The 57,410-nt window shown below is 42.5% G+C and carries 55 protein-coding genes and 2 pseudogenes (2 of these 57 running past the window's edge); 25 read left to right on the forward strand and 32 right to left on the reverse strand.

Annotated features, from left to right (window positions below):
* Positions 1–147, reverse strand: the start of a protein-coding gene (locus ACXZ1K_RS03165) for an RNA polymerase sigma factor (protein WP_458971933.1). The gene continues 420 nt to the left of window position 1, outside the view; the window shows 147 of its 567 coding nt (coding positions 1–147); its start codon is at positions 145–147; the stop codon falls past the left edge of the window.
* Between the two features lie 21 nt (positions 148–168).
* Complete coding sequence (locus ACXZ1K_RS03170) at positions 169–852, reverse strand: DUF4397 domain-containing protein (protein WP_458971934.1); 684 nt, start codon at positions 850–852, stop codon at positions 169–171.
* Positions 853–1,021: 169 nt separating this feature from the next.
* On the opposite strand from ACXZ1K_RS03170, the gene ACXZ1K_RS03175 reads away from it, so the two are divergent.
* Together ACXZ1K_RS03175 and ACXZ1K_RS03180 are read left to right on the forward strand one after the other, a co-directional pair.
* Complete coding sequence (locus tag ACXZ1K_RS03175; RefSeq protein ID WP_458971935.1) at positions 1,022–3,253, forward strand: heavy metal translocating P-type ATPase; 2,232 nt, start codon at positions 1,022–1,024, stop codon at positions 3,251–3,253.
* Between the two features lie 541 nt (positions 3,254–3,794).
* Positions 3,795–4,655, forward strand: a complete 861-nt coding sequence (locus ACXZ1K_RS03180) for a sigma-70 family RNA polymerase sigma factor (protein WP_458971936.1) — start codon at positions 3,795–3,797, stop codon at positions 4,653–4,655.
* 98 nt (positions 4,656–4,753) lie between these two features.
* On the opposite strand, the gene ACXZ1K_RS03185 is transcribed toward ACXZ1K_RS03180, so the two are convergent.
* Both ACXZ1K_RS03185 and ACXZ1K_RS03190 read right to left on the reverse strand, forming a co-directional pair.
* Positions 4,754–6,106, reverse strand: a complete 1,353-nt coding sequence (locus tag ACXZ1K_RS03185; protein ID WP_458971937.1) for a S8 family peptidase — start codon at positions 6,104–6,106, stop codon at positions 4,754–4,756.
* Between the two features lie 91 nt (positions 6,107–6,197).
* Positions 6,198–6,836 carry a 3-keto-disaccharide hydrolase gene (locus tag ACXZ1K_RS03190; RefSeq protein ID WP_458971938.1) on the reverse strand — a complete coding sequence of 213 codons (639 nt, stop codon included), beginning with the start codon at positions 6,834–6,836 and terminating at the stop codon, positions 6,198–6,200.
* Positions 6,837–6,987: 151 nt separating this feature from the next.
* Between ACXZ1K_RS03190 and htpG the strand changes: the two genes are divergently transcribed.
* The 3 genes from htpG to def all read left to right on the forward strand — a co-directional run bounded on the left by htpG (position 6,988) and on the right by def (position 10,959).
* Positions 6,988–8,877: a molecular chaperone HtpG gene (gene htpG, locus ACXZ1K_RS03195; RefSeq protein ID WP_458971939.1), complete on the forward strand. Its 1,890-nt coding sequence runs from the start codon at positions 6,988–6,990 to the stop codon at positions 8,875–8,877.
* 279 nt (positions 8,878–9,156) lie between these two features.
* Complete coding sequence (locus ACXZ1K_RS03200) at positions 9,157–10,386, forward strand: M16 family metallopeptidase (RefSeq protein ID WP_458973227.1); 1,230 nt, start codon at positions 9,157–9,159, stop codon at positions 10,384–10,386.
* Positions 10,387–10,404: 18 nt separating this feature from the next.
* Positions 10,405–10,959, forward strand: coding sequence for a peptide deformylase (gene def, locus ACXZ1K_RS03205; protein ID WP_458971940.1), 555 nt, complete (start codon positions 10,405–10,407; stop codon positions 10,957–10,959).
* Here def and ACXZ1K_RS03210 read toward each other — a convergent pair.
* Genes ACXZ1K_RS03210 through ACXZ1K_RS03220 form a run of 3 tightly spaced genes read right to left on the reverse strand, consistent with a single transcriptional unit; the run spans position 10,956 to position 13,003 of the window.
* Complete coding sequence (locus ACXZ1K_RS03210; RefSeq protein ID WP_458971941.1) at positions 10,956–11,597, reverse strand: hypothetical protein; 642 nt, start codon at positions 11,595–11,597, stop codon at positions 10,956–10,958. The genes def and ACXZ1K_RS03210 overlap by 4 nt on opposite strands.
* Positions 11,598–11,651: 54 nt before the next feature.
* Positions 11,652–11,897, reverse strand: coding sequence for a NifU family protein (locus ACXZ1K_RS03215; RefSeq protein WP_458971942.1), 246 nt, complete (start codon positions 11,895–11,897; stop codon positions 11,652–11,654).
* Positions 11,898–11,938: 41 nt separating this feature from the next.
* Entirely contained in the window at positions 11,939–13,003 is a 1,065-nt protein-coding gene (locus ACXZ1K_RS03220; protein WP_458973228.1) for an Mrp/NBP35 family ATP-binding protein, read from the reverse strand.
* Between the two features lie 117 nt (positions 13,004–13,120).
* Here ACXZ1K_RS03220 and ACXZ1K_RS03225 point away from each other — a divergent pair, with 117 nt between their 5' ends.
* The 3 genes from ACXZ1K_RS03225 to ACXZ1K_RS03235 are packed head-to-tail and all read left to right on the forward strand — an operon-like array spanning position 13,121 to position 16,543.
* The gene (locus ACXZ1K_RS03225) at positions 13,121–15,277 is read left to right on the forward strand and encodes a transglycosylase domain-containing protein (RefSeq protein WP_458971943.1); all 2,157 of its coding nucleotides are present in this window, start codon (positions 13,121–13,123) and stop codon (positions 15,275–15,277) included.
* Position 15,278: 1 nt separating this feature from the next.
* Complete coding sequence (gene hpt, locus ACXZ1K_RS03230; protein ID WP_458971944.1) at positions 15,279–15,824, forward strand: hypoxanthine phosphoribosyltransferase; 546 nt, start codon at positions 15,279–15,281, stop codon at positions 15,822–15,824.
* Positions 15,825–15,883: 59 nt separating this feature from the next.
* Positions 15,884–16,543 (forward strand): phosphatidylserine decarboxylase family protein, encoded by a 660-nt coding sequence (locus tag ACXZ1K_RS03235; RefSeq protein ID WP_458971945.1) that lies wholly within the window; start codon positions 15,884–15,886, stop codon positions 16,541–16,543.
* Here the strand turns inward: ACXZ1K_RS03235 and ACXZ1K_RS03240 are convergent.
* The 5 genes from ACXZ1K_RS03240 to ACXZ1K_RS03260 all read right to left on the reverse strand — a co-directional run bounded on the left by ACXZ1K_RS03240 (position 16,518) and on the right by ACXZ1K_RS03260 (position 20,100).
* Positions 16,518–17,633, reverse strand: coding sequence for a mechanosensitive ion channel family protein (locus ACXZ1K_RS03240; protein ID WP_458971946.1), 1,116 nt, complete (start codon positions 17,631–17,633; stop codon positions 16,518–16,520). The two genes, ACXZ1K_RS03235 and ACXZ1K_RS03240, sit on opposite strands and share 26 nt — an antisense overlap.
* An 83-nt stretch (positions 17,634–17,716) precedes the next feature.
* The gene (gene rplS / locus ACXZ1K_RS03245) at positions 17,717–18,064 is read right to left on the reverse strand and encodes a 50S ribosomal protein L19 (RefSeq protein ID WP_458971947.1); all 348 of its coding nucleotides are present in this window, start codon (positions 18,062–18,064) and stop codon (positions 17,717–17,719) included.
* Positions 18,065–18,228: 164 nt separating this feature from the next.
* Positions 18,229–18,906, reverse strand: a complete 678-nt coding sequence (gene trmD, locus ACXZ1K_RS03250; RefSeq protein ID WP_458971948.1) for a tRNA (guanosine(37)-N1)-methyltransferase TrmD — start codon at positions 18,904–18,906, stop codon at positions 18,229–18,231.
* A gap of 11 nt (positions 18,907–18,917) precedes the next feature.
* Complete coding sequence (gene rimM / locus ACXZ1K_RS03255; protein ID WP_458971949.1) at positions 18,918–19,445, reverse strand: ribosome maturation factor RimM; 528 nt, start codon at positions 19,443–19,445, stop codon at positions 18,918–18,920.
* 88 nt (positions 19,446–19,533) lie between these two features.
* On the reverse strand, positions 19,534–20,100 hold the full coding sequence (locus ACXZ1K_RS03260) for a 30S ribosomal protein S16 (RefSeq protein WP_458971950.1): 567 nt from the start codon (positions 20,098–20,100) through the stop codon (positions 19,534–19,536).
* Between the two features lie 193 nt (positions 20,101–20,293).
* On the opposite strand from ACXZ1K_RS03260, the gene ACXZ1K_RS03265 reads away from it, so the two are divergent.
* The gene (locus tag ACXZ1K_RS03265; protein ID WP_458971951.1) at positions 20,294–20,812 is read left to right on the forward strand and encodes a 5' nucleotidase, NT5C type; all 519 of its coding nucleotides are present in this window, start codon (positions 20,294–20,296) and stop codon (positions 20,810–20,812) included.
* Here ACXZ1K_RS03265 and pfkA read toward each other — a convergent pair.
* Both pfkA and ACXZ1K_RS03275 read right to left on the reverse strand, forming a co-directional pair.
* A complete protein-coding gene (gene pfkA / locus ACXZ1K_RS03270) occupies positions 20,807–21,790 on the reverse strand; it encodes a 6-phosphofructokinase (RefSeq protein WP_458971952.1) in 984 nt (327 codons plus the stop codon). The genes ACXZ1K_RS03265 and pfkA overlap by 6 nt on opposite strands.
* 78 nt (positions 21,791–21,868) lie before the next feature.
* The gene (locus ACXZ1K_RS03275) at positions 21,869–22,645 is read right to left on the reverse strand and encodes a biotin--[acetyl-CoA-carboxylase] ligase (protein WP_458971953.1); all 777 of its coding nucleotides are present in this window, start codon (positions 22,643–22,645) and stop codon (positions 21,869–21,871) included.
* Positions 22,646–22,686: 41 nt separating this feature from the next.
* Here ACXZ1K_RS03275 and rsfS point away from each other — a divergent pair, with 41 nt between their 5' ends.
* The 4 genes from rsfS (at position 22,687) to ACXZ1K_RS03295 (ending at position 26,957) form a co-directional block, all read left to right on the forward strand.
* Positions 22,687–23,061, forward strand: coding sequence for a ribosome silencing factor (gene rsfS, locus ACXZ1K_RS03280; RefSeq protein WP_458971954.1), 375 nt, complete (start codon positions 22,687–22,689; stop codon positions 23,059–23,061).
* A 23-nt stretch (positions 23,062–23,084) separates the two neighbouring features.
* A complete protein-coding gene (ftsH, locus tag ACXZ1K_RS03285; RefSeq protein ID WP_458971955.1) occupies positions 23,085–25,109 on the forward strand; it encodes an ATP-dependent zinc metalloprotease FtsH in 2,025 nt (674 codons plus the stop codon).
* Positions 25,110–25,165: 56 nt separating this feature from the next.
* Positions 25,166–25,810 carry a LutC/YkgG family protein gene (locus ACXZ1K_RS03290; protein ID WP_458971956.1) on the forward strand — a complete coding sequence of 215 codons (645 nt, stop codon included), beginning with the start codon at positions 25,166–25,168 and terminating at the stop codon, positions 25,808–25,810.
* Positions 25,811–25,874: 64 nt separating this feature from the next.
* Entirely contained in the window at positions 25,875–26,957 is a 1,083-nt protein-coding gene (locus tag ACXZ1K_RS03295) for a 3-oxoacyl-ACP synthase III family protein (RefSeq protein WP_458971957.1), read from the forward strand.
* Here the strand turns inward: ACXZ1K_RS03295 and ACXZ1K_RS03300 are convergent.
* The 5 genes from ACXZ1K_RS03300 to ACXZ1K_RS03320 form a co-directional block, all read right to left on the reverse strand.
* Positions 26,954–28,453 (reverse strand): tetratricopeptide repeat protein, encoded by a 1,500-nt coding sequence (locus ACXZ1K_RS03300; protein ID WP_458971958.1) that lies wholly within the window; start codon positions 28,451–28,453, stop codon positions 26,954–26,956. The genes ACXZ1K_RS03295 and ACXZ1K_RS03300 overlap by 4 nt on opposite strands.
* A gap of 86 nt (positions 28,454–28,539) precedes the next feature.
* Positions 28,540–29,283, reverse strand: a complete 744-nt coding sequence (locus tag ACXZ1K_RS03305; protein ID WP_458971959.1) for a zinc ribbon domain-containing protein — start codon at positions 29,281–29,283, stop codon at positions 28,540–28,542.
* Positions 29,283–30,380 carry a Nif3-like dinuclear metal center hexameric protein gene (locus tag ACXZ1K_RS03310; RefSeq protein ID WP_458971960.1) on the reverse strand — a complete coding sequence of 366 codons (1,098 nt, stop codon included), beginning with the start codon at positions 30,378–30,380 and terminating at the stop codon, positions 29,283–29,285. The genes ACXZ1K_RS03305 and ACXZ1K_RS03310 overlap by 1 nt, the downstream gene beginning before the upstream one ends.
* A gap of 3 nt (positions 30,381–30,383) precedes the next feature.
* Entirely contained in the window at positions 30,384–30,743 is a 360-nt protein-coding gene (locus ACXZ1K_RS03315; RefSeq protein WP_458971961.1) for a TM2 domain-containing protein, read from the reverse strand.
* Positions 30,744–30,754: 11 nt separating this feature from the next.
* Positions 30,755–31,060 carry a DUF2752 domain-containing protein gene (locus ACXZ1K_RS03320; RefSeq protein WP_458971962.1) on the reverse strand — a complete coding sequence of 102 codons (306 nt, stop codon included), beginning with the start codon at positions 31,058–31,060 and terminating at the stop codon, positions 30,755–30,757.
* 83 nt (positions 31,061–31,143) lie between these two features.
* Between ACXZ1K_RS03320 and mfd the strand changes: the two genes are divergently transcribed.
* The 8 genes and pseudogenes from mfd to ACXZ1K_RS03360 all read left to right on the forward strand — a co-directional run bounded on the left by mfd (position 31,144) and on the right by ACXZ1K_RS03360 (position 38,611).
* Positions 31,144–34,485, forward strand: coding sequence for a transcription-repair coupling factor (gene mfd, locus ACXZ1K_RS03325; protein WP_458971963.1), 3,342 nt, complete (start codon positions 31,144–31,146; stop codon positions 34,483–34,485).
* Positions 34,486–34,529: 44 nt separating this feature from the next.
* Positions 34,530–34,696 (forward strand): annotated as a pseudogene (locus ACXZ1K_RS03330) (DUF3820 family protein).
* Between the two features lie 71 nt (positions 34,697–34,767).
* Complete coding sequence (locus ACXZ1K_RS03335) at positions 34,768–35,004, forward strand: RNA recognition motif domain-containing protein (protein ID WP_458971964.1); 237 nt, start codon at positions 34,768–34,770, stop codon at positions 35,002–35,004.
* A gap of 212 nt (positions 35,005–35,216) precedes the next feature.
* Positions 35,217–36,479, forward strand: coding sequence for a phosphoenolpyruvate carboxykinase (ATP) (locus ACXZ1K_RS03340; protein WP_458971965.1), 1,263 nt, complete (start codon positions 35,217–35,219; stop codon positions 36,477–36,479).
* Between the two features lie 56 nt (positions 36,480–36,535).
* A pseudogene (locus tag ACXZ1K_RS03345) lies at positions 36,536–36,604 on the forward strand (hypothetical protein); the annotation flags it as partial.
* Positions 36,605–36,631: 27 nt separating this feature from the next.
* Positions 36,632–36,841 (forward strand): hypothetical protein, encoded by a 210-nt coding sequence (locus ACXZ1K_RS03350; RefSeq protein ID WP_458971966.1) that lies wholly within the window; start codon positions 36,632–36,634, stop codon positions 36,839–36,841.
* Positions 36,828–37,820: a class 1 fructose-bisphosphatase gene (fbp, locus tag ACXZ1K_RS03355; protein ID WP_458971967.1), complete on the forward strand. Its 993-nt coding sequence runs from the start codon at positions 36,828–36,830 to the stop codon at positions 37,818–37,820. The genes ACXZ1K_RS03350 and fbp overlap by 14 nt, the downstream gene beginning before the upstream one ends.
* Before the next feature lie 542 nt (positions 37,821–38,362).
* The gene (locus ACXZ1K_RS03360; RefSeq protein WP_458971968.1) at positions 38,363–38,611 is read left to right on the forward strand and encodes a DUF3253 domain-containing protein; all 249 of its coding nucleotides are present in this window, start codon (positions 38,363–38,365) and stop codon (positions 38,609–38,611) included.
* A gap of 45 nt (positions 38,612–38,656) precedes the next feature.
* Here the strand turns inward: ACXZ1K_RS03360 and ACXZ1K_RS03365 are convergent, their stop codons facing one another.
* Positions 38,657–38,887 carry a hypothetical protein gene (locus tag ACXZ1K_RS03365; protein ID WP_458971969.1) on the reverse strand — a complete coding sequence of 77 codons (231 nt, stop codon included), beginning with the start codon at positions 38,885–38,887 and terminating at the stop codon, positions 38,657–38,659.
* Positions 38,887–39,096 carry a hypothetical protein gene (locus ACXZ1K_RS03370; protein ID WP_458971970.1) on the reverse strand — a complete coding sequence of 70 codons (210 nt, stop codon included), beginning with the start codon at positions 39,094–39,096 and terminating at the stop codon, positions 38,887–38,889. The genes ACXZ1K_RS03365 and ACXZ1K_RS03370 overlap by 1 nt, the downstream gene beginning before the upstream one ends.
* Positions 39,097–39,246: 150 nt before the next feature.
* Between ACXZ1K_RS03370 and ACXZ1K_RS03375 the strand changes: the two genes are divergently transcribed.
* Positions 39,247–39,711, forward strand: coding sequence for a lipocalin family protein (locus ACXZ1K_RS03375; RefSeq protein WP_458971971.1), 465 nt, complete (start codon positions 39,247–39,249; stop codon positions 39,709–39,711).
* 23 nt (positions 39,712–39,734) lie between these two features.
* Here ACXZ1K_RS03375 and ACXZ1K_RS03380 read toward each other — a convergent pair whose 3' ends face one another.
* Positions 39,735–41,444 carry an FAD/NAD(P)-binding protein gene (locus ACXZ1K_RS03380; RefSeq protein WP_458971972.1) on the reverse strand — a complete coding sequence of 570 codons (1,710 nt, stop codon included), beginning with the start codon at positions 41,442–41,444 and terminating at the stop codon, positions 39,735–39,737.
* Positions 41,445–41,862: 418 nt separating this feature from the next.
* The gene (locus ACXZ1K_RS03385) at positions 41,863–42,240 is read right to left on the reverse strand and encodes a DUF1801 domain-containing protein (protein WP_458971973.1); all 378 of its coding nucleotides are present in this window, start codon (positions 42,238–42,240) and stop codon (positions 41,863–41,865) included.
* 84 nt (positions 42,241–42,324) lie between these two features.
* Between ACXZ1K_RS03385 and ACXZ1K_RS03390 the strand changes: the two genes are divergently transcribed.
* Positions 42,325–42,501: a hypothetical protein gene (locus tag ACXZ1K_RS03390; RefSeq protein ID WP_458971974.1), complete on the forward strand. Its 177-nt coding sequence runs from the start codon at positions 42,325–42,327 to the stop codon at positions 42,499–42,501.
* 74 nt (positions 42,502–42,575) lie between these two features.
* Here ACXZ1K_RS03390 and ACXZ1K_RS03395 read toward each other — a convergent pair whose 3' ends face one another.
* Positions 42,576–43,682 (reverse strand): NADH:flavin oxidoreductase, encoded by a 1,107-nt coding sequence (locus tag ACXZ1K_RS03395; protein WP_458971975.1) that lies wholly within the window; start codon positions 43,680–43,682, stop codon positions 42,576–42,578.
* 217 nt (positions 43,683–43,899) lie between these two features.
* Between ACXZ1K_RS03395 and ACXZ1K_RS03400 the strand changes: the two genes are divergently transcribed.
* On the forward strand, positions 43,900–44,193 hold the full coding sequence (locus ACXZ1K_RS03400) for a hypothetical protein (RefSeq protein ID WP_458971976.1): 294 nt from the start codon (positions 43,900–43,902) through the stop codon (positions 44,191–44,193).
* A 15-nt stretch (positions 44,194–44,208) separates the two neighbouring features.
* Here the strand turns inward: ACXZ1K_RS03400 and ACXZ1K_RS03405 are convergent, their stop codons facing one another.
* The 3 genes from ACXZ1K_RS03405 to uvrA all read right to left on the reverse strand — a co-directional run bounded on the left by ACXZ1K_RS03405 (position 44,209) and on the right by uvrA (position 47,787).
* Entirely contained in the window at positions 44,209–44,670 is a 462-nt protein-coding gene (locus ACXZ1K_RS03405; protein WP_458971977.1) for a helix-turn-helix domain-containing protein, read from the reverse strand.
* A gap of 91 nt (positions 44,671–44,761) precedes the next feature.
* A complete protein-coding gene (locus ACXZ1K_RS03410) occupies positions 44,762–45,196 on the reverse strand; it encodes a GNAT family N-acetyltransferase (RefSeq protein WP_458971978.1) in 435 nt (144 codons plus the stop codon).
* 71 nt (positions 45,197–45,267) lie between these two features.
* Positions 45,268–47,787 (reverse strand): excinuclease ABC subunit UvrA, encoded by a 2,520-nt coding sequence (gene uvrA, locus ACXZ1K_RS03415; RefSeq protein ID WP_458971979.1) that lies wholly within the window; start codon positions 47,785–47,787, stop codon positions 45,268–45,270.
* A gap of 154 nt (positions 47,788–47,941) precedes the next feature.
* Between uvrA and ACXZ1K_RS03420 the strand changes: the two genes are divergently transcribed.
* The gene (locus ACXZ1K_RS03420; RefSeq protein WP_458971980.1) at positions 47,942–49,498 is read left to right on the forward strand and encodes a sensor histidine kinase; all 1,557 of its coding nucleotides are present in this window, start codon (positions 47,942–47,944) and stop codon (positions 49,496–49,498) included.
* On the opposite strand, the gene ACXZ1K_RS03425 is transcribed toward ACXZ1K_RS03420, so the two are convergent.
* From ACXZ1K_RS03425 to ACXZ1K_RS03445, 5 genes are all read right to left on the reverse strand, one after another.
* Positions 49,495–50,883, reverse strand: a complete 1,389-nt coding sequence (locus tag ACXZ1K_RS03425) for a PAS domain S-box protein (protein ID WP_458971981.1) — start codon at positions 50,881–50,883, stop codon at positions 49,495–49,497. The two genes, ACXZ1K_RS03420 and ACXZ1K_RS03425, sit on opposite strands and share 4 nt — an antisense overlap.
* Before the next feature lie 255 nt (positions 50,884–51,138).
* The gene (locus ACXZ1K_RS03430) at positions 51,139–52,800 is read right to left on the reverse strand and encodes a DUF4932 domain-containing protein (RefSeq protein ID WP_458971982.1); all 1,662 of its coding nucleotides are present in this window, start codon (positions 52,798–52,800) and stop codon (positions 51,139–51,141) included.
* Between the two features lie 167 nt (positions 52,801–52,967).
* Positions 52,968–55,709, reverse strand: a complete 2,742-nt coding sequence (locus ACXZ1K_RS03435; RefSeq protein ID WP_458971983.1) for a M14 family metallopeptidase — start codon at positions 55,707–55,709, stop codon at positions 52,968–52,970.
* A gap of 1 nt (position 55,710) precedes the next feature.
* Complete coding sequence (locus ACXZ1K_RS03440; protein ID WP_458971984.1) at positions 55,711–56,517, reverse strand: phosphatidate cytidylyltransferase; 807 nt, start codon at positions 56,515–56,517, stop codon at positions 55,711–55,713.
* Positions 56,518–56,526: 9 nt separating this feature from the next.
* Positions 56,527–57,410 carry the 3' portion of a CPBP family intramembrane glutamic endopeptidase gene (locus ACXZ1K_RS03445; protein WP_458971985.1) on the reverse strand. Its footprint extends 70 nt past the window's final position, so the window shows 884 of its 954 coding nt (coding positions 71–954); the start codon falls outside the window, past its right edge — the gene reads right to left on this strand; the stop codon is at positions 56,527–56,529.

Genomic DNA, 57,410 nt, shown 5'->3' on the forward strand with positions numbered 1-57,410 from the left:
GTTTACCACCTCCTCTGCATCATTCCTGTCATTAACATACCGCAAAACTACTCCCATAAGATAGCCGTAAAACGATTTGTATATCGTTTCTTTAGCCTTGTTCTTATTTTGTACACAACCTTTTAACAGGTCTTCAAGTTGGAGCATCCGCGTTTTTTAGAATTTCAGTTATTTGTGCTGAAAAACAGCTAAACCTATCTTATTGTCATCGGTAGCAGCTTTTAGTCCCTTCACCCAAATGGTATAGATTCTTCCACTTTCAATCTTAACGTCGGCAAGCGTTGCCTCAACAGCGCCTGTTTCTTTGTTTTTCAAATTGAATGTTACTTTTTCTGCCGCATCAATAGACTCAAAGGTACTATACTCTTTAAATAATTTATTAGTAAACAAGTCCGTATCTTTACCTGAAATAGCCAGACTAAGCGCTGGAGCATCCGGACTTAGGTTTACAAACCTAATCCGGGCCTTCCCTGCAACAGGTAAATTCAAGTCATCTTTTAGCAAAAGTAAACTCACATTTTCCAGTTGGCCTGCAACAAATAACGAATAGCCAACTGATGCATCTAATGTAAAGTTTTCCGATTTGAGAATGGTTTGAACTCCTTTTTTGGTGATGCTCAGCTTTCTTTGTCCTGGAAAAAGGTTCAGGTAGTCAACCTTAGTTCCGTAGGCGAAATCTACACCAAGGTTAGCTTTAGAATTGTCTACATAGAAGTCTAATTTCTCTGTAGTTGGCGAAGCATGTATAATGCTTAACCCTGCAACAGGCTGTGGGGTAAACTCTTCATCTTTCATACAAGACGAAAGTGTAGCGGTAAGCGCAAGCGCAGTAAATAGTGTTTTAATCTTCATCTGATAAATAGTGTTAATATAACAATAGGGTAATGGCCATTAACTCCTTTTTCTTAAGAAACGACGATAGTTCCATAAACGCTACATTCAAATCCTATAAATTTTTCTCAGAATCTTATAACAGCGCTAACCAGGCTCTGGGCTATCTTTGTAATACTTATTAGAAAAAATGGATTCCTCATTATACAGCAAAACACTTTCCCTTCCTGTTCTAGGTTTAAGTTGTGCCTCATGTGCCATCAGCGTAGAAAGTATGCTCAATGCACAGCCGGGTGTAGGTCTTGCAGAAGTCAATTATGCCACACAAACCGCGAAAGTGAAACTTAAATCTAATGATGTGGACCTCGAAGGGCTGCAAAAGGCAGTTCAATCAATTGGTTACGATCTCATCATAACTTCGCAAAACGCAGAAAAAGAACAAGAGGAGGTACAGCAAAACAATTACATCCGATTAAAAAGAAATACCACAGCTGCTGCTATATTAACCATCCCGGTTGTGTTGATGGGCATGTTTTTTATGGATCTTAATCATGCTAATTACTTCATGCTGATCTTTACAACCCCAGTCCTGTTTATATTTGGTAGGCAGTTTTTTATCAATGCATTTAAACAAGCTAAACATGGACACGCTAATATGGATACCCTGGTGGCCCTGAGCACTGGCGTGGCCTACCTATTTAGCATTTTCAATACCATCAATCCGCAGTTTTGGCACCAGAGAGGCCTGCATGCACACGTTTATTTTGAAGCCGCAGCTGTTGTTATCGTTTTCATTATGCTGGGTAAGCTACTGGAGGAACGCGCAAAATCCAACACTTCAGATGCGATTAAAAAACTAGTCGGATTGCAGCCGAAAACGGTGCTCGTGATCCACCAATCTAAAGAAGAAGAAATCCCCTTGGCTGAAGTGATGCCAGGAGATCAAATTTTGTTGCGCCCGGGAGATAAAATCCCCGTAGACGGTGAAGTTTATGAAGGCAGCTCTTATGTTGATGAAAGCATGATCTCAGGTGAACCGGTGGCAGTGGCTAAAAATGCGGGCGACAAGTTATTCGCCGGTACCATAAACCAGAAAGGCAGCTTACGATTTAAGGCAGAAAAAGTAGGCGACAAGACCATGCTTGCCCAGATCATTAGGCTGGTTCAGGATGCCCAAGGCTCTAAACCACCAGTGCAAAAACTGGTAGATAAGATTGCAGGAGTTTTTGTTCCAGTAGTTTTGTTTATTGCCATTCTTACCTTGTTCCTATGGATTTTGCTAGGTGGAGAAAATGGATTCACACAAGGCCTAATGGCAATGGTAACCGTACTGGTTATTGCCTGTCCTTGCGCCCTGGGCCTGGCCACACCAACGGCGATCATGGTGGGTATTGGAAAAGGAGCTGAAAATGGCATTCTAATTAAAGATGCAGAAGCATTGGAGCTCGGCCATCAGGTCAACGCCATCGTGCTGGATAAAACCGGCACCCTAACCAAAGGCGCTCCAGAAGTTACGGAGATACTTTGGTTAAGCGGTATAGAGGCAAACCGCCATGTATTGGAACAGCTCTTGTATTCCATAGAAATACAGTCAGAGCATCCGCTAGCTGAATCCATCACCAAATATCTTAAATCGAAGGTGAGCAAAACCGTATCATTAAGCCATTTTGAAAGTATAACAGGAGAAGGTATAAAGGCTACACATCATGAAAAAAATTATTTCGCCGGCAGTATGAAGTTGCTTCAGTCTAATCATATTACTATCGATTTAGCACTGGAAAAGGAAGCCAAGGCCAGGCAAAATGAAGCCAAAACCGTAATTTATTTTGCCGATCAGCAAAAACTACTGGCCATTATTGCCGTCTCAGATCAGTTAAGGGAAGATTCAGCCGCAGCAATTGCAGCATTGAAAACGCAAGGGATAGCGGTGTATATGCTGACGGGCGACAATCAGCAAACTGCATCTGCTGTGGCAGAAATAGTTGGCATTGTCAACTATAAAAGTGGGGTATCCCCGTCGGGCAAAGCAGATTTTGTAAAAGAACTTCAGTCACAAGGCAAAATTGTGGCGATGGTTGGCGATGGCATAAACGATGCGCAGGCTATGGCCCAAGCTAACTTATCGGTTGCGATGGGCCATGGATCGGACATTGCCATAGATGTGGCTAAAATTACCCTAATTTCTTCCAATATATTACAAATACCAAAGGCGCTTAGGCTATCTAGGCTGACCGTCAACACCATTCGTCAGAATCTCTTTTGGGCATTTATATACAATGTTGTGGGAATTCCAATTGCGGCTGGCCTATTGTACCCTGTAAACGGATTTCTGCTAAACCCCATGATTGCAGGGGCCGCGATGGCCTTAAGTTCAGTATCTGTAGTTAGTAACAGTTTGCGACTCAAACTTTCTTCCCTCTAGCTCAAATGAGCAAAAAACAGCAGGGTTGGCCATCCAGACAACCCTGTTGCTACTTACCTAAATTTTATCCATTCATGAAATGACGGATCAAGTACACGTGGGCTAACTACTCCCCGTATCTACAGGCCCGCTATGAAACCGCTTGTAAACGCTTTAAAGTTAAAAAGCTAAGATATTAAAACCTTAAGGTTATATCTTATCGGAGTTTTTTTCCAAAATCAGACCTAATTACAAAATTATATACGGCAAAGGCTTGCTTAAGATCTATTTCACCAAATTTTGTTTAAAGCAATTACTCTTGGCATTAATAAATCCAAAAAAGTAGTCGATGCGTTAAACGAAAGTTCATTTTTAGAGCCCTATCAAAATAAAATATTGTAAATGCCATTCTGGACAGAGCCATACAATCTAATCGGTTAGAAAATGGCCTTAATTCTGGAAAATTCACAGATTTAAAGCCTGTGCTTTATTCAAAAACTTTAACCACTGAACTTTACCACCTAATTACTAAATAAAAAAATTGCTTTTTAATGCTATCAAAATGAGAGAAATTAAAATTAATAAATCCCACACCAGACGGGACGAGCACTCATTCAACAAATACCTGTGTGATATAAACAACTTTGGTATGATCACCCCAGAAGAAGAGGTCATCCTAGCGCAAAAAATTAAAGCCGGAGATGATGCAGCCTTGGACAAACTAGTTACTGCCAACTTGCGTTTCGTCATATCGTGCGCAAAAAAATACCAAAACAATGGTTTCAGCTTGGCTGATCTGGTAAACGAGGGCAACATCGGGCTCATCACTGCCGCCAGGCGGTTTGATGAAACCAAGGGCTTCAAATTTGTCAGTTATGCTGTGTGGTGGATCCGTCAGTCGATCATGCACGCTTTGAATGAAAATGCCAGATTGGTTAGATTACCCATGAACCAGCAACTGGGTATGATGAATTTGGTTAAAACTTCACAACTCCTGGAACAAACTTTAGAAAGAGAACCTACAATTATTGAGCTATCGGAAAGCATGGAAATACCAGACAATAAGCTGGCCGACTTCATTTATTGCAATGGAAGAACGACTTACCTGGAAGATTGCATACCCGGCGGAGATAATGATCAGCATACATTGTTAAATTATTTACCCGCAGAAGAACATGATCCGATAAAAGAATGGATCAATTCAGAAGCAATATCAGAATATGTAGTTTCCATCCTAAAAGATCTTTCGCCAAGGGAGAGATATGTGCTCACATTATGTTTTGGATTATTTGGCAGCCCCAGCTTTGAAATGGAAGATGTTGCCATCAAAATTAACCTGAGCACAGAGCGTACCCGACAAATCAAAACTGGAGCAATACAGAAAATTAGAAGAACCAAAACGCCATTTTATCTGGAAGATTAGGTCATTTCTCAAAACGCCTGTGAAAAAAATAAGCGCTCAACACGCTCGCATATGGAGTGATTGAGCGCCTATCTCTAAAGGCCTAATTGCGGTTTTTTTTACTTATAAGTCGAAGCAAGTTTAATTGCCTCATAAGCGTTTACAATACCACCCGATACACAAAGATCCGCAAGCGAAACCTCTTCAGCAGTACCTGGCTTTTTCACTTTAGCTATAGGAGCTACACAAGATTTCACAATGATGTCCTTTACTTCAGCCGGCTTTAATTTAGGATAGTATTCTAAAATGAGTGCTGCTAACCCTGCAACCACAGGTGCCGCCATACTTGTTCCGCTTGCATTTCCGTAGGTATTGCCTCCAGGAATGGTTGAGTATATCCTGACTCCAGGCGCAAATACATCTACCATCTTTTTACCATAGTTAGAAAAAGAAGCAGTTAATCCTCCTAAACCCGGATCTCCACTGGCTCCAACAGTAATGACGTTCTTCGCCTGTTTGCCGTTCTTCAAATAGATCGGATTAGGAAAGTTATCTTCCACATCAATATTCTTATGGTCGTTACCTGCAGCATGAACAAGCAAAACGCCCTTCTTCTCCGCATAACGCACAGCCTCATCTACCCATTTCTTTTCTGGAGAAAATGGCTTACCAAAGCTCATGCTAATTACTTTCGCACCATTGTCTACCGCATACCTGATGGCCAGGGCAATATCCTTATCATGCTCATCGCCATTAGGAACAGTACGTATCATCATGATCTTAACATTGTCAGCCACGCCATCTATCCCAACACCATTGTCTCTTTTGGCGCCGATGATACCTGAGCAATGCGTTCCATGGAAAGAAAAGTCAGCCATCACATCCGGGTTTCCATAATACCGATCAGAAAAATCAAAGTAATTGTCTTTCACAACATCATTACGAAAATCTTTTGGAGGCGTATCCAAAGGAACTTTAGATGTTTTAGCCTTTGCCGCCATTAGATTTTGAACCTTTCTCCAAACTGCAGTGTCTTTAGGTTCAACAATCGTCTGGTTTTTGAATTTGAAATATAAGCGCTGATACTCTTCAGAATCATTTGTAACATTCTTTCCATCCTTACCACCTAAGAAATTCCAGCCATACGCATCATCGGTGTAACCATTCTTATCATCATCTTTTCCGTTACCGGCAATTTCCTTTACGTTTCTCCATAAAACAGATTTCAGATCCTCGTGCAAAGTATCTACCCCAGAGTCAATAACAGCAACAGTAACCGTTTTGCTGCTTTTTCCTTTAAGTAGATCTGCGTAGGCCCGGTTAAGGCTGATGCCATTGAACCCATCTTTACTTTGATCCAGCAAGTGCCATCCGTTTGGAACTTTAACCTGCTGCTGTGCTTGGACAGAAACTGATAATTGCATTGCCAGCAATGCAAAAACTCCCCCAATAATCTTTCTCTTTACATTCATGTTCAATATTAATTATTATCCGGTAAATAACCCAAATGCAAGATCACAACAGTGTAATATGTAAAAAGACAATCACTGCCTGTCATATTTATCAATCTGGTAGTAACCTCACTTTTATGTCTTTGTAAAACACTACACTTCCTGGATCGTGTCCCTGTAAAGCAAATGTACCGCTAGAGAATGCCCTGCCTCCAGCATTTTTTCTGCCCTCTTCTTCTGGCTCTGTGTATTCTACTACAGTTTTGCCATTTATCTTAATGGTAACGGTTTTGTCTTTAACCATAATGTATTCTTCATACCACTCATTATCCTTCACATAAGTTTCCTTCACATCCTTAACACCGTATAAACTTCCGGTCCTTCTCCAGTCGCCATGCGAGTTATTAACTTGCACTTCATATCCTTTTCCAGGGAATCCTTCCTGCTGAAACACCGTATGGATAAAAATTCCTGAATTGGACTGCGGCTTTGTCATCACCATTGCTTTGAACTCAAAGTTCTTAAAGTTGTGATTGCTAACCGGGCCATCATAAAATAAATGCGAAATTGGTCCTGCAACTTTGATCGTTCCGTTCTCCACGCTAAAGGTTTCCGGGTTCTGGTTTTTCTTCCAGCCATTGAGGGTTTTTCCATCAAACAGGCTGATCCATTTTCCGGGTTGATTCTGCTTGATACTAGAACATGAGATTAATAATAGCGGAATAGCGCAAATTGCAAGAAGTTTTCTCATTGGATTTAAATTTAATTGAATATATGCGAATAAAATATTTTTAAAGATAGGATTATTTATGATTTGAAAAGCGCCTGTCAATTTGACAAGTACAACCACTTTGGAATACACATTGATAGTAGGGTTATGTACTTAAAAATCAGTTAACCATATGAGCATAGAAGAAAAAGGAAGTATTTCCATACACACAGAGAATATTTTCCCGATCATCAAGAAATTCCTGTATTCAGACAATGAGATCTTTTTGAGAGAACTCGTGTCTAATGCCGTAGATGCGGTACAAAAAATTAAAAGATTAGCCGCCCTGGGCCAGTACAACGGCGAATTGGGCAATCCCTTGGTTGAAGTTGCGGTAGATAAAGATGCAAAAACCATCACCATTTCTGATAATGGTTTGGGTATGACTGCCGAAGAGATCAAAAAATACATTAACCAGGTTGCTTTCTCTGGGGCAAGTGAATTCGTAGAGAAATTTAAGGATGCAAAAGATGCCAACGAAATCATTGGTAAATTCGGTTTAGGCTTCTATTCTGCATTCATGGTTTCAGATCTGGTAGAGATTCAGACCTTATCTTATCAGGAAGGAGCAGAGCCTGCTAAATGGCTGTGCGACGGAAGTACTGAATTTACGATCTCTGCAGGTAACCGTACCACACGCGGCACGACCATAACTTTACACGTAAATGCGGAATCTGAAGAATTTTTAGACAAACATAAGTTAGAGGGCATCCTTGATAAATACGGTAAATTCCTTCCGGTACTTATTAAATTTGGAACCAAAACTGAGCAGGAACCTGATGGTGAAGATGAAGAAGGTAAAGCTAAAACTAAGAGCGTTGAGGTGGACAACATCATTAACACTACAAACCCAATCTGGACAAAAGCACCTGCAGATTTGTCAGACGAGGACTACCTTTCTTTTTACAAACAATTATACCCTTTTTCAGAAGATCCTTTATTCTGGATCCACCTCAATGTTGATTATCCGTTTAACCTAACAGGCGTATTGTACTTCCCTAAAGTGAAGAACGATTTCGACATGCAACGAAACAAGATCAAGTTGTTCTCCCGCCAGGTATTCATTACTGATGAGGTTAAAGACATTGTTCCAGAGTTTTTAATGTTATTGCACGGAGTTATTGACTCACCAGATATTCCTTTGAATGTTTCCAGAAGCTTCTTACAGGCAGATAGCAATGTAAAGAAAATTAACAGTTACATCACTAAAAAAGTCGCCGACAAGCTTGCTGAACTTTTCAACAAGGACCGCAAGGGTTATGAAGAAAAATGGGGAGATATTGGTTTGTTCGTGAAATATGGAATGGTGAGCGAAGAAAAGTTCAACGATAAAGCTAAAGATTTCGCGTTGTTGACCAACACCAAGAAAGAAAACTTTACATTGGAAGAATACCGCGAAAAAGTGGCTCCTTTCCAAACGGACAAAAACGGTCAGGTTGTTTACATCTACAGCAATGATCCCGCTAAGCAAGACAGTTTTATACAAAGCGCGAACAAGATAGACTATGATGTATTGTTGATGGACTCTCCAATTGACAATCACTTTGTGCAGCATTTAGAGCAGAAACTGGAAAAAACTTCTTTAAAACGTGTGGACTCTAGTGTTGCTAGTAAATTGATCGACAAAGATGATAACGTAGAATCGGTTCTAACTGAAGATCAAAGCAAAACTGTTAAAGAGGTTTTTGAAAAAGCAATCACCAAACCAGGTTATACTGTAGAAATTGTTGGCTTAAACCCAGAAGAATTGCCTGTTACGGTAACTATGGACGAGTTTATGCGCCGCATGAAAGATATGGCTGCAATGGGTGGCGGTATGGGCTTCTACGGTAACATGCCAGATAGTTATAAAGTTGCGATCAACGGAAACCACAAGCTAATTGCAAAGATCCTGGCCTCTGATAGCGATGAGACTAAGGGCTTATTAGCTAAGCAAGCAGTAGATTTAGCTTTATTGGCTCAGGGTATGCTGACTGGTGCAGAACTAACTGCATTTGTAAGCAGAAGCGTTGAGTTGATCTAATTCTATCGCGTTCTAAAATGAAGAATAGGGTGTCCATTGCATGGGCACCCTATTTTGTTATATTTACGATTATGAGTTCCAAAACAGATAAGCCCGAGCAACCCACCCTGGTCTCTCAAGCACAAGGCCATTCTCTTTGCTTGGTTGTTTTGGTGCTGGCCGGCAATTTTACCATTAGTTTACACAACCCTCGGCCTTAGCAAAAAACGATGTGATTTTGTTTTGGTGGTGGTGGAGCAAGCAGTAACTTTTAACATTTCTGTGTACCTTTGCGCATTGATGGAATATAACGTTCATACTTTGCCTAATGGCATCCGCTTATTACATGTACCTTCTGCTTCTGCAATTTCTCATGCCTGCATCATTATCAACAGCGGCTCAAGAGATGAAAAAGAACACCAGTCGGGCTTAGCGCACTTCATAGAACACCTCATTTTTAAGCGAACAGAGAAGCGCTCTACCAATCAAATCTTGAACAGACTGGAAAGCGTGGGTGCCGATCTTAATGCCTACACCACGAAAGAATATACCTGCATACATGCTTCATTTTTGAATCCCTATCTGGACCGTACACTGGAACTCTTTAACGATATTGTCTTCCACTCCACCTTTCCAGATGAGGAAATGGAGAAAGAAAAAGGCGTTATCCTTGATGAAATTGCGTCTTACCAGGACCAGCCAGAAGAGGCCATATACGATGATTTTGAGGACATGGCCTTTGCCGGCCATCCATTAGGCAGAAACATTCTGGGCACGTTGGATTCTGTTACAGGGTTAAACCGTCAGGACATCCAGCAGTTTATTGCTGATAATTACCACACCGATAAGATCATTATTGCTGTGATTGGTAATTACTCCCTAAAACAACTGGTTAGAATAGGCAACAAACATTATGCTGATGTAAAGGAAAACCTGCACAAACCGCATCGGATCGCGCCTGTTGAACAGGAGTTGTTTACTCGGATACAGCATAAACCAATTACCCAGGCGCATACTGTCCTGGGCTGCCCTGCTTATTCCCTGCACGACGCGAATAAAACCGGGCTGCTCTTGTTAAACAACCATTTTGGTGGCACAGGGATGAGCTCTGTTTTGAACCTGCAGATCAGAGAAAAATATGGCATCGCCTACACGATAGAGTCTGGCTATAGCCCGCTTACTGACACCGGGATCTTTACCATTTACTTTGGCACAGATTCAGAAAAAGTTGACAGAGCTCTTGGTTTGATCTTCAAGGAGATGAAGAAACTACGGGAAAATCCACTTAGCGAAATACAACTTCAAAAGGCGAAGCAAAAATTTATAGGTCAAATTGCATTAGGTGAGGAGAACCGCATCGGCTTGATCATCTCTATGGCAAAAAGCTTACTGGAATACGACAGGATTGATGATCTGGCAACTGTGTTCCATAAAATTGAATCGGTATCCAGGACTGATATGGCTAATATATCTACAGAAATACTGGACGAATCCAATTTGAGCTCCCTAACTTTTTATCCTTTAGCTTAATATTTGTACTTTTGTATCATGAAGTTATCCATTGTAGCCTACGGAGATCCTGTTCTTAAGAAAGTTTGCGCTCCTATTGACGAGACCTACCCAGAATTACAGGAACTGATTAAGAACATGTTTGACACCATGTACAACGCTAACGGTGTTGGATTGGCTGCGCCACAGGTGGGTTTACCTATCCGTCTGTTTATTGTGGATACCGGCAGTGATGATAAAGCACGTTACAAAAAAATATTTATCAATGCAGAAATGCTAGAAGAAACCGGTGAACCATGGGCTTTTAATGAAGGTTGCCTAAGCATACCCGATATTAGGGAAGATGTCATGCGCAAACCCAATATTCGAATCAAATACTACGATGAAAACTGGAAACTTCATGAAGAAGAGGTAACGGGTATGGCCGCTCGCGTAATCCAGCATGAGTATGATCATATCGAAGGAACACTCTTTACAGATAAGCTTGGCTTATTGCGTAAAAGAATGCTGCAAAGTAAACTGGAGAACATTTCTAAAGGTAATGTAAAGGCAGATTACAAGATGCGTTTCCCCAACCAGCGGAAGAAACGTTAATTATCGGCGCTTCGGCTCTTATCTCCTTTAAAGATAGACTGCATTAACTTACCCCATGCAAATGGATTTAGCAATGGATTAGTTTGCGTCATGTTCTTATTTAGAGAATTGTAATGATTTAACCTGAAGTTTGCACTCTGTATCTCTCCCCCATCTCTGGGTAAGGTAACCATCAAACCCCCAATACTTTCTCTAGACAGGTTTTTAATAGCAATAATGTAATCATCATCAGCTATCTTCATCGTCATGAAATCCCTTGTAAAGTCTTCCACAGTAGCCCATGGATAGACCCTAACTGTTGGCAGATTAACAATCTCTGCCTTTAGTCTAATCTGCGCAGTATATTTTGTTTCTGTAATGTCTGATGGAATTGGCAACAATAAATCGCGGTAACCTACAGCGGTGTAAAGAATGGTATCACCGGGATGGGCAATAAATGAAAAAAAGCCCTTATAGTTAGCCGCGTATTTCTGCTCTTTGTTACTGAGGTTGGTCACCGTTACATAGGGCACCACAGTATTACTGTCTACGTCAGTAATAATACCGGAAAACTGTATCAGTTTCTTATTTTCAACTGTCTGCTGTGCAAACACTGAAGAAACAAATAGAAGCAATAAGATGGTTAAAGCATACTTCATTATACAAATCTACCTGTATTAAACAACACGACTAGTTAAATTGTGTTAAAATGGCTAAACTGGTTCTGCCAGGTTAATGGCCACAACAGATGTGATTTGAGGCACGGCTTTCATAATGGCTTGTTCAATTCCCGCCTTCATAGTCATGAAGCTCATTTTGCAAGATCCGCAGTTACCTAACAATTTCAATTTAACTACATTCTCCTCCGTAATTTCCTCTATGGCAACATCCCCTCCATCGGCTAATAAATATGGGCGGATGGTTTCCAGTGCCTGCTCTACTTGTTCTGTTAAATTCATTGGTTTTATATTAAAGTATAAAAATAGTAAATTTTTATGAATTAGGCGATTGCATTGTTGATCGCAATCTGCTGCGCCACCCTTCCTGCAATTTCTGAGAAGGTTTTGCTTAAAATACTATCCCTATCTAATGCAATTGGAGCACCAGCATCACCAGCTTCTGAAATGCCTTGTAACAAAGGGATTTCCCCAAGGAAAGGCACCGCAAAGGAAGTGGCCAGCTGTTTACCGCCATCTTTCCCAAATAAATAATACTTGTTATCTGGAAGTTCTGCCGGCGTAAAGTATGCCATGTTTTCTACCACGCCCAATACAGGAATATTGATGCTTGGCATTTTAAACATAGCCAGTCCTTTACGGGTATCGGCCAATGCCACTTGCTGAGGCGTAGTTACAATTACCGCACCCGCTATTGGGAAACTTTGCGTTATGGTAATGTGAATATCGCCGGTTCCCGGCGGAAGATCTACAATCAGGTAATCCAGCTCACCCCAGTCGGCATCATTGAACAGTTGCTTTACTGCATTTGATGCCATTGGCCCACGCCACGGTACCGGCTGATCCGGATCTGCAAAGAAACCCAGAGAAAGCAGCTTGATGCCATGTTTCTCAATCGGTAAAATCAGCGTCTTGCCATCTTCAGTTTCCCTGGCGGATGGTTTGGCGCCGACCAGATCAAACATGGTTGGCACAGATGGCCCGTAGATATCTGCATCAATCAGCCCTACTCTTGCCCCCTCTGCCGCCAGCGTCACGGCCAGGTTGCTTGCAACCGTGGATTTACCAACGCCGCCTTTACCAGATGAAACCAGAATAATATTCCTGATGTCTTTAAGCTGGGTGGTGTCCATTGGTTTGGTAACCCTGGATGTAACATTGATAGTCACCTCCGCATCTTTACTCACAAAATGCTTCACAGCATTGTTACAGGCATTTTTTAGCATGTCTTTCATTGGACATGCCGGAGTGGTTAGCTCTAGTGTAAAACTAACATTGTTGCCATCGATCTTAAGATCCTTGATCATGTTAAGGGTAACCAGGTCTTTCTTTAGATCCGGGTCTTCTACGTTCCTGAGTGCAGAAAGCACTTGTTCTGGACTAATCATCATTAACCGCAAATTTAGCCCTTATTTAATTTTATATGCCCCATTTTATTGTAATTTTATCGCGAATAAACTTTTAGTTTGTATTGAACGTTTAGCATTAAACACCTAATTTACAACATGCGGCTTCCAAAAATTAACATCCCTAAAAAGTACTTGAAGATAGGCGCTTGGGTTTTAGGGATCTTTATCCTCCTCTCCATAATAGCAGGCAGCGTAGCCTATAGTAAAAGGGAGGCTTTACTAAGGAAAATGATTGCCAAAGCAATATATAAAGCCGATAAGGATTACGACTTAAGCATCAAGATCGGCGAAGCTGGGTTTAGCGGGCTGAGTACCGTACACATGACTAATATTACACTCGTACCAAAAGAACGCGATACCTTGAGTAATATAGCAGACTTAACCATTGGTGTAAAATTATTTCCTTTACTTTTTGGCGATGTGAAGCTGTCTGAAATGACCTTAAATGACGGAAAGATTAACCTCGTATTTAAGGATTCTTTAAGCAATTTAGACTTCATATTAAAGCGCAAAAAGAAGGACAATACAGCGGACAAGTCAAAGGTAGCGCTGTCTGAAATTGCCAGCAACCTGTTGAACCAGATTCTTTACAAGGTTCCGGACGATATGGAAATCAAGAACCTGATGGTTGCGTTGAATGATAACGATACAGCAAAGCTGTCCTTTTTAACCACTTCTGCAACCATAAAAAATGGTGTCCTTAAGTCCACCATCAAAGTAAACGGTACGGAATCTACCTGGCATGCAGAGGGTGAGGTGAAAGCCGGAAGCAAGCATTTTGATGTCATGGTATTTGCAGACAATAAGAAAGTTGAATTGCCATACCTGAACAATAGGCTTCATGCAAAACTGAGTTTTGACACCATAAGAACGGTTTTAAAAGGTGCCGATTACAGTGGTGATGATTATAAAATAGAGGGTTCCTGGTCCGTTAAAAACTTGCTGATCAACCATGCGAAGATTGCCGCAAATGATATCGTTGTCCCTGAAGCCAGAATTGAGGCAAATCTCCTGGTCGGACCAAATTATGTGGCGATGGATAGTACATCGACTGTGTTTTTGAAAAAAGCAGAAATCCACCCCTATCTAAAGTATACGTTAAGTCCTAATAAAATCTACGAGGTTAAACTCAACGCCCCTGAACAGGATGCTCAGGAAATATTAAACGCATTTCCACAGGGTTTATTTGAATCTTTGGAAGGTCTAAAAGTTAGTGGAAAGGTAAAATATGCACTCAATTTTTACCTGGATAGCTCGCAACCAGATAGTGTTAAATTTGATTCCGGACTAATCCCTTACAACTTTAAGATTGTAAAGTGGGGGAAAACCAATCTTCAGAAAATCAACGGACCGTTTATATATACGCCTTACGAATATGGGAAGCCGATGCGGGACATCATGATTGGCCCATCAAATCCGAACTACACTCCGCTATCGGAAGTTTCCAGCAACTTTAAGAATGCAATCCTGACCTCAGAAGACCCTTCTTTCTTCTCTCATAAAGGCTTTGTACAGGAATCTATCCGTAAATCGTTTGCTGTAAATTTCAAGGAAAAGAAATTTGTACGCGGCGGAAGTACGATCTCCATGCAATTGGTGAAAAACGTGTTTCTAAGCAGAAAAAAAACACTGGCTCGTAAAGCTGAAGAGATCTTGATCGTGTGGCTAATAGAAAATAATAGGCTGGTGAGCAAGAACCGCATGCTGGAAGTATATTTCAACATCATAGAAATGGGCCGGAATGTATACGGGATCGGGGAGGCAACCCGCCACTATTTTGGCAAAACACCAGCGGAACTGAACATTGGGGAGGGCATCTTTTTGGCTAATATTGTACCGAGACCTAAAGCTGCTTTGTATAAGTTTACAGGTAGTGGCGGATTAAAGGACTATATGTACAACTACTTTCAGTACATAGGGAACATCATGGCTAGAAGGGGGCTAACACCTGCAGATACCAGTGGTTATGGGTTTTATAATGTTCGGCTTAGAGAAGGCCTAAGACAATATTTATTGCCGGATTCAGTTGTAGTAGACACCAATGTACTGGACAGCGAAGATTCGCTACCTGCTGTGGAGATGCAGGACCAGTCGAAGAATCTGTTCGACCGTCTTTTCGGTTCTAAAACAGACACCGTTAAGGTTTTGCCAAAAACTGATACCTTGAAAACAAAAAAACAGTTAAGGCAAGAGAAGCGGGAGCAGAAGAAGAAGGAAAAGGAATTAGAGAAACAAAACAAAGAAAACGGCTAGCATGAACACCATTCAGATAGAGGATAAAGAGTTTGAGATATTCCTGGAGAACGACAATATCTGCAAGCGCACGCGCCTGATTGGTATACAACTGAACGTTGATTATGAAAACCGGTGTCCTATTTTTATTGGAGTGCTTAACGGGAGTTTTTTGTTCATGGCTGATCTGCTTAAAGAAATTACAGTCTCTTGTGAAGTAGGGTTTATAAAAGTTTCTTCCTACGAGGGAACAGAAAGTTCCGGCAAAATCAAACAGGCTTTTGGTCTTCCTTCAGACCTCTTTGAACGTGATGTTATCCTGGTGGAAGACATTGTGGATACTGGGTTCACTTTAGATTTTATTATTGAAGAGATCCAAAAACAGAAACCTGCTTCAGTAAAGGTTTGCGCATTACTTCTTAAACCTAAGGCATTAAAAGCGCCAATTGAAGAGCTGGAATATGTCGGGTTTGAAATCGCAAATGAGTTTGTAGTAGGTTATGGTCTGGATTACAATGGCCTCGGCAGAAATTTAAAAGATATTTACAGGGCTAAAACTGTTGATTAAGCTAGCCGCTTTATCCAAATATTTTTCACAATTTTGCAATGTTTATTTAAATCAGAAAAATGACCATACACAAGGAAGGATACACTACGATTGCCGTTTCACTACTTTTTATATTTGTTTTAAATGCATTTATAGACTATAGGTTTGCTGATATTACCTGGTTGCGTTGGTTGGCTTATATTTTCTCTGTAGCGTTGTTCTTAACTGTACTTCAGTTTTTCAGGAACCCTTCTCGCTCATTTACCTCTGGCAACAACCTGGTAATTTGTCCGGCAGACGGAAAAGTTGTAGTTATTGAGGAAACTGAAGAAGGAGAATACTTTAAAGACAAAAGGCTGCAAGTATCAATCTTTATGTCGCCGGTAAATGTACACATCAACAGGAATCCAATCTCTGGAGTAGTCAAGTTCTTTAAATATCACCCTGGTAAATACCTGGCGGCATGGAACCCTAAATCTTCTACCGAAAACGAACGTACAACCGTTGTTGTTGAACATGAAAACGGAACGCCTGTATTGTTCAGACAAATTGCGGGAGCCCTTGCCAGACGTATTGTTTGGTATGTCAAAGAAGGTGATCTTGTAGAGCAAAGCAAAGAGTTCGGCTTTATTAAGTTTGGCTCCAGAGTAGATATATTTCTACCTGTTGGCACTAAGGTAAACCTTAAACTTAACCAGGTGGTAAAGGGCGGTATTACGGTTTTAGCTGAATTGGCTTAATCGCGAAATCCGCACCATTATTCTGGACGATTCCTATAATTTTATAGTTGATTTCTTCCTTGATCTCTGCTGGTGTCGCTGCACTTTCATTAGGAACCAAATAGATCACCTGAATATTTAAAGAGGACTCTCCAAAGGATTCCAATCGGGCTGAACCATCTTGTACTTGCGGATGGGCTTTTAAAAGATTGGTGATATCTGCCACTATAGCCTGTATTTTCTCCTGCTCTGTTAAATAACTCAAACCGATCATGAAAATGATCCGTTGAAAATTCCGCCTTGTTACGTTTTCCAACACGCCGTCAATCATCGCACGGTTGGGGATGATAATGGTCGTTTTATCGGGACTAATAATCCTCGTACTTCTAAAACCCACCTTATCAATAGTACCCTCAATACCATCTACCTTAACCACGTCCCCTACGGTGAACGGCTTGTCCAGAAAGATGGTAAATGATCCAATCAGGTTTTCAAGGCTCTCTTTTGCGGCCAAGGCCACAGCAATACCACCAATTCCTAGTCCGGTGATGAGGGTAAGGACATTGATTTCAAAAACATAACCTAACAGCACAAAAAACCCAATGAAACAAACAATAGTTTTAGTAAGCTCTTTCAGGAAAGGGACAAGCTGATCGTCTGCCTTGTTTTCAGTAATGCTGGCTTTATATTTTAAGACATGTGCTACAAAATCAATAATGCGAAGGATGATCCAGAATACGGAGAGAATAATGAGAAACAGAAAAATCTTATCGATAACCTGGCCCAGATAAATCTCTACCGGCAACTTTGTTTTATTGATCTGACCGGCATTACTAAATAACCTGACATCAAGAGGATGCTTAAGTTGGTTAACCGCAGCATAATAAGTGAACACCTGTATAAAGAACTCTATAGGCTTAAGCAAAAGGGATACGAACTTACCATCTTCTATATCAGCCGCGAAGTTCCTGAACAAACGGTAAAGCAATGAGCTAAGTACCCTGGAAATAATCCGCTTGAAAAGCAATCCGAGCACAATGATTGCCGTAAAGAAACAATAATCTTTTATGGTGTTACCCCAAAATATTTGTTCAAAGAATTCGCTGTTCATAATAGCGTCAAAGCTAAAAGTCCTACCAACAAAAAAACCTCCCCGATTGATTCGGGAAGGCTAGTATATGATTTACCAAAAGATTAAACTCTTTTAGATTTGATACGTGCTGCTTTACCCGTAAGCTCACGCAGATAGAATAATTTAGATCTGCGAACTTTACCATGGCTATGTACTTCTACCTTCGCGATGTTTGGAGAGTTGATTGGGAAAATACGTTCCACACCAACACCATTAGAAATCTTACGAACGGTAAACGTTTCATTAGCACCAACGCTATTGCGTTGCAATACTACACCTTGGTAAATTTGGATACGCTCTTTATTACCTTCGCGAATCTTATAGTGAACACTCACTGTATCTCCTGATTTGAATGCAGGAAACTCATTTTTTGCGATTACCTGCTCTTCAACAAATTTTACTAAATCCATGATTTTAAGCTATTAAGCCGACTTTTTGTTGTTTAAAATCGGACTGCAATATTAGGAATTTTATTTTATAAATAAAAGTCTATTTTAATTTTTTCCACAATCTTTACTATTTCCACATGTTTACTGCCTTTAACAAGCGAAACTGCTGATTTATTGGCAAGTATTTAATCCTCCAGCAAATCTGGTCTACGGATCTGTGTACGTAACAATGCCTGCTCGTGCCTCCACTCGTTTATTTTCGCCTCATGACCGCTAAGTAACACTTCTGGTACTTTACTGCCATTCCAGTCCGCCGGCCTCGTGTAAACCGGCGCGTCCAGCAGCTCTCCCTGGAAGCTATCTGACAGCGCTGACGTCTCGTCGTTTAAAACTCCTGGTATGAGCCTTATGATCGCGTCTACCATTACAGCAGCAGGTAGTTCCCCGCCCGACAAGACATAATCGCCTATAGAAATTTCCCTGGTTACAAATAAATCCCTGATGCGCTGGTCTATTCCCTTGTAATGTCCGCAAAGCACCATAACGTTTTTAAATCCAGACAACTCATTTGCTATGGTCTGATTGAAAGTAACACCATCAGGGCTCATAAAAATAACCTCATCGTATTCGCGCTGCGATTTCAACAATTCGATGCATTTGGCAAATGGCTCGATAGACATCACCATTCCACTACCACCGCCATAGGGATAGTCGTCCACGCTCTTCTGTTTATTACTGGCATAATCTCTAAGGTTATGCACAACAATCTCTGCAATCCCCTTTTTTTGCGCGCGCTGTAGAATAGAATGTGCAAAAGGGCTTTCAAGAAGCGCAGGCAAAACGGTGATGATATCAAAACGCATAAATAAAGATATTAAGGATTTAGATAAATATCCAGCAGACCGTCCGGAAGATCAACCAGCATGGTTTCCTCATCTTCATCGATATCTATAATCATATCCTCATTTAGCGGAAACATGATCTCTTTATTTTTGTAAAGCACGGTTGCTACAAACTGCTGCGGGTATTCATTGATCTCAATCACCTCTCCAAGTTCGCCATGTGTCTCATCTGAAACGATGAATCCCTTCAGGTCGTTGTAATGAAAATCATCCTCAGACCTGTCGGGCATTTTATCAGCTGGTAAATAAATTTTCTTTTTAACGAGCACCTGGGCTTTGTCGATATGATCGATATCATCAAAGTAAAAATTCCCCGTATTGTTACTGTGTAGCTTGTAGGAAGAAATAAAGAATGGTACCATCTTACCGCTAATTTCTGCAAAAACCACGTCAAGATCCAGTAATTCTGGCTCGTCGTACTCAAAGTACAACTGCAGCTCTCCCTTTAAGCCCTTAGTTTTGGTAACGTAACCGATGTAAAATGCTTCTTCCTGTGTCAAAGTTGATTTGATTAAACGGCCTTAAAAAAAATAGCGAAGATTTGTTCTGATGAAAAAACCTTCGCTATAATTAAGAATAATAAAAATACTATGCTTTTTCTTCTTCTGAAGCTTCTGCTGCAGGAGTTTCTTCTACTGTTTCTTCAGCTACAGGAGCTTCTTCAACTTCAGGAGTTTCCTCTACAACTTCTTCAACTGGTGCATTTTTGATTGCTAGAGCAGCAGCACGGTCGGCATTTTTCTTAGCTTCAGCAGCTAATGCAGCTTTCTTAACTTCCTCTTTAGATTTAGTTAAATTGTCTTTTTTGCCTTCAATTTTGTTGTCTTTAGCACCTAACCACTCTGCAAACTTGGCGTCTGCCTGCTCAGCTGTTAATGCTCCTTTTTTAACACCACCTTCTAAGTGTTTCTTGTACAAGATACCTTTGTAAGAAAGAATAGCGCGACAAGTATCCGTAGGCTCAGCACCTTTGTTTACCCAGTCTAAAGTTTTATCAAAGTTAAGCTCGATAGTAGCTGGATTGGTATTTGGGTTATAAGAACCTAAACGCTCAATAAATTTACCATCTCTTGGTGAACGGGAATCCGCTACCACCACGTGGAAAAAAGGTTTTCCCTTTTTACCGAATCTTTGCAATCTGATTTTAGTTGCCATTGTTTTTTTATTTATGTATTCAACATAGTTCCCGGAGCTTCGTGCTTGCGGGGATGCAAAAGTAAGTAAATTCCTAATGATTAGCAAGATGCAATAATTTTAAATTCAATTAACACAACTCGTATCTTAAAACAAGATATTTGGCCACAGTAAACCCGGCAAAAACAAATGTGTTTGCCACAATTATTTTTAGATGAGAATTGCAATCGACATGGATGAGGTACTGGCCGATCCGATACATAAGTTTATTCAACTGTATAACCGCGACTACGGAATCCCCTTAAACCTGACAATGGAGCCTGGAAAGGAATTCTACCACCATGTGCCTGAAAACATCAACAACAAGTGGTTTGAGTACATCAATGAAAAAGGTTTTTTTAGAGATCTCCCGGTGATAGACGGAAGTATCGAGGCCGTTAAAAAGCTTCAGGAAAAACATGAAGTGTACATCGTATCTGCAGCCATGGAATTTAGAAACTCATTGGAAGATAAGCTAGATTGGCTCGGAGAACATTTCCCGTTCATCAGCTGGAGAAACATCATGTTCTGCGGCGATAAGATCGTAAATGTTGATGTGATTATTGACGACAGGGCCAAAAACTTTGTTGGTTTTAACGGCCGCAAACTTCTATTTACCTCACCCCATAACTTACTCCTAACAGATTATGAAAGGGTAAATACTTGGAGTGAGGTCTTGGAAAAACTATTATAAAGAAAGTATTTCTACCAGTTTTAACCAGGCCGGGCTAATCTCTTTTGCGTCGATGTGCTTGATCGCATGATCGAAAGGCGTGAAGATGATCTCCCTATTTTTAAGTCCGACCATTTCTCCGGACTGGCCGTTAAGCAATCCTTCAACTGCTGCAACGCCTAAACGACTAGCCAATACCCTATCCATACAACTTGGCTTGCCACCCCGCTGAATATGGCCAAGAACGGAAACCCTAATGTCATACGCAGGAAATCTCTTTTTTAGTACCTCACCAACATTAAACGCACCACCGATGTCATCTCCTTCAGCAACAATGATAATTTTAGAGGCTTTATCTTTACGTCCATTCTCCAACCGGGTAACCAATCCTTCAACACCCATATTTGCCTCAGGAATCATGATCGCCTCTGCCCCTACTCCTATTCCACTTCTTAAAGCGATAAGTCCAGAATCACGGCCCATTACTTCCACTATGAAAAGTCTGTCATGTGATTCCGCGGTATCCCTAATTTTATCAACAGCGTTAATTACGGTGTTGATTGCCGTATCATAACCGATGGTGAAATCGGTTCCTTCTAGATCATTGTCAATGGTTCCCGGCAAGCCAACTACAGGAAAACCGAATTCTTCGGAAAACAGATTGGCACCTGTAAATGTCCCATCGCCACCAATCACCACAAGAGCATCAATACCTTTTGATTTCAATTGCTCGTGTGCCTGAACGCGACCTTCTTTTGTCCTGAATGCATCACTTCTTGCGGTTTTCAGAATCGTTCCGCCTCTCTGGATGATATTCGCAACGGATTTTCGCTCCATTTCAATAAAATCACCGTTAATCAGGCCTTCGTAACCACGTAAAACTCCGGTAACTTGTAAATCGTAATAAATCGCTGCCCTTACAACAGCCCTTATTGCAGCATTCATTCCCGGAGCATCACCTCCTGACGTTAATACTGCTATATGTTTTAATTTGCTCATTATTTTTTCTGCTCTGCCTTCTTTTGATCGTCATTAATAACCCGACTTAAGATGCGGGGGTGAAATTACTGATAATTTTCAATTGTTATTGAAAAATTCTATCTCTTTGAAGCTAAACCTCAACTCGCCATCCTCGGAGATCAATACCAATTGTCCTCCATTAGTTACATTGGTGATCATGCCTTCGAACAATTGCTCATTGTGTTTATATAGAGAAGGTTGAGCGAACCGATATAATTTTCTTAAGTATTCTTTATGCTGTTCAGCAATCCCGCCAGACCGCAGCCGCAAATATTGAACTTCAATAGCATGGCAGATTCTTTGAAGCAAAGTGATCCGATCAACATCCTGTTGTAAAATTTCGCTTAGGGATGACGCCCGTACTAAGCCATTGTTACTGAAGTTCTGCTGGTTTACATTTATTCCAATGCCAATAATGCTTGATTTTATGGCATTGCCGATGAGTGTATTTTCGATCAGCACCCCTCCAATTTTTTGATCAAATACATAAATGTCATTAGGCCACTTGATACTTAAACCCTGATCCACAAACTGCTGTAGCGCATTCCATATGCCTATGCTAACCGCTTTATTGAGCAGAAATTGGTCGTTTGCATTTAAAGAAGCAGGCTTAAGGTAAATGCTAAAGGTCAGGTTTTTTCCGGGTTCGGAAAGCCAGGTATTTCCTTGCTGCCCTCTCCCTGCAAACTGATCATCTGCCATAATAACAGTCCCTTCGGCTAATGGCTCGGATTTTGACAACAATACTTTTAAGTAGTTATTCGTTGAATCTACTGCTTGCAGGTATATGAAACTTTGGCCGATAAATAATGTGGAAAAAGTGGTATTTTGCAAGTGTTGATTGTATATTTGTTTATCAAAATTAAAACATTTTAATGGTAAAAAAGAAAATAGGAAACCTTTCTACATACCTCTCAGAAATAGCCGTTCTAGGCATACAAGAAAAAAAAGGCAACGATATTGTTCGCCTGGATCTCAGGGAACTGAACAGTTCCGTTTCTGATTATTTCATCATCTGCAGTGCAAATTCTTCTACCCAGGTTAAAGCAATAGCCGATAGTGTTGAAGAAGAAATTTATAAGAATACTCAAACAGACCCTTGGCGCAAAGAAGGACAGGAATCCGGAGAGTGGATCATCCTCGATTATTTTGACATTGTTGTGCATATATTTAAGACTGAAAAACGCGAGTTTTACGGAATTGAAGATCTATGGGGCGATGCCCAGACCACTTCTTACAAAAGCGCTTAATCGTTCACATTTTTTAATTAATAATGGAAGAGAATCAAAATACAAAGCCCAAGCTAATAAAGAAATTACCCAACATACCTAAGAAACCCCAAAAAGGCCCAAAATTCAATATCTTTTGGGTTTATGCTGCAATTATTGTCGGCATAATCCTTTTGCAATTCTTGTTCACAACAGATAACAGCAAATCTATTCCCTACCGAACATTTGAAACACAGATGCTTGCTCCGGGCGATGTAGAAAAACTGGTTGCCTATAAGCATGAGGATTTAGTCAAGGTTGAGGTTTACATAAAAAAAGACCGCTTAAGCAATCCCAAATACAAACAGTACGAAACAAAAAGTAATTTCGGCACCAACGCCGGGCCTACTGTGTTTTTTACAGCCGGATCCATGGATGCGCTGGACGCACAATTAAGAGAGTCACAGAAAAACATTCCTCCTAATCAGCAGATTTTGGCAGAAAAAGACACCAGACAGAGCTCATTCAACTCCTGGTTCTTTACAGTGATCATACCATTGTTACTGTTCATCGGTTTCTGGATTTTCATCATGCGCCGCATGGGTGGTGGCGCTGGCGGAGGCGGCGGACAAATTTTTAACATTGGAAAGTCGAAGGCTACGTTGTTTGATAAAGAAAGTCAGGTTAGCGTTACCTTTAATGATGTTGCAGGATTAGAAGAGGCAAAACAAGAAGTAATGGAAATTGTCGACTTCCTAAAGAATCCTAAAAAATATACAGACCTGGGCGGTAAAATTCCCAAAGGCGCGCTATTAGTGGGTTCACCTGGTACTGGTAAAACCTTATTGGCTAAAGCCGTTGCCGGAGAAGCACAAGTTCCTTTCTTTTCTTTATCAGGATCTGATTTTGTAGAAATGTTTGTAGGCGTTGGAGCTTCGCGTGTCCGCGACCTGTTTAAGCAAGCTAAAGATAAATCGCCATGTATCATTTTCATTGACGAGATTGATGCAATCGGTCGCGCCAGGGGAAAAAATAGCATGATGGGAGGAAACGATGAGCGGGAGAACACCCTTAACCAGCTTTTGGTTGAAATGGATGGATTTGGAACCAATACCCACGTTATCATCCTGGCTGCAACTAACCGAGCTGATGTTTTGGATAAAGCTTTACTCAGAGCAGGACGCTTTGACAGACAGATTTATGTGGACCTACCGGATGTTATTGAGCGTAAGCAAATTTTTGAAGTGCACATCAAGCCACTTAAAAAGGATGGTAACCTGGACACAGAATTCTTGGCAAAACAAACACCTGGATTTTCGGGTGCAGATATCGCCAATGTTTGTAATGAAGCAGCCCTGATTGCTGCCAGAAAAAATAAACCAGCCGTTGATAAGCAAGACTTTTTAGATGCCGTAGACAGAATTGTTGGCGGTATGGAAAAGAAAAATAAAATTGTAACTCCTAAAGAAAAACGTGCAATCGCCGTTCACGAAGCGGGTCACGCTACAGTGAGCTGGCTATTGGAGCACGCTGCTCCCCTGATTAAAGTAACCATCGTACCAAGGGGGCAAAGCCTGGGTGCCGCATGGTATCTGCCAGAGGAGCGACTAATTGTTCGCCCACATCAAATGCTGGATGAAATGTGTGCCACAATGGGTGGAAGGGCTGCAGAAAAGGTCATGTTCGATATGATCTCTACTGGTGCATTAAGTGATTTGGAAAAGGTGACCAAACAAGCGCGTGCCATGGTAACCATCTACGGATTGAACGAGAAGCTGGGTAACGTTACTTATTATGATTCTTCCGGTCAGGCAGAATACAATTTCTCGAAACCTTATTCTGAGGATACTGCAATCACGATCGATAAGGAAATATCCAACTTAATTGAGAGTCAGTACCAGAGGGCTATTAACTTGTTAAGCGAGAATAAAGACAAGCTAATCAAGCTTGCGGACATCCTGATAGAGAAAGAGGTCTTGTTTAAAGATGATCTGGAAGAGATTTTTGGCAAGCGATTATTTGAAACTCCTATATCCGGAACCGAGCTTCCGGGAGCAAGTACAGGACAAATCACCCCTGTAGAAGCATAACATAAACATTTATTTCTGCCGCCAGTAAACGACAATTGGCGGCAGAATTATTGACCATGCAAGAAAACATCTCCCCTAAAGAGCAAATGCTAAAAAAGATAAGAAAGGCACTCCTTGAAAAAAGAGACAGCCCTTATCCTAATTTGGAAGATACCCCGCTTTACACTGAAAACACGGAGTATCCGGAGATCCTCTTCGCAGAACAACTCACAGCAGTATCCGGCAATTTCATATACTGCGAAAATGGCATTGAATTTATAGAAAACATCCTGCAGCTGGCCGATAAATTCAACTGGAGGAAGATTTATTGCTGGGAGCCTGAACTACAGGAACTCCTGTCAACCTACGAATTCCCATTTTATAAAACAGATAAAGACTTTCATCTGGCAGAGGTAGGCATCACCATGTGCGAAGCATTAATTGCAAGAAATGGTTCTGTAATGGTTTCCAATCAAAATGCGGCAGGTAGACGGCTAAGCATTTTTCCACATCATCACATTGTGATTGCCAGAACTGGTCAGTTGGTAATGGATTTAAAGGATGCATTTGCATTGATCAAAAATAAATACGGAGCACAAATCCCATCAATGATCAGCACAATTACTGGCCCAAGCCGGACTGCCGACATCGAAAAAACACTGGTCCTCGGTGCTCACGGTCCAAAGGAGTTGTTCGTTTTCTTGGTTGAAGATTTCTCATAAATTTCCATATCTAATTTTATTATCTTAATTTTATACCATATACCAAAAGGGTCTGCGGTTCAAAATGAGCAATACATCAAAATTATACGCTGTTATTAGAGGAACAGGGAGTTATATTCCTGAAAAAGTGATTTCTGGGGATGCATTTTTGGATTCTACTTTTTACGACAATGGCGTAATTCTGGATAAAGATATTTCTGAGATCATCAAGAAATTTTCGGAGATCACGGAGATTAATGAACGCCGTTACATTGACGACAATTTAGTGAACAGTGATATTGCTGCAATAGCTGCGGAGAATGCATTAGAAAGTTCTGGGGTCGACAAAGAATCCCTTGATCAAATCATCTTGTGTCATAATTTCGGAGACATTGCTTCGGGCAGCAATCGAACCAATATGATTCCTGCGCTTGCTGCAAAAGTTAAACAAATCCTAAACATCCAAAATCCCGATTGCTTAGCATACGATATCATTTTCGGCTGTCCGGGTTGGGTGCAAGGCGTTATCCAGGCGAATTACTTAATCCAGAGTGGCGATGCGAAAAGGGTAATGGTCATCGGATCAGAGACACTTTCCAGAATAACCGATCCGCATGATCGTGATACGATGATCTTTTCTGACGGTGCCGCTGCCGTGATCTTTGAAGCCAAAGAATCTGAAGAACCAACTGGCATTATTGCGCACAAAGCGCAAACCTTTGCTGCCACCTATGGCTCACTATTGGTGATGGGTAAGAGTAATAATCCCGCAGAAGATAACGGAAACCTATACCTAAAAATGAATGGCCGAAAACTGTATGAATTTGCAGTGATTAATGTTCCACAAGTGGTTAAAAAGGCCATCGATAAAGCTGGAGTTGACATTAAAGACATCAAAACTGTTTTCATACATCAGGCGAACGGAAAAATGGATCATGCCATCATGAAGCGGGTGTTTAAGCTTTATGGCCTGGATGAGATTCCGGAAAAGCTGGTTCCCATGACTATTTCCTGGTTGGGCAATAGCTCTGTTGCAACAATTCCTACCCTACTTGACCTCGTACTGAAGGGTAAAATGCCAGATTATCAAATGAAAGAAGGCGACTATGCAGTATTTGCCTCTGTAGGAGCCGGCATGCACATCAATGCTGTAGTCTACAGGTTCTAATTTGCAGCTAACCTCGAAAGTCCCGCTTTGGCTTGCGTTTCTATACTGCTTTCATAATCATGGTTCTTCATTTGAATTGCGATATTGTAGAAAGCACGTGCCTTGGATACATTCTTTTGCCTTTCAAAAATCTTTCCTGCTTGTAAAGCAGAATTTGCGGCATAATAATATCTTAAACCTTTACCTTGGTTAATTGCATTCTGAAACTTCAGCAAAGCGTCTTCATCCTTGCCAGTTTCATCAAGAATACGCCCTAGTCGATAGTAATATTCTGTAATGTCCCTTCCCGCAGCAAAATCCTTCGCAGTACTCCCAGAAATTAATTCAGCAGCCTTACTGAAGTATCCACCATCAAACAGTAACCGCGCTTTGAGGAGCGCCTTATTTGGAGGTATATCGTTGGCTTCATTTAGGGCCTGTTTGTCCTTTTCCTGGTAATTATAGCCCGCAGATTTAACATTGCTTACATATCCATTATACCCTTTATTATCCCCCGTAAGCAATTCAATCCAACCAAGACGAAGGTTTGCGTCCTTAATATAATTTACCCCTTTATTTTGCTGTAAAAATTTATTAAAATCCTGCATGGCAGCTGAGTAATCAAGCTTGTTTAATTTTGCCGAAGCTGATAAGTAATCCAGGTAAGGAAATGCCTGATAAGCCCCTCCTGTTGGTCTCGCCGCAAGAATAGCAATTGCCTCGTCATTATGACCGCTCTTACTGCAAACCAAGGCCTGGAGATAGCTTTTCAGCAGACTGCTATTGCTAATCCTGGCACTGTATTTCATCGTTTTCGCATAGGCGGAGGGGCTGTGTGCAATATCATTCAACACGAAAGCATAATAGAAAACCACCTCTTCATAAAAAGGCTCATATTTAGACTGCGGTAAATTATCAACCAGCTTCTCCAGCATGGCTATTCCTTGTTGTACGTTTCCTTTTATCCCGAAAGTCGACAAGGTGCTTTTCAACACACCATCAGGAAGATTGCCCAGAAAAGCATTGATCAAGCCCAATCCTTTACTGTTCAAATGAAAGCCCGGGAATTTTTTGCTGTTTTCCTGAAGCTGCCCATTCGCCTTCTTTATTTCCCGGGCAGCGGTAAAATATTCTCCGTAACGACCCCTTATAAGTGCCCATTGCAGGTTGATCTCCGCCTGGGCATATAAATAATAAGGAGAGTTTTTATCTTCATCTTCAAGCGCGTCCAATCTTGTTGATTTATTTTCTTCCAGCCTGTCAAACTCCTGTTTGCTGTCGTTGGTCAGCAGATAAAAATAGTCCACATAGTTTTCAAGCAAAAGGGTTATACCATTGTTAGGATTGGTCTTCTTCTCCATAGCAATGAGTTGTCTTGCGCTGTTCAATTTAAGCGCGAATATGTTCTCATAAGCATTAAGGCAATTCGCATTGAAGTCAAACTTAGCAGCGCTGCAAAGCGGCAAAAAGAAAGCGAAGAGGAACAGGATTAAACCTGGGCGTATATTTTTTCCCATATATCAGGAGCCGAAAAGATCACAAAACATGCCAAAAAAAAGGGGCCGGTAAGATAACCGCCCCCTCTTTATCGGAAATAATATTTTTAAGCTGGCACAACTTCTAACGTCAAGGCCTCATCTACAAGGATTCTTCCACAGTGCTCGCAAACGATAATCTTTTTACGCTGACGGATATCCAATTGGCGTTGAGGAGGGATTTGATTGAAACAACCAGAGCATGAGTCACGGTCGATTGTTACCACCGCTAAACCATTGTTCGCATTACGTCTTAGTTTGCTATAAGCAGTTAATAAGCGTTCCTCAATTTGAGTCTCTGCTTTTTCTGCTTTTTTAGACAAGGACTGTTCTTCTTTTTCTGTTTCTGAAGTAATTGTTTCCAGTTCACCCTTCTTTACATCAAGGTCTTTTTTTCTGGCTTCCATATCAACAACTGCTTTTTCATAGACTTCAGTTTTCGCTGCAATGTCGAAACCAAACTCTCTGATCTTTTTCTCAGAAACCTGAATATCCAAAGTTTGGATTTCAACTTCCTTAGTTAAAGCGTCATATTCACGGTTATTCTTAACTTCTTTTAATTGTGTTTCGTATTTCTTGATCAGGTTCTGTGCTTCCTTGATCATATTCTTACGGGTTACGATGGCATCCTCAGAATCATCCAATTCAGCTTTAAATTTTTGTATACGTGTTTCCAAGCCGGCAACCTCATCTTCAAGGTCTGCAACCTCCATTGGAAGCTCGCCACGAATCTGGCGGATCTTATCAATCTTAGTATGCAAGTTTTGTAATTCGTACAAAGCCTTTAGCTTTTGCTCTACAGTTTGTTCCATTAAATCAAATAATTTACGGGGTTTGTATTATGCTCCGTTAAACGGATTGCAAAGTTAGGAAATTTTTCTTGAATAATATCTATCAACAAATGAGATGTAAATTGTTCTGTTTCAAAGTGTCCGATATCTGCAATTACCAATTTACCATCCGCATCAAAAAACTCGTGATACTTGAAATCTGCGGTAACAAAAGCATCTGCGCCGGCAGCTATCGCTTCCTGCAATAAGAAGCTTCCCGCTCCCCCGCATACTGCCACTTTTTTGATCCTTTTTGGAAGTATGGACGTATGGCGTACAACAGATGCGTCCATACTCTCTTTCACATGCCTTAAAAAATCTGAGCCGGCCATATCTTGCTCCAGCCAGCCAATCATTCCCGCGCCTATGTGGTCTGTCTTATTGTCTAGCGAATAGATATCGTACGCCACCTCTTCATAAGGATGGTTTTCCAGTAGCGCCAAAACAACTTTCCTTTGCTTTTCGGCTAGAAATATGGTCTCAATACGGGTTTCCTGCTCCTGGTGCAGCACACCCTGCGTGCCAACATAGGGTTCAGTCCCTTCTCCTGCAGTAAAAGTCCCTGTGCCATCAGCATTAAAACTACAGTCCGAGTATTTTCCAATATTTCCCGCCCCCGCAGCAAAAAGTGCGGTTCTCACTTCATCTGCGTGTTCGTTGGGCACAAACGTCACCAGCTTTTTCAACAGGTTCTTTTTGGGGCTTAAGATCTTGGCATTCGTTAACCCAAGCCGGTCGCATATCACACGGTTCACACCGTTACTCACATGATCCAAATTGGTATGGATGGCGTATAAAGCAATATTATTCTTTATTGCTTTCATTACCACGCGCTCCACATAGTTTTTGCCGTTAAACTTTTTTAGTCCTTTAAAAACGATGGGGTGATGGGTGATGATCAAATCGCACCTCAGCAGTATAGCTTCGTCAACTACCGCTTCAATACAGTCCAGGGCTACCAGGGCAGAATGAACCTCCTGATCCGGATTGCCCACCAATAAACCGGAGTTGTCATAATCTTCCTGATATTGTAAGGGCGCAAAATCTTCAAGGTGCTTAATTAAAACAGATAACCTCATTTACTATTGCAAGTTTGTCATTTTAACCATTTGCAAGCTCTCGAAAACCATACGCTGGTTGTATTCAAAAGCCAGGTTTTTATGGTTAATCAAATCAATAATTGTACCTATAAAACAAAGTCCCACTGTAAAAAAATATAAGATTCCCATACCGATCTGGTTAACCAGGAACCTTGGCAATCCCGGAATAAAAAATCCCAGTATACAGTACAGCACCATGTCGTCAGGATTTCTCCGCTTGCTGCTGTAGATCATTAAAAACCCTCTCAATTGCTGTTCACTAAAGCCTGTAGTTGCAGTTTGTAAGTACGAGTACTCTTGGGGCGTAATGCCCGGTAGCGACATAAATGGTGAATCAAACATATCCTTTTCTCCTATATTAATTTAAATCTTCTAAAACGCTTCAACTCAATTTTCGTCAGCACCATAATCCTGTATAAAAGGATCAGCAATGCTGGTATTCCAAACCAGTGCAGCTTTAGGCTATCGCTCAGGTTACCATGCAGCAGTTGGGTAATAGATCGCCCAATTCCGCAACCAGGGCACCAATCAAAACCCATCGCCGCTAAGGGGCATAGTGTAAAATGATCCTCCTGTCCTGCTGGCACTGGCTGCGCCAGGGCAAGTAAGGTGAGTGCTACAACCCAAAACAACAGTTCTAATGGTATGTAGCTGAGCATTTTCATTTTATCCCTTTATTTTTAGATAGATTAAAGCCTATTTTGTTACAGCTAAAGCTAATCATAAATATTACATTTGTGGTGTGAATATCCGCGACCTGATAAACAGATATAAGGAAGATGAGCGTGTCGTCAACCTTGCAAAATCGCTCAACCTGGGTAAAGGAACCAAGATCCAGTTAAAGGGCTTGGTGGGTTCTGCCGATGCTGTCATTTCAGTAGCCTCCTATTTTCTCCTGCATAAACCCATGCTGTTTATCCTGCCAGACCGCGAGGAAGCTTCCTACTTTCTTTCTGATTTGGAAGGAATTATAGATAAGGAAGTTTTATTATTTCCCTCTTCATTCCGTAAGGCATTTGATTTTACGCAGGTAGACACGGCAAATGTTTTGGCAAGGGCCGAAGTGCTCAATGAGCTCAACCACCATTCTGAGTTTGGTAAAATAGTGGTTTCATACCCCGAAGCGATTGCCGAAAAGGTGATCGACCGCACAGTCCTGGAAAAGAACACCCTCGAAATTCACCTCAACACTAAGTTAAGTATTGACTTCATCAACGAGTTCCTGATAGATTATGATTTTAACCGTACAGATTTTGTGTACGAGCCTGGTCAATTTTCAATCCGTGGCGGAATCGTTGACATTTTCTCCTTTTCGCATGACCTCCCTTACCGGGTAGAGTTTTTTGGAGACCTGGTAGAGAGCATCCGGACTTTCGAAATTGAAAGCCAGCTTTCTGTGGAAGATGTGAAAACACTTGTGGTGATCCCGAATGTGCAATCCAAATACCTGACGGAAAACAATATCAGCATTCTAGATTATATCGATAACGACACCCAACTCTGGTTTAAAGACGTCGAGTTTACTTTAGACATTGTTAAATCAGGGTATAAAAAAGCTGTCGAGCTGTGGAAAGCCCTTCCGGCAAAAGAAAAACAGGAGAATCAAGACTGGATAGATCCCAAATTTGCCTTTACAGACGAAAAGATGATGGCAGATATCTTCCAGAGCTTTGTGGTCACAGAATTCGGCAAGCAGTTTTTTTACAAAACCGATCATGTTTTTCAGTTCGATACTAAACCGCAGCCTTCCTTTAACAAAGACTTTAGCCTGCTCATCCATAACCTGAAAGAGAATGAAAAAGAGGGAACACACAATTTCATCTTTAGCGCTTCGCCAAAGCAAACTGAGCGTCTGTATGCCATCCTGGATGATATAGACAAGACTGCAAAATTTACGCCCATCAATATTCCTTTAAGAGAAGGTTATATCGATCGTCAGCAGCATGTTGCATTTTATACCGACCATCAGATATTTGACCGTTTCTATAAATACAAGCTTAAAAGAGGCTATCAGCGCAGTCAAGCCATAACCCTAAAAGAACTTCGCGATTTAAAGCCAGGCGATTTTGTCACCCATATTGACCACGGTATCGGCAAATATGCCGGACTGGAAAAGGTGGAAGTAAATGGCAAAACCCAGGAAATGATCCGCCTTGTTTACGCAGATAACGATTTGCTGTATGTGAATATCAATTCCTTAAACAGAATTGCCAAGTACAGCGGTAAGGACGGCACTCCGCCAAAAATGAATAAGTTGGGTACTGAGGCCTGGGATAAACTCAAGAAAACAACAAAAAAAAAAGTTAAAGACATCGCCAGGGACCTGATCAAACTTTATGCATTGCGTAAGGCACAGGTGGGGACAGCCTTTGACCCAGATGGCTATCTGGAAACAGAATTGGAAGCGTCTTTCATTTACGAAGACACGCCCGACCAGGTAAAAGCAACCAGCGACGTAAAAAGGGACATGGAGGCCCCGCATCCTATGGACAGGTTGGTGTGTGGCGACGTAGGTTTCGGCAAAACAGAGATTGCTATCCGTGCCGCGTTTAAAGCCGTGGCAAATGGCAAACAGGCCGCGGTGCTGGTACCTACAACCATTCTTGCGCTACAGCATTTCAAAACTTTTACCGGAAGGCTAAAAGATTTCCCCTGTACAGTAGACTACATCAATAGGTTTAAAACTGCAAAGCAGATCAAAGAAACTTTGTCTAAAGTAGCAGAAGGCAAAGTAGACATCGTGATTGGAACTCACCGATTGCTCAGTAAAGATGTGAAGTTCAAAGACCTGGGTATCATGATCATTGATGAGGAACAAAAGTTTGGCGTTACGTCAAAAGAAAAGCTGCGGGCATTGCGGGTAAATGTAGATACGCTTACCTTAACGGCTACCCCAATTCCACGTACCCTTCATTTTTCTTTGATGGGCGCAAGAGATTTGTCCATCATGAGCACCCCACCGCCAAACAGGCAGGCGGTAAATACAGAGTTGCATGTCTTCAACGATAAATTGATCCAGGAGGCGGTGCAATTTGAACTGGACAGAGGGGGGCAGGTATTTTTCATCCACAACCGTGTAAACGACCTTCCGCAATTGGGAGGATTGATCCAAACATTGGTACCAAGGGCGAGGATCGGTATCGCGCACGGACAACTGGATGGCGATCAGCTGGAAGATGTGATGTTAGATTTCATAAACGGCGAGAAAGATGTATTGGTGGCCACTACCATTATTGAGGCGGGGCTGGACATTCCGAACGCCAACACCATCATCATCAACCATGCACACATGTTTGGGCTGAGCGATTTGCACCAAATGCGGGGCAGGGTAGGCCGATCCAATAAAAAAGCGTTCTGTTACTTGTTGAGTCCGCCACTATCCACACTCACCTCAGAGGCCAGGAAGCGCTTAAGTGCGATAGAAGAGTTTTCAGACCTGGGCAGTGGCTTTAACATTGCCATGAGAGATTTGGACATCCGGGGCAGTGGTAACTTGCTGGGCGCCGAGCAAAGTGGCTTTATTGCAGAAATTGGTTTTGAAATGTACCACAAGATTTTGGACGAGGCCATACAAGAACTAAAATCAGACGAATTTAAGGACCTCTTTAAAGATGAGAAAGAGCGGCCATTTGTGGCATTCACACAAGTAGATACCGATTTGGAATTGTACATCCCGGATGATTATGTGACCAACATCACCGAGCGCTATAACCTATACACAGAAGTTTCAAAAATAGAGAACGAAACACAGCTAAAAGCATTTGAACTGAGCCTTAAAGATCGATTCGGGCCGGTTCCTGCGCCTGTTAAAACCATGCTTAACGTATTGCGATTACAATGGGTAGCCAAGCAACTGGCTTTTGAAAAAATCAGCTTTAAGAAAGGTGTGCTCAGGGGGTATTTTATTACCGACAAGCAATCCCAGTTCTTTGATTCGAACATGTTCAATAAGATTTTGCTTTTTGCACAAATACATCCGCGCCTATGTAATCTGAAAGAGGTGAAAGACAGCTTGAGGATTGCGTTTGACAACCTGAACTCGGTAGATGAAGCGGTAGAGATGTTACAGTTAGTCATAAAATAGAAAACATGAACCCACAAATACTGAAAGATCTGGTTACCATGAAAATGCCGTTTGGCAAATACAAGGGCCGGGTCATGTGCGATCTTCCGGAGACTTATTTGGTTTGGTTCCATCAGGAAGGCTTCCCCCGGGCAAGTTGGGCGAAATGATTGCCACACTTTATGAGATCAAATTGAACGGACTAGAATACCTTTTAAAACCATTAAGATAATTATTACACCAATCACAATATATTTATAAATCCCCCGTTATCAAGACAGGTTAATATCTCCCCACCACCAAATGACTAAAATTTTTGTCGGAGGCTTAAGCTCCGAAATATCCGAAATAGAGCTAGTTGGCTTTGTAAGTGCCTACGCTTCTGTAAGCACCATAAAAGTAGTACGTGACAGAATCACCAAAAAATGCAAAGGCTACGCTTTCTTAGAAATGGAAAGCAAATCAGAAGCAGATAAAGCCATTGAATTAGTGGATGGTTTGCAATTCAAAGGAAACCGACTTACTGTTAAAGCTGCATGAACTCCTACCTAATTTGAGAAGATTATTTCTTGGCGGCTAGGAAAAGCCAGCTCCACATGACATGAGATTAACCGATGTTTTGTTAAAAAAATTTTATCACCAACTTCCTGTAAGATAGCATCTTAAGGGGTGTGTATTTCTCACAATAAGCTGATTTTCTTTGGTTTACACGCAAAAATGTAGTTAGATTTGCCCGACTAACTTATTACTGTATGAACAAAGGTTTTACCATTAAACCTGGCAGGGACTATCCAGGCCTGTCAGGAGAATTGGCCCGTTATCAGCGTTCGCCAGAGGCATTGAGCATTTGCGCTATTGAAAACGGCGAAGGAGTAATTACTTCCACTGGTGCGCTGGCCATCGATACCGGAAAATTTACCGGGCGCTCGCCTAAAGACCGCTATATTGTCGAGGACGAGTTTACTGCTGACTCTGTATTTTGGGGTGACGTGAATATTCCTTTTGACGCAGGCAGGTTTGATACATTGCTCGCTAAAATGATTGCTGCATTGGATGGTAAGCCCTATTATGTTAGGGACGCGGCTGCTTGTGCTGATCCTGAATTTCAAATTCCAATCAGGGTAATCACGGAGACCGCCTATCAGAACTTATTTGCACATCACCTGTTTCTTCGTCCTGATGAAGCGAATTTCTCTCAAAAGGTAGATAATGGTTGGATCATTCTCGCCATTCCTTCTTTTCTGGCTGATCCAAAAAAAGATGGCACAAGACAAACCAATTTCAGTATCCTGAATTTTTCAAGACGGATGATCCTAATCGGCGGTACGGGCTACACCGGCGAAATCAAAAAAGGGATTTTCTCCGTGCTAAATTTTCTTTTACCGGCTAAAGAAGTACTGCCCATGCATTGCTCGGCCAACGTTGGTAAAAAAGGTGATACCGCCATATTTTTTGGCCTTTCAGGTACTGGCAAGACAACTTTATCTGCAGACCCCTATCGGAGACTCATTGGAGATGATGAACATGGCTGGTCGGCAAGCAAGGTATTTAATTTCGAAGGGGGTTGCTATGCTAAGGTGGCCGGATTGAGTCCGGAGAAAGAGCCTCAAATTTTCGCAGCCGTTAAGCCTGGGGCGCTGTTGGAAAATGTAGATTTCTTCCCCGCTTCTAACATCGTAGATTACAACGACATTTCTAAAACAGAAAATACGCGCGTAGCTTACCCTATCAATTATATTGATGGCGCCGTAGTACCGTCAGTAGCGGGAATACCCCAGAACATTTTCTTTCTGACTTGCGATGCTTTCGGCGTTTTGCCTCCAATCTCTAAACTGGATGCCGGACAGGCCATGTTTCATTTCCTAAGCGGTTACACAGCAAAAGTTGCCGGTACAGAAACGGGCATTTCAGAACCGCAGCTAACTTTTTCAGCTTGTTTTGGGAAGGCATTTTTACCTTTAAACCCTGTTCGCTATGCATCATTACTTGGCGAAAAGCTTAAAAATTCTAAATAAACGTTTGGCTGGTCAATACCGGCTGGATTGGTGGAGGGTATGGCACCGGAAACCGGATCAAGCTTAGCTATACAAGAGCTATTATTGCTGCTGCTTTATCTGGTGAACTGGAGAAAGCTGACTACCAAAGCGATGAGATCTTCGGACTAAAAATGCCTTTGGAATGTAGTGGTGTGCCAGCGGAAATCCTCAACCCGAAAAACACCTGGCAGGACAAAGACCTATATGATAAAAAATCGGCAGAACTTGCCGGTGCTTTCATCCGCAATTTTGTTCAGTATAAGGCTTATGCCAGCTCAGAGATGCTGGAGGCATTTCCAAAAGTATTACGCAAACAAGGATCTACTTATGCCCATAGCTAAAACCCTCGGCCAGTTTATCATAGAAAAACAGGCCGACTTTCCTTTTGCCAAAGGTGAACTTTCCAGGTTACTGCGCGACATCGGCATAGCGGCTAAAATTGTAAACCGGGAGGTAAACAAAGCCGGCCTTGCAGACATCATAGGCAATGCTGGAACTATCAACATCCAGGGTGAAGGCCAGCAAAAACTGGATGTTTTTGCCAATCATCAGTTTATCTCGGCCTTAACCAGCGGTGGTGAATGCTGTATTGTGGCTACAGAGGAGGAGGACGAGTTTGTGCCTATCGACTCGCCCGTTTCTAAAAATGCTAAATACATTGTGTGTATCGATCCCCTGGATGGCTCGTCTAACATTGACTGTAATGTAGCCGTAGGTACGATATTTTCCATCTATCGTCGTAAGTCTACTGTGGGCGAACCCTGCCTGAAAGACGTATTGCAAAAAGGTACAGCACAGGTTGCAGCTGGCTACATCATCTATGGTTCCTCTACCATGCTGGTATACACTACTGGAAATGGGGTTAATGGATTTACTTTGGATCCCTCAATTGGTGAATTCTGTCTCTCACATCCAGAAATGAAAACTCCGGAAACAGGGAGTATTTATTCGATTAATGAAGGGAACTATGTCCATTTTCCAGAGGGGGTAAAAAAATTCATTAAGTATGTTCAGGTTGAGGATTCAAAAACAGGCAGGCCATTTACATCTAGGTATATCGGGTCTATGGTTGCTGATATCCATCGCAACCTAATTAAAGGTGGTATCTACATTTATCCTACAACCGCAAGTTCTCCTAATGGAAAGCTCAGGCTTTTATACGAATGTAACCCAATGGCTTTTATTATTGAGCAGGCCGGGGGCAGAGCCACAGATGGACATCAAAGAATCCTGGATATTGATCCCTATGAACTCCATCAGCGATGCTCCATTTTTATCGGCTCAAAACAAATGGTTATGGTAGCAGAAGGCTTTATGTAAGAGTGTGGGATTTAACATTTTGGCAAGCCCTGTTCTTCTGCATAAAATCCCGAATATACGGCCAGTTTAGTGGATATTACTGGACACTTTTGTTGAAAGTCCCACTTAGAAAGCTCCTAGATAGCAGGCGTAAAAATAAGGGTATGATACCACTTACAAAGGAGTATGATAGGTGTCGAGAAGGTGTTTGACACCTATGAAACCCGAATGTAACTCTTACGAAACCGCATTATTTATTACAGCCATATAGGAAACAGGACTGGTGTAAAGCTATACTAGACACTTCGATATGGCTTTAGGAAAAGCCTGTCTATTCTCTGTGTTTGCTCTGTCTTTGCTCTGTGTCTGCTCTGTGTATACACAGAGAACACACCCCTTAAAGGCCGATTTTTGTCCAAAAACAGTGTTCTTTGTATGCCAGGCGTATAAAAACTGGGAAACATCAAAGAATGTATTCGCTGGCATCTATAAACAATGTGATAAAAAGGCTGTTCTCTTTAAATGAACCGGAGATCGAGTGCATTAATTAAAAAACCCTGTGTGTGAATTTGCAAGAGAAAATATCAGCCAAAATTCTAGCTGTTGCTGAGGAGCGTGGCCCTGAAAAAAGTACTTGCCCCTCAGAAATCGCGCGTATGTTATTTCCTGAAGATTGGCGAAAGTACATGAAAGAGGTAGTGCATGTTGCCGTAAATTTGCATCATCGCGATAAAGTCGTCATCACCCAGAAAGGAAAAACTGTAGATGTTACTCAAATTAAAGGGCCGATACGGATTAGGATTATTTCTTAACCCCTCGTATTAGCGCGCCGTAGTATGGATTACCCAACTGAACAATTAAATTTCCCAGGCATAAATTTGACTTCCAATCTCATCAGCTAAACCCGCACTGATTTGACCAAAGCCATTCCAGTATACTCCGGCAGCAGTAATCTCTGGATAAAGATCGGCTACCGGCATTTCATCCTGCTGAACACGGTAAACTCCGTCCTCCAGGGGAAGTACGGTCAGCACCCTATCCTCAATCTTAATATAATAGGGATCGATGGTATGGTAAAACGCAGCCATTACATATTGTGTTCTGTGATCAGTTCTCCAATTTGCTGTACAAAGCCATCTTCCAACTCATCTGCAGTAGTCCATTTGACCTGATCGCCATCGGCAACCGTATAGATCACCCCTACTTTTTCTTCTCGTTCCATAATCCTATATAACCCGTTTTCCTGGGGTTCAATAGTAAACTGGTCTTCTAATAATTGTACGTCAAATGATTCCATAAGATTTCCTTTTATCAATTAACAACCACAAGCCCTAAGTGTTTTGCCTGCCTTTATGAATTCCTTTGAACAGCTGGTGAGGCAATCCCTATTATGGTTTCTGTAAACAATGTGGCCTAACCGCTGTTCTCCTAATATTTAAAACTTATTATGGAAAACTCAGCAGTTAAAACTATTGATCTAAACGCGTTTGCAGGCAAATGGTATTCTTTATATTCCATTCCAACCTTGATGGACAAAAATTGGAAGCAAACCACAGAAACATACACCTTGGTTGAAAATGATCATTACGATGTTTACACCACTTACCACAAAGAAGGTAAAGCGGAAGAAAAGTCCATCACCTCAAAATTATTTTTTGACGAGTCTCATCCGGATGGCGAGATGAAAGCACAGTTTTTATGGCCCTTTAAAATTGGTTACCGCATTATTGAACTTGCAGACGACTACAGCTATGTTGTTGTTGGTCATCCTGACGAAAAATACCTGTTCATCATGGCAAGAAAACCAGACCTGGACCCAAATACGGTAATTGACCTCATAGAGATAGCAAGAGCCAATGGCTATGATATTGAAAAATTGGAGAGTCAGCAGCATGAAGGCCAACTGGCTTAGTGTGAACCAGCCAGTCCTCCTTCCTAATCTTTCGCCATTCTATTGATAATTGCTTCCGAAGCGGCTTCTGAGAAATCCAGCCCGGAATAATCCGGGTTAAATCCGCCAATGTAGGGTACCGCCATCATATAAATCCGGTCGTTAAAAGCTCCATAAGCGTCAACCACCTGAAAATGGTCGTTGATGGCTATTCCTGATACCTTCAGGTAATAATTGCCCTGAGTGGTAACACTCACCGGTTTTCCCAATTCCATTGCTTCTTCTGCGGCCTCAACGGTACGGAATCTTAGTTTGGCGGGACTAACTGTGTCGTTCTCCGTCAAAGAACGAAAAGGGAAATCATCGAAAGACAGATGGGGCTGTCCAACGCAATCCACATAGGTCTGGTAATGCATTTCCACCTCCTGTCCCTGCTCATCCTGGTAATGGTAAATTGCCCCCCTGCCCGGGCCGGGTTCTACACTGCTTTGTTCCCCAACCGGAATCAGATCTAGCACGCCTGCCTGGTGAAGCGCCATCAGCTCTGCGCTGGAGCTTTGCGGGATATAGGCAATCACAATAGAGATCAGGGGACTTAAAGATTTTTGCAGTCGCTGCATATCTTCAGCCGACAGGTATTTTGCCGGGTAATTCAGGGCAAAGCTCAGCACGCCAAGCATCTCTTTCCAGTACACAGACTCCCGGCGTTTAATCGATTTTTCTGCCTCTGCATATTCTGCCTTCAACAGTTGAAAGGGATCGAGTTTTTCGCGTAGATCCATCATTGCCGCCACAAACTCTTCCAAATTCATGTCCTTAATCTTTTCGAAAAAATCAGGATTCTTTAATTTAATCGGCAACTTAAAATCGTGCTCAAAAACATAATCCAAGGATAGGAAACCATCGTTGTCTTTTATGTGTTGTTCAATCTCTTCTTTACTCAACAATGCGTCGTTCCCAAGGTGTGAATCTTCCAGGTGAAACCTGACAGCTGGCAGCATTCCGTTTCGGGTATGCATCATCAGCTTAAAGTTTTCACTGCCAGGCCTCAAAGAAAAATGCAGTTTGCCCTGCTCGTCTTTACCGAATTCTCCATTATGCCTGGCCAAGGTTCTGATCGCATCTACCGCAGTAAGCGAAGATCCTTTGAGCGCAATAGAATGATTGGCCTGAAAAGCTAGCTTGGAAGGCGGGTATGGGGAATCAAAATAACCTTCAACTTGCCCTTCATGTTTCCGTGGCCAATTGTGTCCGGTGCAGACAATCACCTGGTCAAAAATGAATCTTTCCTGCCCGTTGATTTCTACAATCACTTCGCGCTCTTTAGGCCGGTCGATAATGTCTGTCACTGTACTTTTATAATGAACCAGAAAAGAAATTCCCTCCTCAATCGCCTTCTTCTGCAACAGGCTAAACTGGTCAGACAGGTATTGTCCAAATAGCAGCCTTGGAAGTACTTTATATTCGTTAAATCTTTCTGGATCTATATGGTATTTAAGCAGTGTATCTTTTGGAACGGAATGTACCCAGTCTGCCAGGGCGGTAACTAACTCCGGTATTTCATTACTGGACACATTGGTGATGTGCTCATCATTGGCGCCATCTGTACTGTAGGGCATCCCTTCTCCTAGCTTATTTTTTTTTTCAAAGATTTCAATGTGCAGGTTCTCTATGCCCGACTCAATTAATCTCTTAAACATAAAAAGGGCACTTGGCCCTCCGCCCAATATGGCAATTCTTCTGTTGTTGTTCACGCTAATTCGGTGGCTGGAAAGTGCCGATCATCCAACAATGGTTTAGCTGAAAATGTTTTGCCGCACAAGCTTAAATTGCTGGAATATGCGATAACTTGGCCAGCATTATGCTGTAAATGTGATTTGCACCCCTCCATCTATCGTAAAAAGCACTTTGGTAAGGTAATTAGCGGTACCGGATATCTTTTGGTTTCCTTGCCTTTTTAACCCCCAAAAAGAACAAAACCACTGCCCATATAAGCAGGATAACAATGATGGTAGCTAAGAAAATGGCATTCCTGAGCTCGGCAGTAAAAAGACAGCCCAGCGGTTTTACCTTGGTGTTTCGAAAAAGGTGAGTACCCGGTTTCAGATAGGAGTTAGCTATCAATTCAGGTAGTAAAGGCTTTTTAGTTCTGTTCGGGAGAGAAGGATTGATCTATATCGGACCCGCTATCCACTTTTTGATGATGTTTGCTAACTGCGGCCGGGCTACTTCGAACTGAACTGGCTTTTTAAGGTCGATAACCGCCCTGTCATTTGATTTCCATTGCAGAAGCTTGGAATCGTCCATGATCCATGGCTCAGCCAAGGGGACAGCTTTTACGCCCAAATGAAGAATCAAATTTAACGCACCAGGTGGATGAACCCTTAGCGTGATTCTATCGTTACCCTTAAATGTATAGTTTGGCCCGTTCCATTTTACGTTCTCTTTCATCCCTTGGTCTGCATTTAAGATAATGGCTCGCAACTCTTCAATTTGTTCGCGTAGCGGATGGTTTAACTGATTTAAAAGTTGGGTTACCTCAGGATTCATTTGCATATAGATTAGCCCTAAGATAAGATATTACCAAAACATTTTGTTTTCTCAGTTTGTTAAAGCATTACTAACCAATAAATCATGAAAACAACAAGTAAAACAGACAAAAGAACTAAGATCAGCATGCCTAGTTCCAAATTCAATCCAAAATACTATTTCCATGCCGACGAAGACTTTAGAGAAGATTGGGGTTGGGGCAAGTCAAAAACCATCGCATCTAATGTAGTTTCCAGGCCTGTAAATCAGTTTGAAATTTAGCTTGAAATGTTGATCCCGATCAGATCAACCTATCTGTTATTTCGATAAAATCAGTTCGGTTTTGGATCTCGTAATTATGCCATCACCAGGTGCCCTAGCGCTTCTTTAGTAAAAGTTCTCAATTCGGCATCACGACCATCACGGATCTTCTGCACCCAGAAAGGGTCAGCCAGGATAGGACGGCCCACAGCTACCAGGTCAAAATCTCCACGGTCCATACGTCTTACCAATTCGTCTAACGAGCTAGGTTCAGAACTATCGCCCCGGAACGCACCAAAGAAATCACCAGATAGACCTACTGACCCAACGGTTATCGTAGCCTTTCCGCTCAGCTTCTTCGCCCAACCGGCAAAGTTCAAATCAGAACCCTCAAACTCCGGCTCCCAGAATCTGCGCTGCGAGCAATGGAAAATATCGATTCCGGCATCCGATAAAGGGTTTAGCCAGGCTTCCAGTTCCTGCGGGCTTTTGGCTTGTTTAAAATCGTAGTCCGAAGGCTTAAACTGTGATAAGCGAATGATGATTGCAAAATCTTCTCCAACCCGTTTCCGCACTTCTTTAATCACTTCTACCGCGAAACGTGTGCGCTCCGGCAAGGTTTTACTCCCGTAAGCATCTGTCCGGTCATTTGTACCTTCCCAAAAGAACTGGTCGATCAGGTAGCCATGTGCCCCATGCAGTTCCAGGCAGTCAAATCCCAGACGCTTCGCATCTGCTGCTGCCTGCCCGAATGCGGCAATGGTATCCGCAATATCCGATTCGGTCATGGCCTTACCATTGCTAAATCCGGGACGGGTCATACTGGATGGGCCTTCAAAAGGGACTGGAGGTAGCCAGCCGGAATGGTGGTTATCCATCACACCCATGTGCCAGATCTGCGGACCCATGCTGCCCCCAGCTGCGTGTACGCCGGTAATGACATTTTGCCAGCCTGAAAGCGCCTCTTTACCATAAAAATGCGGAATGTTGGGATCGTTTGAGGAAGAGGGCCGCTCTATTACGGTGCCTTCTGACAGGATCAGCCCGACTTCGCCCTCAGCTCTTTTTCGGTAATAGGCCGCAACGTCTGCAGTTGGTATGCCATTCGGTGAAAACGACCGGGTCATCGGTGCCATCACGATGCGATTTTTAATATTTAAGGTTTTCAGCGCGAATGGCTGGAATAGACTTTTGGTGTTCATTGTAGTTCATTATTAGTTGTACATGATCAATAGCACAAAAATATCTCCGATTTTCCCAATAAAAGGTTCAGCTGATTAGAAATGACATTGGGATGCTTTCAAAAGGTTAGTCCAGATCATACACTATTGTCCTGATCGGAAGCTGAATGTTGCCCCTGTCTACTCCCTGCCCATTTAAGAATCGGGGCACCATTATTGGATGGTCATGTAAAAACATATGATTTCTATTAACAACGTACAACCATTAAGCCCTGAAAGTTTATTTGATCTGTTAAAAACTGAATTTCCTGCCTATGTCAATCAACAGATTGGGAGTAACCTGGCTGTTGAATTCGCGCATGTATCTGATATCGTTAACATCAGCTTTCCAGAAGTTATTGAGGGTAACGCCTATACGATCACCGTTGGTGATAACAGCCTGGAACTTACTGACCATACTACGGAGGGAACCTATAATACGGAATTATTGGAGCAACACTTAGTCGCTTTTCTGACATTAAACGCAGGTTAGTCTGCGATAGGCCAATTATCGGATCAGGTAGTAATAGAACAGCGCTTTCACAATTTGGCTCATGCGGCGTTTGCCTGTTACCCAATCGGAAATACTTTCCCGGTCTATACCCGTGTCAAATGCGATTTGCTTGATGCGGATGCCTTTTTGCAGCATCATCTTTTCAATCCAGGCAGTGGTGACTAAACTGGCTGGTGAAGCCTGGAATGTTTCCGGGCTGACGATGATGTTGTACAAAGGCAAATGTTTCCTGAACAACTCTTCTGTCCGTGTAACCAGTGTGGCTTCGGTCGCATATTTGCCTGAGGTGGTTTCTCCCTGCGCAGTTTCTACTTCAATAATTTTATCCACAGCGGACAAAACTTTGAAGTTAATATTAGACTGTTCTTGGTGGCGGCTGGCCGCTTTATCCAGTTTGATGATCTGATCTGCGCTGAGGTAAGGTGCTAATAAATCGATGTTCTGTATGCTGCTCATTTCCTAAATTTTAGATCAGTTTTGTTTCAATACACCTGAATATCGTATCAACAACGTTAGCGTGTTCTGGTTTAAATTTTTTAAACTTAGGCTAACTGTTCCAATTGTCAAAGCTCAATTCAAACTTCGTCTCCCCATTCGAATAGCTTCCTACGTTATCCCAGCCCTGAAGTGCATAAAACCGCTCTGCACGTGTGTTCGGTGCTGTTCCCAGCATTATTTTATCTTTGGTTTGCTTAAAATACCAATCGATCATTAATCGGTGCAATTCTTTTCCGATCCCTTTTTCAGCATGTGCAGGATCAACAAATAATGCCCATACACTTTTCTCTTCCAAATCAACAATGGAAAACCCAACCACAATGCCATCAACTTCGCAAACCCAACCTTTTCCCTTCACAGTGATGTAGTATGCCACGTCTTTATCGGGTACTAAGTCTGGGTTACTTAACGTATTCTCCTTAACCAGGTGTCTAACAACTTGCATCTGCTTAATATCAGACAGTTGGGCTCCCCTATACTTCATGAATTAAAATTAATTAATTTGCTGCAACTAAGCAATAAGTCGTATTGGCCAATACTCAAATTTGTTGTGCCTTAAATATATTTTGCCAGATAAGGTGCTGTGCGGCTGCTTTTAACACTGACGATTTCGCTTGGTATACCGGCTGCTACAATCTTGCCTCCCACCTCACCTGCGCCGGGACCAATATCAATTACCCAGTCGCTGCCAGCAATAACATGCATATCATGCTCCACCAGGATCACCGTATTCCCCGCATCTACTAACCGGTTCAGTTGCAGCATCAGCCGCTCCACATCCGAAGGATGCAGACCAGTGGTCGGCTCATCTAAGATATAAAGTGTTTGGCCATGCTGGGCACGCTGCAATTCCGTTGCCAGCTTAATGCGCTGGGCCTCGCCCCCGGATAGCTCTGTGGCAGGCTGACCAAGGCGCAGGTAACCTAACCCTACTTCGCGCACCACTTCTAAAGCCCGACAGATAACTGGTTCTTCGTCAAAAAAATTGGCTGCATCATCAACCGTCAAACCCAGTACTTCGGCAATGTTTTTCTCTTTGTAGCGGATCTCCAGGGTCTTGGGATTATAGCGGGTGCCACCGCAAGTCGGACAAGGCGTATACACGCTCGGCAAAAACAGCAATTCTACCATTACCATCCCTTCACCCTGACAATGCGGACAGCGTCCCTTCGACACATTAAATGAGAAGCGGCCTGCATCGTATTTCCGGGCCTTGGCCATCGGTGTGGTCGCAAATAATTTGCGCACATGATCAAACAGTCCGGTATAAGTGGCCAGGTTGGATCGCGGTGTACGGCCAATAGGCTTTTGATCAACTACTACCAGACGCCTGATGTTGTGCATCCCGGAAACAATACGCCCATCCAGGGCCTGCAATTCTGTTTGCTCCAGGGGATCAGCTTCATTTTCGCTGGTGCTGTCTATTTGTACACCTAAATGCCGGGAGACCAACTCGACCAGTACCTGGCTCACCAGGCTGCTTTTACCAGAGCCGGAAACGCCTGTAACGCTCGTGAGCACACCAAGCGGGAATTCCGCCTTTAGCTGATTCAAGTTGTTGCGCGTAACGCCGGCGAGTTTTAGCCAATCTTTAGGAATTCTTATTTGATTGTCGGCCGTTTTGGGGTTCTCATACAGATAATGACGGGTCAGCGAAGCCTTTACATTGCGCAAACCTGAGGGGATGCCACTATAGAGAATATGCCCTCCCTGCTCTCCCGCCAAGGGGCCTACATCCACGATCCAGTCGGCATGTCTGATCACATCGATCTCGTGTTCTACCACAAAAAGGGAGTTACCCGATGCTTTCAACCTGTCCAGCGCCCGCAGCAGCGCTTCGGTATCAGCCGGGTGCAAGCCTGCAGACGGCTCGTCTAAAACATAGACCACCCCAAATAAGTTGGACCGTACCTGAGTAGCTAACCTTAAGCGCTGTAGCTCGCCGGGCGATAACGTAGGCGTGCTGCGACTAATACTCAGGTAACCTAGACCAAGGTCCAGCATCACCTGTAGCCGAGCCAGGAAGTCTTCAGCAATACGGCGGGCAACAACAACCTTTTCAGGATGTTTCGCTTCGATTTTTTTAAACGCTATCGCTTCGCCTTTGGCATATGGCTCAAAAATGATGGCTAGTTTATTTAACGCCAGGTCCGAAAGCTCGGCAATATCGTACCCAGCAAACTTTATGCTTAGCGATTCCTGACGGAGGCGCTTGCCATGGCAAAGTGGACATGCTGTGCTTAACATATATTGTGAGACCCGCTTTTTCATCAGCTGGCTTTGCGTAGTGGCAAAGGTATGGCGTACATAGCGGCGTGCTCCCGTAAACGTGCCCATATAATCAGGCTGGCGTTTGTTTTTAATAAAGCGCTGGATCTCCTCATGAGTATACCCGGAATATACAGGTACAACAGGCTGGTCTTCGGTGAACAGGATCCAGTCTCGATCTTTCTTAGGCAGGTCTTTCCAGGGAATATCGATATCGTAACCCATGGTAGTGAGGATGTCGCGCTGGTTTTGTCCCTGCCATGCAGAAGGCCATGCAGCAATCGCTTTTTGTCTGATGCTCAGTCGATCATCGGGCACCATGGTTTTTTCATTGATCTCATATACCCTGCCAAGGCCGTGACATTCGGGACAGGCGCCTTCCGGAGTATTCGGTGAAAATGCTTCGGCGTAAATGATCTCCTGCCCTTTCGGGTAGTCGCCGGCGCGGGAATAAAGCATCCTTAATAAATTAGCTAAAGTAGTAACGCTGCCCACGGTTGAGCGTGTGCTGGCAGAACCCCGTTGCTGCTGTAAGGCAACAGCAGGCGGCAGCCCTTCTATCTCGTCTACCTCTGGAATAGCCATTTGATTAAATAAGCGGCGGGCGTATGGCGAAACTGATTCCAGGTAGCGCCGCTGGGCTTCGGCATACAGGGTTCCAAATGCAAGGGAAGATTTTCCCGAACCTGATACGCCCGTAAAAACCACCAGCGCATCCCTGGGGACTTCTACGCTCACATTCTTCAAGTTATGCTCACGCGCACCCGTCACTTTTACAAATCCCTTAAATTCCATTGCCTTTTCCATTGTTCGAAGAACAATCTAACAGGCCTGTATGTTTGTTTGCCTATCCGACATTTACCGTCAAAGATTGACATTTACTGGCTTATTTCAATTAGCTTTGACTACATTAGGCTTAATTGAATTATTAAACTCAACACTTTTCCTTCTTAGCTCAAAAATGAATGAATTTAATAAGTCTGGATTCCCTCCGTTAATTATTACTGGACAGACAAGCAAAGCCGGGACTAATGAAACTGGGTTAACATTTAATTACAGGAACATTCTGGACACGATCACGGAAGGGATTTATGCGATTGGCAAAACCGGCAGGTGTGTATATGCCAATAGCGCTTGTTGGCGGACACTCGGGTTCAACTCGGACAGTGAACTGCACGGAAAAAATATGCACAGTTTGATTCATCACAGCCATCTGGACCTGACCGAGTACCCAGCCGAGAGCTGCAAGATCGGAAAGGCCATTCGGGAAGGCATTGAAATTATTGCGGATGACGAGGTGTTTTGGTCCAAATCCGGCGTGGCAATCCCGGTACGTTACCACGCCTATCCTCAATATGAAGCGGGACAGTTAATTGGTGCAGTAGTGAGTTTTTACGACATCAGCACTGAAATTCAACAAAAAAAATTATTGGAAGCCAGCGAGAACAAGTTCAGGAACATTTTTGACAATGCCCATGCCGGAATCGTTTATTTTGATAAAAACAATTTTACGTTGTCTGCCAATCCAAAATTTCTTGATCTTGTTCAATATTCTCTGGAAGAACTCAGATCAATGCACATTACCGATCTGATAGTGGAAGATGACTGGAACAGGGAAGAAACGATCAGGAATGAATTGCTTAACGGTGAGCGGGAAAGCTACAGTATGGAAAAGCGCTATGTCCGCAAAGACAATACCATCGTTTGGGTAGTCAGCCATGTATCGGGATTTAAAGAAAATAAGGATTCGCCTTATCATTTTGTTGCCGTAGTAGCTGACATCAGCAAACGAAAATCAATGGAGTTCCAGTTGAAGGAGCGTAACGAATCGATGAATAAGTTCATTTCGATTATTTCCCATGACCTGCGCAATCCCGTGGGTTCAATTAAGAGCCTGGCCGCGTTGATGACCGAGGAGTTGTCTGCCGGTGACATGGATTCAATTACGGAATATGTGCAATTGATCACCAGTCAGGCCGATCATACCCTAAATTTATTGATCAACCTGCTCGATTGGAGCAAATCGCAAGTTATTTTTGAAAAATTCCAGCTGGAAGAGCTCGAGCTGCCACACATTATTCGTGAAACGGTAGATCAGGTTAAACTGATGGCCTTTAACAAATCAGTTAAGATCAATATTATTGTTCCGGACCATTTAAAAGTTCACGCCGAAAGGAACATGCTCGCCACTGTGCTCCGTAATCTACTGACAAACGCGATCAAATTTAGTTATGAAAACAGCGAAATTAACCTAACCGCCAAAACGGATCTCAAAAACATAACCATAAGCGTTGAAGATCATGGCAAGGGAATGTCGGAAGCAATCAAGGACCAGCTTTTCGACAATGGCGTATCAGTTTCTACACCTGGCACCTCGAATGAAAATGGCACAGGGCTTGGTTTATTACTTAGCAGAGAGATTATTGAGTTAATGGGCGGAAAGATCTGGGTGGAAAGCGTAGAAAATAAGGGCACGACATTTTATCTTACATTAAGGAAATCCCGGAATGAAGTCTAAATCAGGTCGTCCGTTAGTTTGGTGATGTCTACAATCACCTGTTCCAGTTCTTCGGCAGCCTTCTTTAGCATAGGGATGATTTCAGCGTTCGGCGAATCGTCCAGACTGCAAAGCTGGGTAAGCCCAAGAATGGCAGCCAATGGTGCACGAACGCGATGGGATTGGATCCAAGCGATCTCCCGTAGTCGCTTATTTTGGTCTTCAATTTTATTCAGATAGGCTTGCGCCTCGGTGATGTCCCTCAAAAAGCAGTTCACGCCAATGACTTCCTCATGTTGGTCACGGATCGGATTAAATGAGAGATCTTCGTAAACCTGCTTGCCATCGAACTCCCTTTGCCTGACAACGCTGAAAGCTTCGCCTTTAAAGGCCCGTTCATAACTTTCGAAAAATACTTTTACCCTTTCCTCTTCAAAATCGACTCTGGTTACCTCCGCCTCATCTTTGCCCGTTAGCTCCTTTACCCGGTCCCAAAAAGCCTGATTACCAGTGATGATATTTCTTGCTTTATCAACGGACCAGATTAAGTCCCGCGTATTATTGATGATCGCCCGGAGGTTCTGTCCGTCGTTGTAAATCTTTTCCTGAATTTTCTTTTGCTCGGTAATATCTACAAAATAAACTGCTATGCCATCCTTGGTCGGGTAGACATTCATCGATCCCCAAACTCCAAGAGGGGCATAAAGATCTTCGAAATGCACACTGACCCTTTCAGTCATTGCCCGCTCGTATTCGGTATGAAAGCGACCCTCGCGGGAACGCGGAAAGAAATCCCAAAGGTTTTTGCCGATGACTTCATCCCTCGTGCAGGACAACGCCTGTTCTGCCGCTTTGTTGATAAAAGTTACCTCCCAGCGGCTGTTCAAGGCATAAAATCCATCTGTGATGTTATCTAATATGTTCTCTAATTCAGCGGATTTCTCACTTATAACTTGCTCAGCCCGCATTTTTTCGTCTATGTTGATGATCAACACCTGCCGGGCATCTTTGCCCTCAAACGTAGTTCGATGGGTATAGACGGTAACATAAAAGCGTTGCCCCGCTTTATTGATATGGAGTAAACGGCCGGCGTTTACGTGTCCTTTCGGCAGGGCTTGATGGAATTTGATGAGCGCCGGAATCTCTTCCGGAGGACGGATATCGGTAAGCTTCAGTTGCATGAACTCTTCACGGGTATAGCCATATTGGCCAATGGCGGCATCGTTCACCGCCAGGAATCGGAAAGTCTGGTCGTCATAAATATACATTGGGGTGGGAATGCATTCAAAGAGCCGTTTATAATCTTCTGCCCTTTGTTCCTGGTTTTGCCAGTGCCTCCTTAGCCGGAAATAAAGCAGCAAACTCATGATGAGTATTAAAGCCAATGCAACACCAGCGACATTCATAGGGTTAAGAATTTAATGCTTTATGGAGCATGTACGACAAGGTAAGTTATTTATTTGGTCATCACTCCTAATTTCTTGCTTAAAGAACAGTTTCTGCATGATACGGATTTTGGCGGCGTCTCGGGTATACCGAATGAGTTGAAACAAGTTCGCCTACAGCGTTCCATCAAAACCAAAGGATAGCAGATCATTGTCAGTTACACAAAATCAGGATCGCAAATTATCCCCTAACGCTCGCATGGCTACCCAGCTATCTTATTTCGCTAACCAAATTAAGCCCTGGCGACTGAAATTGCCTTGCCTTAAGGTGATCTTGTTCCGGAAAATATGGTAGTTTCCGCTGCCGTTTGGGATATTATTAAAATCGACAACATCCGCAGGGCTTTGGCCGGTATATATTGCCATCACATTTTTAAGATTTTTAGGATTTACCCAACTAATCAGCACACCATACCCTGTTCCCTCATAAATATTCTCCGCTACAATCTTATCGTTTGTTATCAAAAGCGGGATTTGAGGCATGTACTTCTCCAGGAATTTATTTCCCTTCGGTGATCCCCATACAGATAGATTATATTCCGAAAGGTCCATTTTTAACGCCGTAGTATCCGCAACAATTTTCGCATCTTTCAGGACAGGAACAAGATTTTTAAACTTTTCCATAAATTCCTTTAGCCTCAACTCGGCCTCTTTATCTGGCTCATTACTAGACACAATAAAAAGTATATTTTTCCTCGAATAGATATCCCCTATCGTCGGCATTACGTCTAAATCGGGCTTCCTGATTGCTTCCGTTTCTGCCATCCATTGATCAATATCGTTTTGCTTTATTTCCTTGAATGCAGCAATTATTTTCGGCATAAAGCTGTCCAAAGTCGGGTAAGTACTCCGGTTTGCTTCATATACTTTCAAGGCTTTAAGTAAGGGATTTAGGTAGATCCAGCGTTTGCCTTTTTGATTTCTTACATAGTTCTGTTCGGCGGCATCTTCGCCGAATTTCTGAGCAGCCATGCGGCAGGCTATCGCTTCGGTAAAATGCTCTTTGACTACCGATTGCCAGGAAGCGTAAGCTTGTGCCTGCATGGATTCCTTAATCGGAGCCCACATCCACTCAAACTGGTTAAATTGGGCTTCTGTTTTTTCAACCGCAGGATTGGCAAATGAATGCGCGAACTCATGCCATAATAAGCGATAAAGGGCAGCGATGTCAAATGTAGGCACTCGGATCGCGCTTTTTTCAGGAGCGATTATGGCATATAACTCAGCCCCGTTTTTTTTAAAGATCCGCGGACCAAAATTGCCCCAGCCCAGGAAATTTAGGATCACATTGAACTGGATATTTTTCCCTTCTCCGGCACCACAATAGTTTAATAATCGGTTCTTTTCATCGAAATTTGGCAAGTTGTAGGTGAGCGTTGCCAAAGAAATCTTGTACAAATCTGCATTGCTGTTAAAAAAAGCGGGATAATCGGACCTCACTAAAAAATCCTTCATCAACAGCCTTAGTGAATCCAATGCGGGAACCTTTGCCTCGGGTACATCAATATCCGCCCGCCATTCCAGATCATTGGTCATGTGCAACATAAACCACATTGGGGCATCAATTGAATTAAAGAGCCCGCCGTATAGCCCTTTTTCTTTAACATAGTTAAAAAGAGCATGCTGTTGAAAAGGCGCAAACCGGGAAGCAATTTTTCCTTTATAATCCAGTTCGATGAAGTTCACTAATGGTATCCCGCTCATCACTTCCATCGTATGAAACAATTCAATCCTTGGATCTACGGTGAAATTGACTCCATTCATCACAATTTTATAGGCTCTGAATTTTTCCTTGACGCGCTTGGCTTTACCTGTTGCAGTAAAGGACAGAAATAGAATTGTGGCAAAAGTTAATGATGCCTGTAATAGTTTTTTCATTCTTAAATTAGCTATTTTTTTAACCTAAGATAAAAGACACCACAAAAAAACGTTCGTTGCATTAGATTAGATATTCGCACAATAGCCATTTTCTGAAATTATGGCTGTGCAGCACTCGGAAGCTATATTTTTAAGATGGGAATCGCAGAAAAAACTAGAGCATCAACCTACTTGTAGAGTTGATTAAACAATAATTTAAAAGTGCCATGAGTTTGGGCCCTAAAAGTAATCTCCGGTCCGAAAGCCAGCAACCGGCCCTTCCCCTGTTTTGCTTCAAAAGCCGCCACACCATCTAAAAGATAGGCTTGCCCCCATGCCCAGCCGCTTTTTAGTGGACTAGCCGTTCCAAACCAGGCTAAGGGTTTTATTAAGCCCGACGAAACTGCATTTGGCGAAATTTTAAAAACCGGACTGTTGTCAAAGTATATGTTCGCTGTACTATCCATACCCAGGTTTGCGGGTTGTTTTCTATCTAGGTTAACAGTTAAAATACTGCCCGGTATATAAAATTTCTCAGCTGGCAGCCGTTTTTCTTCACCGCTTTCGCCCATTTCTACTAAAGCATTTTTAACAGCTAATCCAAGATGATAAGCCAAATTCGTACTACTGCCAATAGTCACGATATCACCCCCGGCATCCATAAATGCTTTTAATTGAGGAATCGTTTTATCCTGTGTTATTCTACCAAGCCTGTTTCTGTATTCCTCCGGCACATCTTCAGGCTTTGGTCCGCTGAACCTGGCGCCGTTTATTGTAGCATTTGCAGGTTGTTTAGCCTGGTAAGCGGGTATGGCGCCTCCTACAAATACGATCACGTCATATTTGGATTTGAGGTCGCCCTTGTCAATCTCCTGTGGATACACCACTGTCGCATCAAAATGGTATTGCTCCATGATCCAGCGAAGCCACCCCGACGGCATAGATCCTCCGTACATGTCCCATATCGCGATTCGGGATTTGCCCAATTTTGCTAATGATTCAGGCTTTTTTTGTGCCGGTAAAACTTTCAGCCCAGTCACTGCCGCAGATTTGTCAATTGCTTTTTTAGCCGCTGCGGAGCCCGGAATGTAAAAGGACCCGTCATTTTGGCTCCTGAAAACCGGCAAACCCGCCTTCAATAGGTCATTTGCCAGTGTATAAGATTCATTTACTGTTCCGCTTACTGCGTATCCTGACGCATTGGGAACTCTCCCGGGTGTTAATTTGATTTCTTCTCCATAAGGCAATTTCGAAAAGGCTCCTTCTACAGCTTCCAGCATTCTATCAAACTTCAGTCCCATGGTAAAGGCAAGTGTCCATCCTGCGGCGTCGTAGGGCGGCGTAGGAGGCCCTCCTTGGTACTTAAAGTCGTTGGGATGATCTTGTGGCTCAAACATGTCCAATATATGCGGACGAAAGGCCTGGTCAGTTTTTACAATAAAAGATCCCTTAGGATATATTTTACCATTTGCTGTAAAGGAAGCCGTTGCTTGTTGAACTTGAACACCTGTTTTGATCAGCGCATTTAAAAAACGAACAGCCGTGGTTTGTTGGGATTCATCTGCAGCAATGATATAAGCCCTGGCGTCCCTCAACGCGGGCGATTTCATCACTGTATCATAATACTTAGCGGGTATGGAACGTGATGATTCATCTATACCCGTTACTGTCATCCGTTTTTGATCCATGGCATAAGCCGCATTTATGGCTCCTAATTTCTTTGGTGAGAATGTCCAGGAATCTTTGCTACCCCGTTCTATAGAATTCTTTCCCATCAAAAAGATGTTGTACAACAGTTCGTCTTTGTAACGCTGTGCATAGTTCAATACCGCATAATTTAAAGATGCCGAATAATCGATCGACTGCCTGAACTTCCATGTCTGAGGGGCAACTGGGTTAGGGGAATCGCTATTGGGCAATAGCCTGCCAGGCACTAAAGGAATTTCGGTGGGAGTAGGACTACCAACAATTTCTGTTAACAGGCCAATGATGTTGTGAAAATAGGTAGTGGTCCGCAATCCCCCATTATACCAGGTAGAAAAGGATGATCCATTACGCTGTGTATATCCTGGTTTTCCCTCGGCGTTTAAACGGTTGTGCATCGCTGCTCCAACCGCATCCAGACTGGTCATCAATACGGGGTCAAATACATAGTTAAATGGGTCCCTGTAAGGTGCACCAGCGACAATAGTTCCAGCAGGCCCTGCCTGATGGTGGTTGTACATGATTTGCGGAAGCCATTCTACAAAGAGCTGCCGGCAAATATTCTGCGTTTCTTTCATGTTCAGCATAAAGAAATCGCGGTTATTGTCGTGCCCAATGTATTTTTGATAGAGCCGGGGAACTCCAGAAAGCGTTCGCTTCAAAGGGTCTTTTTCGCGCATATACCAATTGCTGATCAGTTCCTGACCGTCGGGATTTGCATGCGTCATCAATATGATCACATCATTCAGAATCTTTTTAGTCTCCGCATCCTGCCTGATGGCAAATTGATAGGCACTCTCTATCAGCTGATGGATGCCAACAGTTTCATTGGCGTGCAGGCCTCCATCTATCCATACTACCGCTTTACCTTCGGCGGCCAGATCTTTTGCCTGCTGTGTACTTAAACCCTCTGCATGGGCAAGCTGTTGTGATATTTGCTGATAACGCGCAAGATTTTTCAGGTTTTCAGGCGATGAAATGATCATCATGTACTGAGTTCTGCCTTCTTCGGTCTTACCGATATCTACTAGTTTAACTCGATCTGATGCAGCGGCTAACTTTTTAAAATAGGCTTCCGTTTGTGTGAAATTAGCCAGCTGGTAATCGTCGCCGATGTTGAACCCAAAATGCGCCTTCGGATCAGGTATATTTTGTGCCTGACAAAATTGAGCCCCACTAATAAATAAGCAAAGAACAGCAGTCCGAAGTACGTTTTTGAGATTCATGTCAATTTATAATCAGGTACACATAGGCGTAAACAACTGGCGCGGCCAGCAGTAAACCATCAAAACGATCCAGAAAACCACCATGACCAGGCAAAATACTGCCTGAGTCTTTTGCATTCAGACTGCGCTTTAACATCGACTCTACCAGGTCTCCAAGTGTACCAAATGAGGCGATTAATATTGCCATGCCTGCCCAAAGTAAAGCGCCCATATCCTTAAAGAAATAAGACAAAATATAAGAGACCAAAACGCTGGTCAGCATTCCTCCAAAAAACCCTTCCCATGACTTCTTAGGAGAGTGTCGTTCAAATAACCTGGTTTTACCAAATTTTGATCCGAATAAATAGGCGCCGGTGTCATTTGCCCACAGCATCAATAAAAAGGAGAGTGGTAAATGAAAATTATAGTTTCCGGGGATCATAAAACCCAGAGAGTAAAAGAAACAAAAAGGTGCTGTTACATAGATAAAGCCTACAAAGGTGTAGGAAATATTGGCAAAAGGAATCTTCTCTTTCTTATACAATTCACTAATAAATACCGAGAAAATGAGCGGTACAAGTAACAACAAATACTTGGTTTCAAATTGTAAATAATGGAGCCCTGCAGTCATCAAGAATATAAGCGAAGCAGCGGCAAGTGCGATATTGCGGTGGGGTCTGATCCCCGCCGTTTTGATCAGGCTAAAAAACTCAAACAGGGTGGCTACACTTAAAAGAAGATAAAAAACGGTATAGGTATAGCTCCCTAAAAAGATAGAGCCAAGCATCACAATGGTAAAGAAGAATGCGGTTATGGCGCGTGTTTTCATCTGATTTATTTAAACTTCTGTATTTAAAAAGGGGGATTCGTGTTGTTTTAACGCTGGTTTACTTTGCTTCTTAAAGATTTGAAACAAAGCAATGGTGATGATAAAACTAATTAAATAGCCATACCAGGGAAAATGCGCTGTATTATCTGCATCATCCAAAGGCATATTGTGTTGCTGCATGTAATAGGCTTGGCAAACTGCAAAAGCATTGTTTAAGAAGTGCGCCAGAATACTGCACCATAAGCTTCCGCTCCAAACGTAGAGGTAGCCAAAACCAGCACCAAGTAAAAATCTTGGGAGGAAGCCATAAAATTGCAGGTGTATGGCACTGAAAATAAATGCCGAAGCCCAAATGGCCACATGTGTATTGTTAAATATTCGAATTAAAATCCTTTGGACTGCTCCTCTAAACATAAACTCTTCAGATACCGCCGCAACTAGGGCTACCAGAAATATATTGATCAGGAAATCTTTGGTATTGTCCATTTTAAGCAGAAGCAGGGTAGTTTGTTTTAGCGACTCCTCACTTTCTTTCATCCATCTTTCTACTCCGCTCAGAAAATCCGGCAAACTCATTTTCTGGTTGATCAAAGAAGTCCATTCCATAAACGGCATGCTGAACATCATGATCAACACCACCAATCCCACCGGCTTAAAACCTGGTTTCTTTAATTCGTAAAATTGGCTGGACTTTTGTCCTTCCGTTAGCGAAAGCAGAAAAGGAGGGACTAGAAAAAGACCTACCGACTGTGCAAATAAGAATATCTGCAGCACCGGTCTGTACTTCAGGTCACCGCCCGTTAGTATCTGTGGGTTTCTAAATATTTCCATACCATACATGGCAAATACGCCTCCAAATGCAAGGAACGCACAAACAGCCAGGCCTACCAGCG

The sequence above is a fragment of the Pedobacter jaeyakensis genome, assembly GCF_054461315.1.

Bases quoted from the DNA above. Each gene is read 5' to 3' on its own strand.
- ACXZ1K_RS03435 (WP_458971983.1), bottom strand. From the start codon at position 55,709: ATGAATCTCAAAAACGTACTTCGGACTGCTGTTCTTTGCTTATTTATT.
- ACXZ1K_RS03220 (WP_458973228.1), bottom strand. From the start codon at position 13,003: ATGATTAGTCCAGAACAAGTGCTTTCTGCACTCAGGAACGTAGAAGAC.
- htpG (WP_458971939.1), top strand. From the start codon at position 6,988: ATGAGCATAGAAGAAAAAGGAAGTATTTCCATACACACAGAGAATATT.
- ACXZ1K_RS03370 (WP_458971970.1), bottom strand. From the start codon at position 39,096: ATGGAATCATTTGACGTACAATTATTAGAAGACCAGTTTACTATTGAA.
- ACXZ1K_RS03240 (WP_458971946.1), bottom strand. From the start codon at position 17,633: ATGAACAGCGAATTCTTTGAACAAATATTTTGGGGTAACACCATAAAA.
- fbp (WP_458971967.1), top strand. From the start codon at position 36,828: ATGCCCATAGCTAAAACCCTCGGCCAGTTTATCATAGAAAAACAGGCC.
- ACXZ1K_RS03215 (WP_458971942.1), bottom strand. From the start codon at position 11,897: ATGAATTTAACAGAACAAGTAGAGCAGGCACTGGAAACCATCCGCCCA.
- trmD (WP_458971948.1), bottom strand. From the start codon at position 18,906: ATGCGTTTTGATATCATCACCGTTTTGCCTGCGCTTCTTGAAAGCCCT.
- ACXZ1K_RS03175 (WP_458971935.1), top strand. From the start codon at position 1,022: ATGGATTCCTCATTATACAGCAAAACACTTTCCCTTCCTGTTCTAGGT.
- ACXZ1K_RS03410 (WP_458971978.1), bottom strand. From the start codon at position 45,196: ATGAAGTATAGGGGAGCCCAACTGTCTGATATTAAGCAGATGCAAGTT.
- ACXZ1K_RS03405 (WP_458971977.1), bottom strand. From the start codon at position 44,670: ATGAGCAGCATACAGAACATCGATTTATTAGCACCTTACCTCAGCGCA.
- ACXZ1K_RS03335 (WP_458971964.1), top strand. From the start codon at position 34,768: ATGACTAAAATTTTTGTCGGAGGCTTAAGCTCCGAAATATCCGAAATA.
- ACXZ1K_RS03260 (WP_458971950.1), bottom strand. From the start codon at position 20,100: ATGGCAACTAAAATCAGATTGCAAAGATTCGGTAAAAAGGGAAAACCT.
- pfkA (WP_458971952.1), bottom strand. From the start codon at position 21,790: ATGAGCAAATTAAAACATATAGCAGTATTAACGTCAGGAGGTGATGCT.
- ACXZ1K_RS03185 (WP_458971937.1), bottom strand. From the start codon at position 6,106: ATGAATGTAAAGAGAAAGATTATTGGGGGAGTTTTTGCATTGCTGGCA.
- ACXZ1K_RS03170 (WP_458971934.1), bottom strand. From the start codon at position 852: ATGAAGATTAAAACACTATTTACTGCGCTTGCGCTTACCGCTACACTT.
- ACXZ1K_RS03190 (WP_458971938.1), bottom strand. From the start codon at position 6,836: ATGAGAAAACTTCTTGCAATTTGCGCTATTCCGCTATTATTAATCTCA.
- ACXZ1K_RS03305 (WP_458971959.1), bottom strand. From the start codon at position 29,283: ATGGAACAAACTGTAGAGCAAAAGCTAAAGGCTTTGTACGAATTACAA.
- ACXZ1K_RS03320 (WP_458971962.1), bottom strand. From the start codon at position 31,060: ATGCTCAGCTACATACCATTAGAACTGTTGTTTTGGGTTGTAGCACTC.
- ACXZ1K_RS03180 (WP_458971936.1), top strand. From the start codon at position 3,795: ATGAGAGAAATTAAAATTAATAAATCCCACACCAGACGGGACGAGCAC.
- hpt (WP_458971944.1), top strand. From the start codon at position 15,279: ATGAACACCATTCAGATAGAGGATAAAGAGTTTGAGATATTCCTGGAG.
- ACXZ1K_RS03430 (WP_458971982.1), bottom strand. From the start codon at position 52,800: ATGAAAAAACTATTACAGGCATCATTAACTTTTGCCACAATTCTATTT.
- ACXZ1K_RS03375 (WP_458971971.1), top strand. From the start codon at position 39,247: ATGGAAAACTCAGCAGTTAAAACTATTGATCTAAACGCGTTTGCAGGC.
- rsfS (WP_458971954.1), top strand. From the start codon at position 22,687: ATGGTAAAAAAGAAAATAGGAAACCTTTCTACATACCTCTCAGAAATA.
- ACXZ1K_RS03420 (WP_458971980.1), top strand. From the start codon at position 47,942: ATGAATGAATTTAATAAGTCTGGATTCCCTCCGTTAATTATTACTGGA.
- def (WP_458971940.1), top strand. From the start codon at position 10,405: ATGAAGTTATCCATTGTAGCCTACGGAGATCCTGTTCTTAAGAAAGTT.
- ACXZ1K_RS03295 (WP_458971957.1), top strand. From the start codon at position 25,875: ATGAGCAATACATCAAAATTATACGCTGTTATTAGAGGAACAGGGAGT.
- ACXZ1K_RS03225 (WP_458971943.1), top strand. From the start codon at position 13,121: ATGCGGCTTCCAAAAATTAACATCCCTAAAAAGTACTTGAAGATAGGC.
- ACXZ1K_RS03265 (WP_458971951.1), top strand. From the start codon at position 20,294: ATGAGAATTGCAATCGACATGGATGAGGTACTGGCCGATCCGATACAT.
- ACXZ1K_RS03210 (WP_458971941.1), bottom strand. From the start codon at position 11,597: ATGAAGTATGCTTTAACCATCTTATTGCTTCTATTTGTTTCTTCAGTG.
- ACXZ1K_RS03440 (WP_458971984.1), bottom strand. From the start codon at position 56,517: ATGAAAACACGCGCCATAACCGCATTCTTCTTTACCATTGTGATGCTT.
- ACXZ1K_RS03300 (WP_458971958.1), bottom strand. From the start codon at position 28,453: ATGGGAAAAAATATACGCCCAGGTTTAATCCTGTTCCTCTTCGCTTTC.
- ACXZ1K_RS03395 (WP_458971975.1), bottom strand. From the start codon at position 43,682: ATGAACACCAAAAGTCTATTCCAGCCATTCGCGCTGAAAACCTTAAAT.
- ACXZ1K_RS03400 (WP_458971976.1), top strand. From the start codon at position 43,900: ATGATTTCTATTAACAACGTACAACCATTAAGCCCTGAAAGTTTATTT.
- rplS (WP_458971947.1), bottom strand. From the start codon at position 18,064: ATGGATTTAGTAAAATTTGTTGAAGAGCAGGTAATCGCAAAAAATGAG.
- ACXZ1K_RS03315 (WP_458971961.1), bottom strand. From the start codon at position 30,743: ATGTTTGATTCACCATTTATGTCGCTACCGGGCATTACGCCCCAAGAG.
- ACXZ1K_RS03365 (WP_458971969.1), bottom strand. From the start codon at position 38,887: ATGGCTGCGTTTTACCATACCATCGATCCCTATTATATTAAGATTGAG.
- uvrA (WP_458971979.1), bottom strand. From the start codon at position 47,787: ATGGAAAAGGCAATGGAATTTAAGGGATTTGTAAAAGTGACGGGTGCG.
- ACXZ1K_RS03385 (WP_458971973.1), bottom strand. From the start codon at position 42,240: ATGAATCCTGAGGTAACCCAACTTTTAAATCAGTTAAACCATCCGCTA.
- ACXZ1K_RS03200 (WP_458973227.1), top strand. From the start codon at position 9,157: ATGGAATATAACGTTCATACTTTGCCTAATGGCATCCGCTTATTACAT.
- ACXZ1K_RS03350 (WP_458971966.1), top strand. From the start codon at position 36,632: ATGCCTTTGGAATGTAGTGGTGTGCCAGCGGAAATCCTCAACCCGAAA.
- ACXZ1K_RS03390 (WP_458971974.1), top strand. From the start codon at position 42,325: ATGAAAACAACAAGTAAAACAGACAAAAGAACTAAGATCAGCATGCCT.
- ACXZ1K_RS03290 (WP_458971956.1), top strand. From the start codon at position 25,166: ATGCAAGAAAACATCTCCCCTAAAGAGCAAATGCTAAAAAAGATAAGA.
- ACXZ1K_RS03425 (WP_458971981.1), bottom strand. From the start codon at position 50,883: ATGAATGTCGCTGGTGTTGCATTGGCTTTAATACTCATCATGAGTTTG.
- ACXZ1K_RS03340 (WP_458971965.1), top strand. From the start codon at position 35,217: ATGAACAAAGGTTTTACCATTAAACCTGGCAGGGACTATCCAGGCCTG.
- ftsH (WP_458971955.1), top strand. From the start codon at position 23,085: ATGGAAGAGAATCAAAATACAAAGCCCAAGCTAATAAAGAAATTACCC.
- ACXZ1K_RS03235 (WP_458971945.1), top strand. From the start codon at position 15,884: ATGACCATACACAAGGAAGGATACACTACGATTGCCGTTTCACTACTT.
- ACXZ1K_RS03310 (WP_458971960.1), bottom strand. From the start codon at position 30,380: ATGAGGTTATCTGTTTTAATTAAGCACCTTGAAGATTTTGCGCCCTTA.